This is a genomic window from Mycolicibacterium novocastrense, assembly GCF_001499835.1.
Lineage (GTDB): Bacteria > Actinomycetota > Actinomycetes > Mycobacteriales > Mycobacteriaceae > Mycobacterium > Mycobacterium novocastrense.
Genome location: NZ_LQIH01000009.1, coordinates 1 through 57,671 on the forward strand (window position 1 = coordinate 1; position 57,671 = coordinate 57,671).

Genomic DNA, 57,671 nt, shown 5'->3' on the forward strand with positions numbered 1-57,671 from the left:
GACGCACTACGTTGAGACCAGGACCAGGGCAGGCCACCCCAACCACCATTGACAAACACCACTTACGAAGGTGTCTGCCCGCCGACACACCGCGAAACCGCGGACAAATGCGGTCGCTCGCGGGCAGGGGCGAACCGAGCTACTCGGCGAGCACCGCCCGCAGGATCTCGATCAACTTGCGCGGCTGATCGCTCTGCACCGAGTGTCCGGAATCCTCGACGATGTGGACATCTTTGAATCCCGGTGCGCGACGGGCGAACTCGGCGGCGTCGTCGTCATTGACGAAGAACGAGTTGGCGCCGCGCACCAACGTCGTCGTCACCTGCAGCCGCGGGACGTCGTCCCACAGACCCTCGAAGCCCTCACCCTTGCGCATCTCGTCGTAGCGCCAGGTCCAGGTGCCGTCCTCGAGCCGTCGCGCATTGTGGAACACGCCGCGACGCAACGACTCCCGATCACGGTGTGGCGCCGCGGCGACCGTCTTCTCCAGCATCGCCTCGAACGAGGGGAAGATGCGATCGCCCTGCACCAGAGCGACGGTGCCCTTCTGCGCCTCGGTCATCTGGGTGTGCCGCTCGGGCGCCGAGGGCGTCACGTCGACGAGCACCAGCCTGCGCACGAGATCCGGGGCCTCGACGGCCAGGCGCAACGACGTCAGGCCGCCCAGCGACATCCCCACCACCAGCGAGGCCTCCGAAGCCAGCTCACGAACCACGGGTTCGACCGCGACCGCGTTGCTCTTCGGGCCGTAGTCGCCGTCCTCGCGCCACGCCGAGCGGCCGTGCCCTGGCAGGTCGATGGCGAGCGCCGGCACGCCGAGCCCGACGATCACGGTGTCCCAGGTGTGGGCGTTCTGTCCGCCGCCGTGCAGGAACACCACCCGCGGCGACCCCTCGCCGAATTTCAGCGCGCTGATGGGTCCGGAATCGATGCGCTCGGCGTGGGGTACCGCGTCGACACCGGCCTGCCGCGCGTTCTCCGTGAGGAAGATGAACTCGTCGAGCGTGGCCAGTTCGTCGTCAGCAGAGATATCGGTCACGAAGTCATCTAACCGTGTCGCCGGGACCGACGTAATGGCGGTCCGTACTGCGACGAATCGACCAAAACGTCGGTTTCGGCGAGCAGTGAGAGTCAGCCCTCGATGAAGGTTTCGAGCTGCGCCCGGGCGACATCGTCGGGAAGCTGCTTGGGCGGGCTCTTCATCAGGTAGGCCGAGGCCGCCTCGACGGGACCGCCGATGCCGCGATCGAGCGCGATCTTGGCCGCCCGCACCGCGTCGATGATGACACCCGCCGAGTTCGGCGAATCCCACACCTCGAGCTTGTACTCCAGGTTCAGCGGCACGTCACCGAACGCGCGGCCCTCGAGCCGGACGTAGGCCCACTTGCGGTCATCGAGCCAGCCGACGTGGTCGGACGGGCCGATGTGCACGTCCTTGGTCTTGAACTCGCGCTGCAGGTTGGACGTGACGGCCTGGGTCTTGGAGATCTTCTTCGACTCCAGCCGCTCGCGCTCGAGCATGTTGAGGAAGTCCATGTTGCCGCCGACGTTGAGCTGCATGGTGCGGTCGAGTTGCACGCCGCGGTCCTCGAACAGCTTGGCCATCACGCGGTGGGTGATCGTCGCGCCGATCTGGCTCTTGATGTCGTCACCGACGATCGGGACGCCGGCGTCGGTGAACTTCTTCGCCCACTCCGGGTCCGACGCGATGAACACCGGCAGCGCGTTGACGAACGCCACCCCGGCGTCGATCGCGCACTGGGCGTAGAACTTGTCGGCCTCGTCCGAACCCACCGGAAGGTAGGACACCAGGACGTCGACCTCGGCGTCCTTGAGCGCCTTGACGACGTCGACCGGATCGGAGTCGGAGACCTCGATGGTGTCGGCGTAGTACTTGCCGATGCCGTCGAGGGTCGGGCCGCGCTGGACGGTGACGTTGAGCGGCGGCACGTCGGCGATCTTGATGGTGTTGTTCTCCGACGCGAAGATCGCCTCGGACAGATCGAAGCCGACCTTCTTGGCGTCGACGTCGAAGGCGGCGACGAACTTGACGTCGCGCACGTGGTAGGGGCCGAGGCGCACATGCATCAGGCCGGGCACGGTGGCCGTCTCGTCGGCATCGTGGTAGTACTGCACGCCCTGTACGAGCGACGACGCGCAGTTGCCCACGCCGACAATCGCGACCCGCACCTCTCCGTTGGATGACATGACGACTCTTCCCTTCGTAATCCCGGTCGTAGCTGGTTCGGTTCTGCCTAGGGCTGCACTGTGTTGTCTGAGCGCCCCTGGCTCAGACGTTCCGCCGCAATCAACTCGTTGAGCCACTTCACCTCGCGCTCGCTCGACTCCAACCCCAGCTGATGAAGCTGGCGGGTGTACCTGTCGATCGAGCTGCTGGCCCGCGCAACGGCTTCACGCAGACCCTCGCGGCGTTCCTCCACCTGACGACGACGCCCCTCCAGGATCCGCATCCGGGCCTCGGCCGGGGTGCGGTTGAAGAAGGCGAGATGGACACCGAATCCGTCGTCGGAGAAGTTCTGTGGGCCCGTGTCGGCCACCAGTTCGGAGAAGCGCTGCTTGCCCTTCTCGGTCAGCTGGTAGACGCGTCGCGCCCGGCGCATCTTCGGGGTGCCGTCCGGTGCAGCGTCCTCGACGATCAGCCCGTCATTCTGCATGCGCCGCAAGGCCGGATACAACGATCCGTACGAAAATGCGCGGAAGGCGCCGAGCAAGCCCGTCAATCTCTTGCGAAGTTCGTAACCGTGCATCGGCGATTCCAGCAGGAGTCCCAGGATGGCCAATTCCAGCACCGAGGACACCCCCTCCAGAAAATCGCAGCTCGTCCGTTACGGCGTTTCGACACCTCGCACCATAGTATCGCGCCGATATATTCGGCGCGAATGTTGGGTTACCGTCGCGCGAACGACTGGGCCTCAGCCGGGGTAGTTGATCTGCTTGACCGTGCCGTCACCGGCCAGCTCGATGTACCCGCTGCCGTAATCGCTGGACACGTAGACGTCGACCGACAGCGCGCCGGGGGTGGTCGGGTCGGTGGCCGGGTCGATGGACAGATACGTGCTGGTGACGTCCTCGGGTTTCATGCCGAGCGTCTCCGGGGCGCCGCGCAGGACGCCGACGACCGCCTTGGCGTCGAACTTGCTCAGGTCGACCTCGACGGCACTGCTGCTTTTCGAGGTCGACGACGGATCGTCCCAGCCGCCGCGGTAGGTGTAGTTCAGCTCGCGGCGCTCCTCGGCGGGGTCCGGCCGGGTCAGCGACGCGTAGTCCGGATACACGACGAGGCGGTATCCGTTGGTGTCGCCGAACCGCTGCTTCATCTGTTCCAGCAGACCCGTCAGCCCGCCGAGCGAGTGCAGCTGCTTGGGCGGGGTCAGCACCACCGGGGTGATGCCGTCGGACTTCGCCCCGGGATCCGACGTGAAATTCAGCGGCGACGGGGTGTTGCCGTACAACCCCCAGCCGATCGCGATGCCGAGCACCAGCAGCACGCCGGCCACCGCGAGACGCAGACCCCAGCCGTTCCCGGCCATCGGCAGCGTTCTCGGCTTGCGCAACGTTGGCAGCTGCACGGGGGCGTTGTTGGTCTGCAGATCGGACACCAGCGCCTGCAGCTCGCCGAGCGTGGTCGCGGTCGTCGCCGCCTTGACCCGCTCGCCGTGCTCGGTCATCGACAGCTGGCCCTCGGCCAAGGCGCTGTCGAGGATCTGGCACGTGTCGTTGCGGTCGCTGTCTTTGGCCCGCGTTGCCGATGTCTGCCGGGTTGCCACGCCGATGATCGTAGAAGTACTCAGCGGATGAGGCCCTGGGAAGTCATCACGGCCAGCAGCGATCCGTCCGCACCGCGCAGCGAGCCGTAGGCCGAGACGCCGCCGCTGGCGACCGAGCCCCGTGCCTCGAGCAGCCGCCACGTCGTGGACGGGACCAGGTGTGCCCCGGGCTGCCACACCAGGCTGAGGTCCAGGCTCAGCAGCCATGCGTCGACGAATCCGCTGACCTTGCCCGGCGCATCGAACAGGTGGGCGTCGGCGTGCAGGACGTCGCTGATCTGGGGGTGGCTGAGCGGGTCGGTAGGTGAATCGGTGTCGGCGCTCACCCACAGCGCCACCTCCGGGCGACGGTCCGCGAAGCGGGTGAGGCTCGGCGGGTAGTCCAGGCCGCGGCGATGGGCGAACCGCAGCGGCCGGTACTCCTGGCCGATCCAGTCCAGCGCGGACGCCGACTCCGGTTCCGGCAGCGGGGCGGCGTAGCGCTCGAAGGGGACGGGTGCGTCGACCGACGGCGGGCCGAGCCAACCGTCGGCGAACCAGCTGTTCGCGATGAGGATGGTGCGTTCCCGCTGGCGGATGGTGGCCTCGACGGCCGCGGCGGTGCGTCCGCCGCGGATGCTGCGAACGTCGATCTGCAGCGGTCCGGGCGCCCCGGCCTCGACGAAGGTCACCGACAGCGACGCCGCCGCCGGCCGACCGCTGTGCGCGAACATCGCGGCCAGCGCCAGTGCGGAGGTGTAGCCGCCGAAGGCACGACCGTCGAAGCACCACTGTTCGGGAAGGTCGCGCGTGAATCGGCTCGAGCCTTCACCGGCGGGCCCGCCGTCGAGGGCGAAGTCGCGCCCGTCCAACATCGAGTCTCCTCAAGGTCGCCGCACACGGCCGATTGCTGGTGCCGTCGGTCCAGATCAAATACCTTAGAGAGGGGCGTGACCGTGCCGTCACGCTCCGGTAGGTCCATCGCCGACGTACTCTGGTCCTCGTGCGATTGCAGCGACAGGTGGTGGACTACGCACTTCGGCGACGGTCCCTGCTGGCCGAGGTCTATTCGGGACGCACCGGCGTCTCCGAGGTCTGCGACGCCAATCCCTATCTGCTGCGCGCCGCCAAATTCCACGGCAAGCCCAGTTCAGTGACGTGTCCGATTTGTCGGAAAGAACAGCTCACCCTGGTGTCGTGGGTATTCGGTGACCATCTTGGCCCGGTATCGGGTTCCGCACGAACGGCCGAGGAGTTGGTCCTGCTGGCATCCCGATACGACGAATTCTCCGTACACGTGGTGGAGGTATGCCGCACCTGCAGCTGGAATCACCTGGTCAAGTCGTACGTGCTCGGCGCGGTCCCGCCACCGAAGGGAAAACCCGGCACTCGAACCGCGCGCTCACGGGCGCGCACGGCCAGTGAATAGCGAAGGGCGCCACGACCGGTCAGTCAACGAAGTCCGTTCAGGACACGGGGCTGATGGCGTGAGCGCGCCGAAATCCAACGCCGGCGACGCCGGCCGACACCGCCCGGCCCCCGAGGCGCCGCAACACCGATCAGCGCCCGACGCGCCGCAACAGCGCCCGCCGGCCGGCCAACCCCAACACCGCCCGTCGGCGGACTCCCGCACCCGGCCGGTGCCGCCCGACGACCGGCACACCTCGGTGCTGCCGCCGGTGCGCGAGGCTCGACCGCCCCATCTGCGCGACCCCGTCGACGTCGTCAAGGCGGCGCTCGACGGCACTCCGACACGCAAACCGCCGACGCCACCACCGCCGCCGCCCCGGCCGCCGGGCGGGGGTGGTCCTCCGAGCGGCCCGTCGGGTCCGCGGCGAGGTCTGCCCAGCCAGATCAACTGGACGTGGGTGCGTCGCGGCGGGCTCATCGCGGCGGCGGTGTTCATCGTGCTGCCGCTCATCACGTTCGGAATGGCGTACATGATCGTCGACGTCCCCAAACCGGGGGACATCCGCACCAACCAGGTGTCGACGATTCTGGCCAGCGACGGCAGTGAGCTCGCGAAAATCGTTCCCCCCGAAGGCAACCGCGTCGACGTCAACATCGACCAGATCCCGGTGCAGGCGCGCAACGCGGTGATGGCCGCCGAGGACCGAGACTTCTACTCGAATCCGGGCTTCTCGTTCACCGGGTTCGCGCGGGCCATCAAGAACAACCTGTTCGGCGGCGACCTGCAGGGCGGCTCGACCATCACTCAGCAGTACGTCAAGAACGCGCTGGTCGGTTCCGAGCGCTCCGGCGTCGGGGGCCTGATCCGAAAAGCCAAGGAGCTGGTCATCTCGACGAAGATGTCCGGCGAATGGTCCAAAGACCAAGTGATGCAGTCGTATCTGAACATCATCTACTTCGGTCGAGGGTCCTACGGCATCGCCGCGGCGTCGAAGGCGTACTTCAACAAACCGGTCGAAGAACTCAACGTCGCAGAGGGCGCGCTGCTGGCCGCGCTGATCCAGCGTCCGTCGGCGCTTGACCCCGCGGTCAACCTCGAGGGCGCCACGGCGCGCTGGAACTGGGTGCTCGACGGGATGGTCGAGATCGGCGCGCTGACCCCCGAGGAGCGGGCCGCGCAGGTGTTCCCGGCGACGGTGCCGCCCGACCTGGCGCGCTCGCAGAACCAGACCACGGGGCCGAACGGCCTGATCGAGCGGCAGGTGCAGAAGGAACTGCTCGAGCTGTTCGACATCAACGAGCAGACGCTGAACACCGAGGGCCTGCAGATCACCACGACCATCGACCCGAAGGCGCAGCAGGCCGCGGAAGAGGCCGCCTCGGAGTACCTCGAGGGCCAGGACCCCGACATGCGGACCGCGATCGTGTCGATCGACCCACGCACCGGTGGGGTGAAGGCCTACTACGGCGGCACCGACGCCAACGGTTTCGACTTCGCGCAGGCGGGCCTGCCGACCGGGTCGTCGTTCAAGGTGTTCGCGTTGGTCGCGGCGCTGCAGCAGGGCATGGGCCTGGGCACCCAGGTGGACAGTTCGCCGCTGGAAGTCAACGGCATCAAGATCACCAACGTCGAGGGTGGCGGCTGCGGCACGTGCAACATCGCCGAGGCGCTGAAGCGTTCGCTGAACACCAGCTACTACCGGCTGATGCTCAAGCTGAAGAACGGCCCGCAGGACGTCGCCGACGCCGCGCATCAGGCCGGTATCGCCGAAAGCTTCCCCGGCGTCGAGCACACGCTGTCCGAGGACGGGCAGGGCGGTCCGCCGAACAACGGAATCGTGTTGGGCCAGTACCAGTCCCGGGTGATCGACATGGCGTCGGCGTACGCCACGCTGGCGGCATCCGGGGTCTACCACAAGCCGCACTTCGTGCAGAAGGTCGTCAACTCCGAGGGTGAGGTGCTGTTCGACGCGTCGCAGCAGGACAACTCGGGGGAGCAGCGGATCGAGAAGAAGGTCGCCGACAACGTGACCTCGGCGATGCAGCCGATCGCGGCCTACTCCAACGGTCATGCGCTGGCCGGTGGTCGGCCGTCGGCGGCCAAGACGGGCACCAACCAGCTCGGTGACACCGACAGCAACCGCGACGCCTGGATGGTCGGCTACACGCCGTCGCTGTCCACCGCGGTGTGGGTCGGCACCACCGAGGGCACCAAGCCGCTCGAGAACCAGTGGGGTTCACCGATCTACGGGTCGGGTCTGCCGTCCGACATCTGGAAGACGACGATGGACGGCGCGCTGGAGGACACCGACAACGAATCGTTCCCCAAGCCCGAGGAGATCGGCGGCTACGCCGGTGTTCCGCAGGCGCCGCCGCCACCGTCGACGACGGCCCCTCCGACGGAGGTCACCCCGCCGTCGCAGACCGTCATCCAGCCGACAATCGAAGTGGCGCCGGGCATCACGATTCCGTGGGGTCCGCCGACGACGGTCCCGGTCGCCCCGCCGCCGGGTGGCACCGTCCCCGGCGGTCCGATACCCGGTGGTCCTGCTCCCGGCGTCCCCGCGCCGGCACCCGTCGGGGCGCCACCGCCCGCACCCGTTGGAGCACCGCCGGCGCCCGGTGCGCCGCTACCGCCTCCGTGACCGAGGTGGGGGGCGAGGAAAGCGGCGAGCCGTCGACGGCCCCGGCGCAAGCTGTTTCGCCTGCGCGGCGTGTTGAAGTGGTATCGCCGGCTCGGCCGGCGGCGGACACCAGAAGCTTCGACGAGCGTGATCTCCCCAGCCGCACCGACGTCATCGGGGCCGCGCTCTCCGATGTCATCGGCGGACCCGTCGGAAGGCACGCGCTGATCGGCAGGCAGCGGTTTCTGACCCCGCTGCGCGTCATGCTGATCATCGCGTTGGTGTTCCTGGCGCTCGGTTATTCGACGAAGGCCGCGTGCCTTCAGACCACGGGCACGGGCACCGCCGATCAGCGGGTGGCCGATTGGAGCAACCAGCGGGCGTACTTCCAGCTCTGCTACTCCGACACCGTTCCGCTGTACACCGCCGAACTGCTCAACCTCGGCAAGTTCCCGTACAAGTCGAGCTGGATCGAGAAGGACGCCTCCGGCCAGCCGCACATTCAGTACGACGGCAACATCGCGGTGCGCTACATGGAGTATCCGGTGTTGACCGGCATCTACCAGTACGTGGCGATGTCGTTGGCCAAGACCTATACCGCGCTGACGAAACTGGTGTCGGTGCCGGTGATCGCCGAGGTGGTGATGTTCTTCAACATCGCCGCGTTGGGGCTGGCGTTGGCGTGGCTGGTCACGGTGTGGGCGACGTCGCGATTGGCCGGGCCGCGACGGGTATGGGATGCCGCGTTGGTGGCGGCCTCGCCGCTGGTGATCTTCCAGATCTTCACGAATTTCGATGCGCTGGCAACGGCTTTCGCGACGGGCGCGCTGCTCGCGTGGGCACGCCGAAAGCCGGTGCTGGCGGGGGCGCTGATCGGTTTGGGTGTGGCGGCCAAGCTGTATCCGCTGCTGTTGTTGGCGCCGCTGGCGGTGCTCGCGGTGCGCACCGGCAAGCTGCGGGAGGTCGGCAAGACGGCCGCCGCGGCGGTAGCGGCGTGGCTGGTGGTCAACCTGCCGATCATGGTGCTGTTCCCGCGCGGGTGGTCGGAGTTCTTCCGGCTCAACACCCGCCGCGGCGACGACATGGACTCGATCTACAACGTCATCAAGTCGTTCACCGGGTGGCGCGGGTTCGATCCGGATCTGGGCTTCTGGCGGCCACCGACGGTGACCAACACGGTCTCGGCGATCCTGTTCGTGTCCTGTTGCATCGCAATCGGTTACATCGCGCTGACCGCGAAGCGCCGGCCCCGCGTGGCACAGTTGGCGTTCCTGGTCGTCGCGGCGTTCCTGTTGACCAACAAGGTGTGGAGCCCACAGTTCTCGCTGTGGCTGGTGCCGCTGGCGGTGCTGGCCCTGCCGCACCGTCGCATCCTGTTGGCGTGGATGACGATCGACGCGCTGGTGTGGGTGCCGCGGATGTTGTACCTCTACGGTGAGGCGAACATGGGATTGCCGGAACAGCCGTTCACGATCACCGTGCTGCTGCGCGATATTGCGGTGGTCGCGTTGTGCGCGCTGGTGGTTCGTCAGATCTATCGGCCTGAACTCGACCTGGTCCGGGCTCGCGGAGTGGTCGACGACCCGGCGGGCGGGGTGTTCGACCGTGCACCAGACACGCCGCCGCGGTGGCTGCCGGACTGGCTGCGACCGGACGGGTCGAGACTGCGCACAGATCGCGAAGTTACGGAAGACCGCGATCTGACCGCAGTGTCGAGGTAGGCGGCCCGCCGCTCAACGCCCGCCCCGTCTCGATTGTGAATCCACCTGCGCGAAACTGCTGGCATTGTCAACCGGTGAGTGCAACGTTTAGGCGGCGGCTTGGTCGAGGAGTGCGGCTAACCGCTGGGCCGGTGTGTCGAGATCGAGGGTCGGTCTGGGCCGGCGGTTGAGGAGATCTTGTATGCGTTTGAGATCGGCCTTGGTGTAACCGCTTAGGTCGCTGCCTTTTTCGAACCAGAATCGCAGCAGTCGGTTGGTGTTCTCATTGGTTCCGCGCTGCCAGGGTGAGTGGGGGTTGCAGAAGTAGACCGGGGTGTTGAGCTGGAGCTGGATGTCACGCCACTTGGACATCTCGCTGCCGCGGTCCCAGGTGATCGACCGACGCAGATCCTCGGGCAACTCACTCATCGCCTTGATCATCGCCGTGGCTACCGTTTCGGCGGTGTGATCGCCGGGCAGGTGCAAGCATGGTGAACCGGGTGGACCGCTCGACCAGGGTCCCGACCGCACTCGTGCCCCCGGGCCCCAGTATCAGATCGCCTTCCCAGTGGCCGGGCACTGCGCGGTCAGTAGCCTCGGCCGGACGATCGCTGATTTTGAATTCCTCACCACTGCTGTAGACCCCGCGACGATTGTCGGTGCGGTCGCGTGGCTTGCGCTTGGCCCGCCGGGTAGACAGCCGTTGGTGCAAATCAGCGCGCAAACTACCCCTAGCCTGCACATACAGGCAGCGATAGATCGTCTCGTGGCTCACCCTCATCAGCTTGTCATCGGGGTAGTCGCGGGCCAATACATCGGCGATCAGCCCGGGACTCCAACCGATATCCATCCAGCCCTCAATCTGGGCGCACAACGGATTGTCTTTGAGCTTGAACGCCTTAGGCCGCCGCGCGCTTTCGGCTGCGCGGGCATGGGCCATCAAGGCGTGGTAATCCCCGTCGGGGTTCTTATTGCGAGCGATTTCGCGACTGACCGTCCAGCGGCCCCGACCGATTCGGCGCGCGATCTCGGCCTGGGTGAGGTGGGCATCAAGACCGCGCATGATCTTGACGCGTTCGTCCAAACTGAGGTCGGCGCCGAATCCACCCGGACGCAACAAATTCCCCGGATTAGCCAGCCCACCACTTCCGCGACCCTTACGTAGTGTCATCGCACCAGCATCGCGCCACCACAGCCACCCGGTGTTGTATGACACACCCGCACCCCGGGCGGCATCTCCAACAGTCGATCCCAGACACACACGATCAAAGAAATCTCGACGAACCGAAACTCCGAACGGACTCGGCATAGCGCAACTCCAATCACAACAGATGTTGCACTGACCGTATGAATCCGCGGCCTGAAAGCGCAGCCAGATTCACAATTGGTGGCTAGGAGGCGACGGCGAACAGGCGCCATTCGCCGGGCACGCCTTTGAGTTGGTGGGCGCCGCGATCGTCGAACTCCAGGCCGGAGCCGATGACCAAGTCGCGCAATGTACTCGACACCAGAACCTCGTTGGCACTGGCGAGGGCGCTGACCCGTGCACCGATGTGCACGCCGATGCCGCCGATGTCGTCGCCGCGGACCTCGCATTCGCCGGTGTGCAGCCCGGCGCGTATCTCGATGCCGAGCGCCTGGACGGAGTCGCGAATGGCCATGGCACAGCGGATCGCTCGTTGCGGGCCGTCGAACATGGCGAGAAAGCCGTCTCCGGAGGTGTTCACCTCGCGGCCGCGGAAGCGGGCCAACTGTGCGCGGACGACGGCGTCGTGAGCGTCGAGCAACGCGTGCCAGTCGCGGTCGCCGATCTCGGCGGCGCGACGGGTGGAGCCGACGATGTCGGTGAAGAGCACGGTGGCTAGCACGCGGTCGTCGGCCACGTCGGGTTGGTGTCCGGTGAGGAACTCGCAGATCGCCTGGAAGGACTCACGCCAGGGCTCGACGAACTGGTACATGTTGCGGCCCGGCAGCTCAACGTATTGCGCTTCGGGTACATGGTCCGCGATGGCCTTCCCCCACTGAGGCAAATTGAATTGGTCGCCGACATGTTGGACGACCAGCGTGGGAGTGCGGATGCTCGAAAGGATCGCTCGCACATCCAATTCGGTCACGAGCGGCAAGAGCAACGACACCGTCGCCGGGCTGGCCGCCAGCCGTTCGTGCCGTGCCCATGACGCGCGGATCTCCTCGTTCCATGGCATGTCCGGATTGATGATGTGCTGGAACTCTCCGGTTCCCCACATCGCGACCCAGGCCGCTTTGACTTGCTCGAGGTCTGGCCCCTCCGCGCGTTCCACAGGTGGATCGGCATAACCCTGAAGCACCACCAGCGCGGCTGTCCGGGACGGATGTGTTGCGGCGAAGAGAGCGGCGGACGCGAATGCGCCGTCGGCGGCCAGCAGGACCGCCTCCTCGCTTCCGAGGTCGTCGAGGACGGCGGTGATGCTGTCGGACCACTGCTCCAATGTCGGAAGCGCCTCCGGGGTGATGGGGTCTGACGCTCCCGCACCCGGCTGATCGAAGAAGATGAGCCGTCCGAGTGACGTGACAGCCGCAACCCACCCTTGAAGCGAGGGCAGCTCGGGCGCCAGTTCGCAACAGGTGAACCAGTTGGGCACGAAGACGATGTCGCGCTCGCCGGGCGCCGATGCCCGGTAGGCGACGCGCAGGTCCCCGTTCAACGCGTAACGCGTCTCGGAGAACATGGCCGAAGTGTAGAGCCGCGAACAGGACGATTTCGCAGATCAGCGCGGTTTCCTGTAGCCTGGGCCGGTTGCCGACGCAGGCGACCCTCCTGCCACGGACAGTCCGTGGCCGATCAGACCGTAGGAGGTGATGAAGGTCTTCATGCGTCCATACGAAATCATGGTCATTCTCGACCCCACCCTTGACGAGCGCACCGTAGCTCCGTCGCTGGAAACGTTCCTCAACGTCATCCGCAAGGACGGCGGCAGTGTCGACAAGGTCGACATCTGGGGCCGGCGCCGGTTGGCATACGAGATCGCCAAGCACGCCGAGGGCATCTATGCCGTCGTCGATGTGAAGGCAGAGCCCGCCACCGTGACCGAGCTGGACCGTCAGCTCAACCTGAACGAGTCCGTGCTGCGGACCAAGGTCATGCGGACGGACAAGCACTAGTCCCGAAGAACGGGCTGTAAGCGTCGGAGTGCTTCCGTAGGCTCGCCTGCGACCGCTCCCAGACTTACACCGCCAATCCCAGGAGGACATCGTGGCTGGTGACACCATCATCACCGTCGTCGGAAACCTGACTGCCGATCCCGAACTGCGCTTCACGCCGTCGGGTGCTGCCGTCGCCAACTTCACCGTGGCGTCGACACCGCGCATCTACGACCGCCAGAGCGGGGAGTGGAAGGACGGCGAGGCACTGTTCCTGCGCTGCAACATCTGGCGGGAGGCCGCCGAGAACGTGGCCGAAAGCCTCACTCGCGGTTCGCGGGTGATCGTGCAGGGCCGGCTCAAGCAGCGTTCGTTCGAGACGCGCGAGGGTGAGAAGCGCACCGTGGTCGAGCTCGAGGTCGATGAGATCGGCCCGTCGCTGCGGTACGCGACCGCCAAGGTGAACAAGGCCAGCCGCAGTGGCGGCGGTGGCGGCGGCTTCGGCGGCGGCGGCGGCGGAGGTTCGCGTCCTGCCGAGCAGCCGAAGGACGACCCGTGGGGCAGCGCCCCGGCGTCGGGCTCGTTCTCCGGAGCCGACGACGAGCCACCCTTCTGATCCACAACTGATCAACAAGAAGTAAGAAAGAGAAAGACACATGGCCAAGGCCACCAAGCGTCGGCCGGCTCCCGAGAAGCCGGTCAAGACCCGCAAGTGCGTGTTCTGCTCCAAGAAGGGGCAGACCATCGATTACAAGGACACGGCGCTGCTGCGCACGTACATCAGCGAGCGCGGCAAGATCCGCGCACGCCGCGTCACCGGCAACTGCGTTCAGCACCAACGTGACATCGCGATCGCGGTGAAGAACGCACGCGAGGTTGCGTTGCTGCCGTTCACCTCGTCGACGCGATAGGCAGGACGGAAAGATGAAACTGATTCTTACCGCCGACGTCGAACATCTCGGCGTCCAGGGCGACATCGTCGAGGTCAAGGACGGCTACGCCCGCAATTACCTGGTGCCCCGCCGGCTGGCGGTCGTGGCATCGCGCGGCGCCGAGCGCCAGGCCGAAGAAATTCGTCGGGCCCGCGAGCAGAAGGCCATCCAGGGCCGCGAGCACGCCGTCGAGCTGAAGGCCGCGATCGAGAACCTCGGCCCGGTGCAGCTGTCGGTGAAGGCGGCGGCCGACAGCGGCAAGCTGTTCGGCTCGGTGACGACGGCCGACGTGGTCGCGGCGATCAAGAGCGCCGGCGGCCCGAATCTGGACAAGCGCACCGTCCAGTTGCCCAAGGCGCACATCAAGTCGACGGGCACGCATCCGGTCGCGGTTCGGCTCCATCCGGAGATTGCCGCGACGGTTTCGCTGGAAGTTGTAGCCGGGCAGTAACCACAGCGTCAAATACGGCCGGGTGAAGACGCGATCGATCTTCACCCGGCCGTTGCTGTGTGCGCGAGCGAACTTCGCGCGGCGGATAGCCGTAGCGAAGATAACCCGCCGTTAACCTGGACGGTCCCTGGCGGCAATACAACACGCCCGAGTCGGCAACCTGACACGACACGCCGAGGCATTTGTCATCCACAAGATCGCCGACGGTTTATGGTGCGGCTATCAGCGCAGATGCAGTAAGCGAAGTGGTTGGTTAACAGGTTCTCCCCAACGACTCAACATGGCTGTCCAGACCTATCCACACCCCGTCCACAGGTCTATGAACAGGGCCGGGTTGCGCCCCCGCCAGCAACGTCTAGCGTAAGCCGTCGGCGGGGCGGATCCAGAGCCGCGAAAGCGGTTTGTCGGATGTCTGGCTTACAGTCGCGACTAGCGGGTATCGAACTTGCGTTCGATAGTGAATAAAGGGGGTGACGCGCTTCGTGGCCGTCGTGGACGACCTTGGTCATCACGGGATGGACACCCCGCCGCCGAGCGAGGACTTCGGGCGTCAGCCCCCTCAGGATCAGGCTGCCGAGCAGGCGGTGCTCGGCGGGATGCTGCTGAGCAAGGACGCCATCGCCGACGTGCTCGAGAAGCTGCGCCCGGGGGACTTCTACCGTCCTGCGCACCAGAACGTCTACGACGCGATCCTCGACCTCTACGGCCGCGGTGAGCCGGCCGATGCGGTGACAGTGGCCGCCGAGCTGGACCGGCGCGGGCTGCTGCGCCGCATCGGCGGGGCGCCGTATCTGCACACGTTGATCTCGACGGTGCCGACGGCCGCGAATGCCGGCTTCTATGCGGGCATCGTCGCGGAGAAGGCGCTGCTGCGGCGGCTGGTCGAGGCAGGCACGCGCGTCGTGCAGTACGGCTACGCGGGTGCCGAGGGCGCCGACGTCAACGAGATCGTCGACCGCGCCCAGTCGGAGATCTACGACGTCACCGAGCGGCGCACGGCCGAGGACTTCGTGCCGCTCGAAGAACTGCTGCAGCCGACGATGGACGAAATCGATGCGATCGCGTCGCAGGGCGGCATCGCGCGCGGCGTGCCGACGGGATTCGTCGAACTCGACGAGGTGACCAACGGCCTCCATCCGGGGCAGATGATCATCATCGCGGCGCGGCCGGGTGTCGGGAAGGCGCTGGCGCTCGATACGCCGCTGCCGACGCCGACCGGCTGGACGACGATGGGCGATGTCGCCGTAGGGGATTGGCTGCTGGGCGCGGACGGGGAGCCGACGCGGGTGGTGGCCGCCACCGAGGTGATGCTCGGGCGGCCCTGCTATGAGGTTGAATTCGCCGACGGCACCACGATTGTGGCCGACGCGTTCCATCAGTGGCCGACTAGCCGCGGGGTGCAGATCACCACTGCCTTGCGACCTGGCGTAGACATCATCAGCGCGACGCGGGTGCCTGCGCTGGCGACGGTGGGCGGCCGACGTCAGTCGGCGTGGGGCATCGACGCTGTGCGGCGCGTTCCGAGTGTGCCGGTGCGGTGTGTGGAGGTCGGCAATTCCGATCATCTGTATCTCGCGGGACGGGAGATGGTGCCGACGCACAACTCCACGCTCGGACTCGATTTCATGCGGTCCTGCTCAATCAAGCACCAGATGCCCAGCGTCATCTTCTCGCTGGAGATGAGCAAATCCGAGATCGTGATGCGCCTCTTATCGGCCGAGGCGAAAATCAAGCTGGCCGATATGCGGTCGGGCCGCATGAGTGACGACGACTGGACGCGGTTGGCGCGCCGGATGAGCGAGATCAGCGAAGCCCCGTTGTTTATCGATGACTCGCCGAACCTGACGATGATGGAGATCCGTGCGAAGGCGCGGCGGCTGAGCCAGAAGGCCGGCTTGCGGTTGATCGTCGTCGACTACATGCAGCTGATGACGTCGGGCAAGAAGTACGAGTCCCGGCAGCAGGAAGTGTCGGACTTTTCGCGCAGCCTCAAGCTCATGGCCAAGGAACTCGACGTGCCCGTCGTCGCGATCAGCCAGCTGAACCGTGGGCCGGAGCAGCGCACGGACAAGAAGCCGATGGTGTCGGACCTTCGCGAGTCGGGTTGTCTCACCGCAAATACGCGAATCCTGCGGGCGGACACTGGCGCTGAGGTGACGTTCGGTGAGCTGATGCGCACGGGGGAGCGGCCACTGGTGTGGTCGATGGATGAGCGCAAGCGGATGGTCGCGCGGCCGATGACGAACGTGTTCTACAGCGGGCACAAGGAAGTGTTCAAGGTGCGGCTGGCGTCGGGCCGTGAGGTCGAGGCGACGGCCAACCACCCGTTCATGACATTCGACGGGTGGACCCCGTTAGGCGAATTGAAGGTCGGGGATCGGGTGGCGGTGCCGCGACGGGTCCCGGAGCCGGTTCACACGCAGCGGATGGACGAGTCCGAAATCATCCTGCTGGCGCACATGATCGGCGACGGATCGTGCGTGAAGCGTCAGCCAATCCGCTACGCGAGTATCGACGAGTGGAACCTTCATGCCGTTGCTGAGGCGGCCACACACTTCGGTGTGACGGCGGTGCGCGACGATTACCCGGCGGCACGGGTGACGACGTTACGGTTGCCGGCTCCGTACCGTTTGGCCCGCGGCAAGCGGAATCCGATTGCCGCCTGGCTGGACACGTTGGGACTTTTCGGAAAGCGCAGCTACGAGAAATTTGTTCCCGCAGAGGTTTTCGCGCTGCCGAACGACCAGATTGCGCTTTTCCTACGGCACCTCTGGGCGACGGACGGGTCGGTGCGTTGGGACGAGAAGCAGAAGAACGGTCGCATCTATTACGCATCGACAAGCCGACGACTCGTTGATGACGTGCGCCAGTTACTTCTACGGCTGGGCGTCCAGAGTCGGATCGCAAAGACTCGTAAGGCCGGCTACCGTGACTGCTGGTTCCTCTACGTCGAATGGCTCGATAATCAGAAGCTCTTCCTGACAAAGGTTGGCGTGCACGGTAGCCGGGGCGTAAAGGCGAAGCAAGTTCTCGACAAACTCGCTCTGCGCGGGCGGCGTGCGGGCAGGGATACTGTGCCCGTCGAGGTCTGGGACCGGGTCAAGCGCTCCCTAGCCGGAACGCAAATGTCGAAGGCCGAATTCGCCGCCGCCTCTGGATCGGCGATTTCCTCTATATCGCTGCTCAAGGCCCCGCCAAGTCGTAGCCGTCTGCACCGCGCAGCGGCCGCCCTCGAGGATCGCGAGCTTCATGATCTCGCCACGAATGATGTTCACTGGGACGAGGTCGTTGAGATCACGAGTATCGGCCGTCAAGACGTATACGACGGAACTGTGCCGGGCACTAGCTGCTTTGTGGCACAGGGGATTTCAGTTCACAACTCGCTCGAACAAGATGCGGATATGGTCATACTTTTGCATCGGCCGGACGCGTTTGAGCGGGACGACCCGCGCGGCGGCGAGGCTGACCTGATTCTGGGGAAGCACCGTAATGGTCCGACGAAGACGATTACCGTTGCGCACCAACTCCATCTGAGTCGTTTTGCGAATATGGCGAAGCAGTGACGAAGGTGCGCGAAGGCCGTCAGCGTGGCTGATCAGCTGTAGCTGTCCGGATAGATTTATTTGGGTGTTATCGGCTAACTGCTGTCGAGATGCAACGGAAATTAGCAAACGATCCCTAATTGTTTAACAAGTTGGTTAGCCGGTGAAACTAAACCCTCCGCCACGGCAGAAGGTCCGAGTGCGCGAACTGGCCCGTGAGTTGGGTTGGACGCCTCGGCAGCTGCTCGCCGAGTTGAATCGGCGCAGCGAGTTCGTGAAGTCGGAGGCTAGCCAGTTAGAGGCGCCGGTCGTCCGCGCCCTTCGGCGGGAGTTTGGGACCGTCAGCACTGGGCAAGACACAGACGCGAAGCTCAGTCCCGAGATGTATGGGCACTCGGCGGAGCCCGCGACTACCGAGGACGGCACAGAATTCGCTGATGAACTTGCGAAGGCTCGAACGCAATCGAAGGCCAAGGGCCAGAACAAGGTTGCACGACGGCATCCACCGATCCTGCAGGCGCTACTCGACGACGTCGTCGTTCCCCAGCGGCCAGAACATTTCGCCGCACCGACGAGTGGATACTTCGCGTGGGAACTGAAGAAGGCCGCACGACTCAGCAAGCGGTGGGCTGAAGCACAACTGAACGGTCTTGGGGACGATGAGGCTTTAGTAATCAAATGGATCCGGCTCAGCGATGGTCAGCGTCCAGACATTGCTGTCGAACTAGCAGGTTGTGGTATTCGTCCGGACGAGGCGGCCCTCTGCATCGGACACGGCGGACGTATCGATCCGCATCTCTCGACCATCTACCAGCGCTTCCGTGACAGAAAAATCGGTCGATCGGAGGCCACCGCGATAGTCCGGGAGTGGCTCGCCAAACAGTGGGCTGTCTAGGCGGTTCTGCCTGTACGCCACTAACTTTCGATCTACCGAAGCGCGTCAATGCTGCCGATTCCAACCGCTATACGGTATTCTCTAGTACTACTAGTAGGGCACACCGAGACCCGATTGCGAGGTCGAAATGGTTGAGACACTGCAGGATTGCTCGCCTGCGCCAAGCCTCGAGTATGTCGATCGATTCGGTCGAGTTGTTGGTGATCTGGTCTACCTTCGGTGGTGCGCCGGAGCTACCGCTCCCTCCTGGAAGGAGGTGTTCAACTCACCGGACGTCTTGAATTTCCTTGACCAAGAGGGGCTTACAAGCTTTCACCCGCGAATGGAGGCTCTAATGGCGCGAGCTGCCAGCCGCGGTTGGCTGGCCTACTCCGACGAGCCTCGGTCGCTACGCGTTGGGCCAACCTACCTGGCATCACCCGGACAAAAGCTGCGAGTTAGACAGCCGCGTGACGTGGGCCGTCGTGTTGCTGGCGCGGTCGCAAGGTTTAGGTACAAGCACAAACACAACCCGACCATCAAAGAGTTTGCGGATTTCCTCCGAAATGCTCGAGTGCAGCGAATCTTTCGCGGCGAGGCGGATGTGCTCAAGAGCCTGCCGTGGTTGGTGGTTTCAGGCTGGATCGTCCTCGAAGATGGACGCGTGCTTCGGGGTCCGACTGCGAGGGCCGACATGAACGAACGAGCGGCTTTGCGGCGTTTGGACATACGAGAGGCCGCCCAGGCCGCCAACACGGACGAGGAGCGCACCTCGTCGACGGCAATCCCGACACCTTGTGGCTGATGTCGCGCTCGTTGATCGTCGACGACCTCTAGGCTGGCCAAATTGAAGTAGGTCGGGGTCTCTTACTACTGGGCGAAAGTGTCGAGGTCGATGCTGATTTCGACTCCGTCGCGTTCTACGACGATTCGTGAATGCTCGATGCCTGCGGCTTTGAGATAGTCGCGCAGCGTCGATAGGAGCAGGTCGTGGCGACGTTCGATGCGTGAAACTGTGCCTTGGTCAGTGCTCAGTGCGGCCGCGATCTGTTGTTGCGTCAGGTTTCCTGCTCGGCGGATGTCGGCCAGACCTTCGGCGTAGACCCGGTTTGCGTTCTCGCGTTCAGCCGCGTAGCTGCGCACGTCATCCGCGATGAGGGGATCGGTGACCAGCTCGTCGATCCTGTTGTTCATCCGGCGGAATGTCTTGCCTTCACTCATCGTGGTCCTCCTTAATTTCGTGAAGCCATGTGGATCTTGCGGCGTCGGCCCGGCTTCCGACGCTGTTGTAGAAGACGTCGCCCATGCGGGCTTTGTCGGCGGCGAAGAGCGCAACTACGACGGTGGTGCTGTGCGGTAGGAACCAGAAGCAGATCAAGCGGAAGGCGATTTCGCGATCGAAGGGGTGGGCTGTGCGCCTGGCGAATCTTCGATTGTCGTACTCCGCTTAGGTCGGGTGTGACTTCGGTCGGTGCCTGTTCGAGCGTTCGCAGTTGATTGAGCGCGTCAACTGCGCCGGCGAATAGCCGTCTGGGGGTTCGTCCCCGTTTGGGCCTTGTCTTCGGTGCGGTCCAGCCAGTCGAAGAACTTGGGGGTCCGTCGACGTCCATGTCCACAAGTATGGCTTTAGAGCCATATGCTGCCAACACCATATCGAGCAATTGCGCGGCATTAGGTCGTGCTACCCATGGCGCGCCGGGGCCGATTTTCACCCTCCCCCGTTGTGCTATATGAACCGTGGCGCTTGAAAGGTGAGGTTGAACACCACGCGGTCGGTGGCCGGCGTGTTGAACTTCGAGAGATCGAATCGGGCGTCGGTGGACGGCATACCATTGAACAGCGGCACCGAAATCTCATAGGGCTCAGCTGGTTTCTCGCCCTTCTGTCCCGCTTGGATGCGGCTGCGTTTGCGGTTCGGCATCGGGTCGGTTACTTCGATCAGTCCGAACTCAGCCAGCTCGTGGATGTAAACGTACCGGGGTCAACGTATAGCGATAATGCCCTCGCCGCACTCGAGTCGGCGACGCCTAGTTTCTAGCTGAGACCGGCGCGATCGCAGCACCACTAGTAGGGCGGACACGTCGCTCCGCACGTGGCTTCCTGAAGTATGCGCAGTCGGCTACGAGCAGACTGGCTCCTTCCGGATCGAGCCACAAGAGGGGATCCATGGCTACCGCAGCTCTCTTGCCAGTGCGGGTCACGCCTGCGCCAGGGGAGTGCATCGACTCATGGTTGGATGCGACGGCGGGCGTCATGGGAGTTACCCTCGGCGATGTAGCTCGCCAACTGCATTTACCAATAGTCGCGAAGCCGCAGTGGATTTGGTGGCTGCCGCAGTACCGGTTGCACTCTCTCCAAGTATTGACGGGCACGCCGGCGGCAGATATCGCGACGATGACACTCGACGCGTACACCGCGAAGGGTCTGCGTGTCCTCACCGAATCACACGAACCTGACCGCACGTTCCCTTTCGGAGTGATGCCGGGGTCGAGGTTCTGTCCCGAGTGCCTAGCCGAGTCGCGCGGCCGATGGCGGCTCGCCTGGCGGTTGGGATGGTCATTCGCCTGCACAACCCACGGCCGGTTGCTGGCTGCTCAATGTCCAAGTTGTGGAGAGGATCAGCGGCGGCGGCAGAACTACACAAGCATTCCGATGCCGACCCGGTGTCGGTGCGGCTGCGATCTCACATCGGTGCCCACCCCTGTGGTTGGGAGCGAGCACGACGCGGTTGTTGCGCAACGTTTCATCGATAAGCTTCTCGGCGGAGCCCGCCCAAGCGGCGGAGTGCTTGCGCGGCAGGATCGTTCGTGCCGCGAGTCGCTGGAAGCGGTTCGGAGCCTGGCCAATCGAACGATCAATTTCGCGTCTCGGCACGGCTTGGCGACCGCAGCAAGCCTGGGAGGCGGGTTCGCTTTTGATGAACTTTCCGAGGAACCGAATTCGAACCGTGGACGAAGTGCGGTGAACTCCTACCCATCGATGCGGACCGTCGAGGTCGCCGTGGGGATAACCGTCGCCGTCAAGGTCTTAGGAGCCGAAACTATTGAGGAATCAGCGAGCCGCCTTCGGTGGCTGGTAGACAGCCAAGACGCCAAAGGCCGCCAGACCGAGTTGCTCTGGTGTCGCTCTGACGATGCTCTAGCTGCGGCGATAACGATCCAGGCAAGTAGGCAGCATCTCGGAGCGCAGGGCGACCTCCGCTACCGCGCGGCAACCCTGGTGCCCGAAGCCCCGCGGCGCAGTTATCTCGATGATTGGAGCTTCGCGGCTTCCCTACCCTCGTTGATTTGGCCAACCTGGTGCGAGAAGCTGCTCGCGGATACGTCAGTAGATGCGGACATGAGGCGCGCCCTATCGATCGCCACGCTCATCGTCGGCAGCAATATCACAATCGGTGGTGCAGAGAAACTGTTGTCTGCGCGCACGTCCCACCGCACTGTGAACCAACACCTAGAGCTGCTCTATTCGCTGCCGCGGTGGAACCTTATATGCACAGCGCTAATCAATCTGAGCGACTATCTCGAAACTCAGGGCTCAGAAATCGACTACGCGCGTCGGAGGAAGTTGGTCTACTCAGCTCGACTCGAGTGGCAGGACTGGCTCCGGATCAGGGGCGAATTCGCCGACGAAACGCCGCCGCGGGCAGCGCCCCAGCAACCAGACCACGCCTTGATGTATCTACGTCGCCTTGGGATCGACGAGCCTGTCGAGTGGCAGCCGCCGCTCGAAATAATTGGTGTCGCGGACCGCTTGTAGCAACCCGTAAACTATATGATCGGTTGGGCTAGAATGCATTTCAGCAGTACCGAGAACTAATTCGTGCTGTTCACCGTCGTCCTGAACACGTAAGATGGTTCGCGCTGGTCTCGCGCGGGGCTTGTCCTTCTTGGCGCGCGGGAACCGACGAAGAGGTTCGAACCATGCCTTCGAGTCACGAAGAAGACGATCTCCTTGACGCCTTGGCATTGCGTGCGCCCGGACTGACGTGGACATTTATGGTGCAGGGCAGCGAAATCGTATGGATGTGGCAGCGGAGGAGCTCGCCGCCGCTACACAGTCTCGAGCCTGTGCGAAGGCCCGTCTCGTCCACCTTCAGTCGCCACGTACCCGTGACGGCGTACTCCATGACCAACGGCGCGAACGTGTCTCTTGAATCCGGTTTGGAGCATGACCTATTCCGGCGACTCGACAGAGATCCGCGTGTCGCCTGGATAGTCTCGCAGCCGTTCCGCCTGGCTTGGAAAGATCTGCCTGGACGTCACATTCCCGATCTCCTAACCGTTGACGTCAAAGGCCACGTGACCACCTGGGACGTCCGCGCACCCCAAAAGCAGGACGACGAGTTCAAGGCCCAGAGCCGCATCACAGAACATGCGTGCGCCGCTGTGGGATGGCGCTACGAGGTGTTCGGCGAAATGGCTCAAGCTGAGCGACTGAATCTCATGTGGCTGAACGGGTTTAGAAGAGAGCCATCATGGTTGCAATTTCATGAACGCCACATTGTTCACATCGTCTCCGGTCACGAAGTAACTCTCGGAGCACTGTTTGACGCGGATGACGGCTCCGGTGAACTGAAATCATCTGTTTGGCACTTGGTTTGGAAGGGAGCTTTGAGTATCGACACGACGTGCCAGTGGGGATTGGACACGTCTGTGCGCCTATCTGTCGAAGTATCGCGATGAACGCCGGCCGGACATTCCTCTACGAGGGAGCGCGCGTGCTCACGGAGACGGGTGCGGAACTCGTCGTTCGATTCGACCCTACGGGTGTCGATCTTCGCGACTGTCTCAACAACATCCGACATAGGGACTGGGACGATCTTCCGCTCGTGCAGAACATCGTCGATGGGCGGCCGGTTGCCGTCGCTCGGTCTCTCCGACCACTCTGGGACAGCCTCGACGACAAAGCCCGCGAACGCGCGCTCAACAAACTTGAGATTGTCCTCGAGATCGTGACTGGATATCGCGATGGTCATCCCGAATTCAAACGACCCGGCGAACCATACCCTCCGTTCGGGCCGGGGTTTGGCGTATCGGAGTCGAAGCGGGCCGTAGCGATGGTGTCGGTTCTTACTCAGGAAGGTCGGAATGACCGTAAGGCCCAGCGCCGGTTGCGAGATGGCGAGCTGACGTCGCTCGGGACGAACGAGAGCACCATCAGAAACTGGGTGCGAAGCTGGAGGCAGCAGGGACTGCTCGGGCTCATTGACGGGCGGCACATCCGCAAGAGCCTGTCGTGGGAGGTCATCGACCCGCGCTACCGCGCGATCGCTGAGGAAGAGTTCGCGACTCTGGACGGTGATAGATCGAGTCTGGCGATCCAAGAAATGCACAGACGAGTGCTGGTCCGGCTTCGTAATGAGGGCATCGACGATTATCATGCGCCGCAGCGGACGACGCAGAAATTTCTCTCGAACTTGAAGCACCAGAGAGGTGAGACCACCCGGTCGCAGCGCACCAAGAAACTGCAAACAGCCTCAGGTTCAACACAATACCCGGGTGTTAGACCAGGCCAAGTCGTGGCGATCGATGTCACGCGAGCCGACAATCTCGTATACGACACCTTCAACGGCAGGCCGCTCAGCGTTGAGATCATCACCGCAATCGACGTCGCCACCCGCGTGGTTCTAGCGCTACGGGTGGTCCCGATGAGTGCGAATGGCTTCGAAGCGGGACTGCTCCTCTATGACGTCTGCAGGCCGTTCTCGATGCTCGTCGCAGGCACGACCGTCAGCGATTGGAGATGGGTCGGCCTGCCCAAGACGGTCGACCTTTCTAGTGCGGTGGGCAAGGCGTGGCGTCAAGACCTGGAGGTCGACTTCGACACGTTGCAGGGCCGACACCCGATCCCGTCTGTGATGCCGGATGCGATTCATTGCGACAACGCCGCGATCTTCACCAGCGTGCACTTCCGTGCACTTCTGCGCGACCTTCAGATCGACCTGTTACTCAGCCGTCCGGGCAACCCCACCGACAACCCGCAGGTCGAGCGGTGGCATGAGACGATCCAACGTGGCTTGCAGCAGATTCCGGGCTACAAGGGGCGGAACGTGTCTGAGCGGGGTCGGCTCGTCGCCGATGAGCCGCTGTTGACGGCTCGCGAACTGCAACTACACCTGCGAAAGTTCATTGCGCTCGATTACCACAGACACGGACACGACGGTCTCATCCAACCGGGCGCCGAGGCCGCCAAGATGTGTCCACTCGACCTATGGGACGTCATGGTCGAAGCCACTGGTCGTATCGATGTGCCCCAGCGCCACGACCTGATCTACCAATTCCTACCTATCAAGTGGGGCACCATCGGGCCAGCGGGAGTGGAATTCTCCAATCTCCGATACGAAAACCCGCTTGTCTTCGAGCCGTTGCGCTATGTCGAGGTGGGTCGATTCCGCGAGAAGGACCGGGCTGCGCCGTTCTTCTACGATCCAAACGATCTCTCCCGCATATGGTTTCATGACGAATCCACCGACAGGATCGAGCCAATCGAATGGGTCGGCCGTAGTAAAGCCGACGCACCAATGACCGATGTCATCCTCGACGAGCTCTGCCGGAAGATCAGACGCCGCGGCGGCAACCATGTGTTCAAGCGCGGATTGACAACCCAACTGATCATCAACGAACTCGGCGAACTCACGTCGGCAAGATCGACAGCGGATCGCCGCAAGACGGCTGCTGCGGCACAACGGGTCGAGCAGTCGCGTATCGATCATGCCGAGGCAGAAGCTGCCCAGGAACGCGCCAATCCCGTGCGCAGCATCACACCGCGGACGTTGCCGACTTCGTCGATCAGGCGGGCGTGGGACAACCTGCTGGAAACCGAGTAGGCGATGGACTCGCAGGAGTGGCACGACAATTGCGTCCAAGAGCTACCGCACGCGCCGCCCAGCCGATCATCCAACCAACTGAACGCCATGTCAGACCAGGCGCGACATGCGTATATCGAGCAACTCGAGGCGTGGCTCGCCCGGCTCTACCTCCCGACAGCGGCGTTCACCGAGATCGAGCATGCGCTAGACCGGGCCGTCCGGGACAACATGCTGGAAGGCCCGGGCGCCAAACAGATCGTCGTGTTGACCGGGCCCAACTACGTCGGTAAGAGCACGTTCATGCTGCGGTGGGCACAGAGACGATATCTGGAATGGACCCGAGATGCGCCGCACGACCGTCGCGGGCGTCCCGTCCACTATCCATCCGACGGCGTAGAGGCCGACCTATGTCCCGTGATTTGGATCGACCTGGGTTCGGCCGCCAAGGTCAACGACGTGACCACCGAGTTGCTCAACGGTTTCAACCTCGCGAGCACCGGCCTCACACGCGATCTGACTCATCGAGCGATGCACGGACTACGCCTGCACCGCACCCAGATCATCATCATGGACGATGCGCACCTTCTGAAGACCGACTCCAAGAGTGGGCGCGATGTTCTAGACCACATCAAGAGCATCAACACCAAACTCGGTCAGGTCTCGAGCGCGACCCTCGTCCTGGTCGGAGCCAACCTCGCAAACGGCGACCTGGTGAACGACCCGCAGATCGCATGTCGATTAACGGAGTTTTCCGTCGCACCCTACGGCGTAGATACCGAGGAAGAACAAGCCGAATGGCAACGCGTCGTACGTGACCTAGAAAGGTTGGTGCTGCCACACCTGCCCGCGGGTCGGCCGGGGATGCTCTTCCTGAAGCTGGCCGGCGAACTTTGGTTTCGCACGCAGGGCTACGTTGGCGACTTACGAAAGCTAGTCAGTCGAGCGACCGTTGCGGCCATTGCGGATGGCTCGTACCGGGTCAGTGCGGATCACCTCAAAGCGATCACCCTGAGCAAGCGTGCAATTCATGAGACTGCAGCGGAGGCGGAGCGCCGCCGCACTGAGTCATCGGCGCAGACGCGGCGCCGCCGCCAGAAGAGCGCACGCCTGCCTGATCTCAACACGCTGGGCCCGGAAGAACGAGTCGGCGCAGCGAATCCTGGGCTGCGGACGGCAGTCGGTCACGAAAGGCGCGATAGCCGGCCTTGATGCGATGGCAAGGCGGCACAGCCCACGCCGGACTGTTGTCGAGACAGCCTTGTGCCACCTCGCACCACATCCATGTGACGGCGTAGACCAACAGGTCAGGCCGCCGCGCGGGAGTGGTCGACAGGCGCCAAGCTGGGTACCAATTTGCGGGATCACGAGCCAGCGCGAGCACCTGCGCTTCGAGCGCGCGAAAGTCTCTGCTCGCGGGGATAGTGTTCAGCACCAGATCGATTGCGCGTTGAAGATCCTCCGGCGTTGCACGCATCCGCGCACGCGCGGCGCGCGAGGTACGCGAACCAACGTCGGGCGGCAATCCGATCCTGACAGCCGCGTCGGCCCAGTTCTCCACGGAGACAACCGCTCTCACCATGCATAGCGAGACATAAAGCCGGCCGGTGCGTTCATAGCCGCCGAGCATGCCGGTGAACATTTGACGATAAATGCCGATATCTATCATTTGGGGTATCGCCGATGGTTCAATTTGCCGACAGCGACGACCGCGATCGATTCGACGACCCACATCGCGGCGGTCGGATACAGCCGCGGCGATCAGTCGCTCCATCGTCGGCGTTCTCTTGGTGCGATTGATAAGCCAGACGGCGGGACCGCCTTTCTCGCCATCGACGAAGTGAATCCACTCACGCAACCGGGCACCACCTGACTCAAGATTGCGCTGCATCAGAATTTCGTGGGCACATCCCAGGACGGCTCCGCGAACCATTGCGCTGTGCGGGGGACTGAAGCCCCAACGAGCGCCACGAACGCGCGTAGACCGAGCCCGCGCCTCATCACGCAAATCGCTCGCCCACGATACGGCAGTCTGAGCCGACGTCCTCGCGCCCAGATGAAGCAAAAGTGTTGCAAGGTTTCGGAGTTCGGCAAGAAAAGCACGAGGATCAGCAGGTGTTCCGAACATGCTCACCGTCTGTCCGTTCATCGCCCGATGGACGGATTCGGTGCAGTCGAGCGCAGGGCCGCTCGCCGGCTCAGCAGCGTTAGTGAGTACCGAGCGGAGACAGGGTCGCCGCAGGGCGACAGGGTTGCCGCATGGTTGCTCTGGTCCGAGCACTGGACGCAACGGCCAGTACCGATGGCTCCGAAACCGTTGGCTGCAGTCCCCGCATTCGGTGGTCAGATAGGTGCCGTGATGGATGCACGCGGCGACGATCGGCAGCCGCCAATGGACCCGCCAGATGCCCTGCTGCGCAACGCATAAAGGGCAGAGTTGCGTGCCGAACGGAGGAAACCAACCCTGAACCACAACTCGGCGATAGCTGTGCCTGTCGAGCGGATCGAGGGCAGCGAGGTACAGCGGTCGTCCAGCGTCGTAGCGCATGAGAGTGGCGTTTCGAAGTCGCTCGCCAGGAATACCGCTGAGCCTTTCGATTCGCCCGAGCACGGTGTCGGTGGGCGCGGTCATGAAGAACGCGAGTGTCGTAGCGCGCTCGCCTTCGCCCCGGCGGAGAACGCGCACCATGTGCTGAGGGTCGAGATCGTTGGCTTGGGTGAGCCGCTCGAGAAAGCTATCGAGTGCTTCGTCGACGTCGAGAGAAACCCTGGTTGGCAGCAAGCCCAGTTCTGTCGGCATGATTTCGTGACCTTGGTAGACCCCCGGCGCGCGGGAGGCGCGGCCCACCACTGAATGTACTACTAGTAGGGCAGACAACGAAGGGCCTCCGCTGACTACTTGAGGGGTGCCGACTCGCCCTAGTCAAAACAACCCCGAACGGGTTGCCAAATGGGAGGCCTGGCGGTTGGAGGTCGGCACGAGAATTCGCGACGTCCGGCTATCGCGGGAGATGACTCAAGAGTCGCTCGCGCTGCGGTCAGGCGTAACTCGCAACGTGCTCATCGACGTGGAACACGGACGGCGCGGTCTCCTGTTCGAGCGGCTACTCGATATTGCCGAGGCCCTAGAGGTTGCGCCGGCGGAACTACTCCCCTGACTGCATACGGCATGTCCCATTCGAGGCCGACAACCGAGACCCTGAGCGTCTCAGCGTTCTTCGGGCCCTCATCGCCTGGTCGAGTACCTTCTCGCTGGGGTGAGGGCAGGGTCACGGGGTTTCATCGGCCGCTTCGTAGCGATCCTTAACCAGGTTCTGGGCCACTAGCGGAGGTGCTGCGCGAGCGGTTCTGCTGTGCGGTAAGTGGGAAGCTTCGGCCGGAAGCCCGGAGTGGCAGGCCTGTCCGAAGCCGATGCGTGCGCGAAATGTTTCCCTCGTTTCATGTGCCGAAATATCACCTTGATCGAAGGGTCATATCGAATGAGGCTCCTCTACACAACCCAGTCAAGGCGGTAGATGTCATCGAATTGAAGCTACTGATCGGGCAGCCGGGAGCGACCGTTAGGAGCAGTAGTGACGACCTCGCACGAAGCTTCCTCGAGGTCCCACGTCCTGTTGGGGGTTCATGACGCCCTGCGGACCACCGGATTCGTAGTACACGGGACGGGAAACGAGCATCCGCCTCGACAAGACCTACCCATTCTGGTGGCGCAGCAAGTGACTGAGCGCATAGGCGAATGTCGTTGCCGCTCGACCGGGATGTCGGCGCAGCGTCGTGTTATCGCACTTCAGTGAAAAGAGAAATCTGGAATGACATCATCGAGCAACAACGTTGAGACCCGAGTCATAAGAGTGGCCTCGCTCGACGAGATAGCGATCGGCGAGCTCACGCCGTTTACTGTTGACGACGAAGAAATCGTGGTTCTGCGCAGAGATGACGGAATCTATGCGATCAACAACATCTGCACCCACGCCGAGGCCTACCTCGATATGGGCGAATATCACGCAGAAACGTTGGAGGTCGAGTGTCCGTTGCACGTCGGCCGGTTCTCGTTGCGCGATGGCACCGCAACGGTCGCACCCTGTGTGATCCCTGTGCGGAGCTACGCGATTTCCATTGTCGGTAATGACGTTATGGTCGAACTGCCTGGGCGTCTTCCGTGACCGATCCGCAGCCGCTCCGAGGGGGAGTGCCAGGTGGCGGTGTGGATCATTACGATTACGTCGCTCTTGGCGGCGGCGTTGCTGGCGGGCGAGCCGTGGAACTGCTAGCCAGGAGCAAACGACCCACTGCCCTGGTATGCGCTGAGTCGTTCCGACCCTATTCTCGACCGCCGCTGTCAAAGAGCGTGCTTCGGGGAGAGAAAACTGCTGAGGATATCGCACTTCGCGACCTCAGCTACTACAGCAATAAGGGTATTGACCTGATTCTCGGCGACTGCGGCGTCAATCTGGACGTGGGGGCACAGCAGCTCACGCTCAGTTCAGGCAGAGTGCTCTCCTTCGACAAGTTGCTTCTCGCGCCCGGTTCGCACCCGTCCAAGCTTCCCGTGCCCGGTGGCCAGCTCGATGGGGTCCACTATTTCCGCACGATTGATGACGCCCACCGGCTCAAGAAGTGGATGGAGGATTCACGGCCAGCTCAACACCAGAGGCGAGGTGGTGCTGCTAACGAAGTGGTCATCGTGGGTGGCGGTTTCGTTGGTTGCGAGATCGCTTCAGCGCTAGCGGGTTCAGGGCGCCGGATTCATCTGGTGGAAGCAGACTCTGGACTAATGGTGCGCGCACTCGGACATCAGGTGGGTCAGCTCATGGCCGAGCGCCATCGCGAGGCGGGGGTAAACCTGCATCTCGGGGTGCAGGTAACACAAGTCTGTGGAGACGACCGGGCGCATTCAGTGGTGCTGAGCAATGGCGCTGAATTGAATTGCGACACGGTCGTAGTGGGGATCGGCGCTGTTCCGACGGTTGGATGGCTTGAATCATCTGGGCTCACCCTGTCTGATGGCATTACCGTCGACGAATACGCCAGGACGTCAAACGCCAACGTATATGCAGCAGGGGATGCTGCTCGTTTCTGGTCGCCATCGTTGAGCCGTCGCATCCGCGTCGAACACGAAGCGAACGCCCTCAGTCAGGCGGTAGTGGCGGCACGAAACATGCTCGGCAGCAATGTCATACACGATCCGTTGCCTTACGTGTGGTCTGAGCAGTTTGACCTCGACATCTGGTGTCTGGGGGAGCTCCACGGTCACGACGATATTGAGCTGATTATCGACAGGGATCGTTGGGCAATTTTGGCGGTGTACTACAAGGAGGGCAGACCTACGTCAGCGCTGGGGGTCAACGTCCCCAACGCGCTGGCGCCGGCTCGCACGTTGTTCCAAACTCGCAAGCATTTCACGGTTGGCGATATCGCCGCTGCGACGACGTAACTGCGTTAAGACCCTGCTGCTAGCCAGGGCCTTGCCTAAGCAGCGGTGTGCGGGGTCATTCGGGAAGCGTCTTCGTCGAGGCTGAACGTTCAACGATCCACGCCGCAACTTGGGCCCGACGGTCGAACCCGAGTTTCGTCAGAATGTGCTGGACGTGGGACTCCACCGTGCGGATGGAGAGGACCAAGGCTTGGCTGATCTCTCGATTGCTCATGCCCTTGCCAACGAGCTCCACGACTTGCTCCTCTCGGGCGGTCAGCCCGGAATGATTTCGGCGCTCCGGCGGCGGGACCTCTGTCCTGATTCCGATTGCGCGGCTGACAGTACTCGCATCTCCGCGCGCACCTTCTGCTAGAGCTGCGTCAAATGCTTTGTCGCCCAGCATTACTCGACTCTTGCGTTCAGCTTCTCGGTGATACTGAGCGAGGTCGGGGCCGAAGAAGGAGATGGACGTACCGATTAAGTTCCAGCACTTGCGGGCCACGCCGAGCAGCACCGCGCTCTCTTGGAAGGACGAATTTGATGCCAGAATCCACGCAGCGAGCTCAGTGACATGAGCGATGGCCAGACCTTCGCTGAATTCTTCGGCGATGACAAAACTGCGACGAAGGTAGTCCAGCGCCGCTGGAGAGTCGTTGCAAAGCCAGCGTTCCAGAGCGAGGGCGTAAAGCGCGTAGTGCGCCCCCCACCGCTCCCCAGTTTCCTCGCTCCGTTGCAGGGACGAGTCACACAATTGCTTCGCACGTTCGCTTTGGCCGGCCAGTGTGTAAGCTAGCGCGAGCTGAAACCTAACCGATGCTTCACCGGAGGTTTGGCCAGACTTGAGATATCCGCTCAGACTGTCCTCGAGGTAGGGAACTGCGTCGGCGAACTCGCTTCTGAATAGCGCGATCATCCCCGACACTTCGGCCACGTAGGCGCGGAGGTCTGGAGGCAAGTCGCTGCAAAATGTTTGTATCTCAACGAGACGCGAAGACGCGCCTTCGAGGTCCCCCTGCAAGACTGCGAGAAAAGCATCGACGCAGAGCGCCTTTGCTCGTACAGAAGAGTTCTCTGTTGCCCTATTCAGGGCCGCATTGAACCAACGGCGGCCCTCGGCAAAATTTCCACTCGCTATCCAGAACCATCTCAAGCAAGCAGCTAACGTAAGGGCCTTGTCGGGCTCCTTCGCCTGTGTGAGTGAGTGCTCAAAAGCCGCTCGCATATTGGCGTGATCGAGACGCGCAGCCGCCAGCCAGGTTGCTTGAGTAGGGCCAGACCACTGCTGGTCACTCTGTTCAGCGCGGTGGAGATAGAAATCGCGGTGTGCACCAACAAATTTGGCGGCAACCCCTGCATGAGCCAATTGGAATCGGCCGTATTCACGGAGCGTCTCCAGCATCCGGTATCGCACACGCCCGTCATCAGAGGCCTTCGCAAGAATCACCGATCTATCGACGAGTTCGTCGATCACGTCAGCGATCCGTGAGTGAGACAGCCCGTCGCCACAAATTATCGCTTCGGCCGCTTCCAAATCGAAGGTCCCCCTGAAGACGGAAAGCCGCGCCCAAGCCGACTGTTGTTCGGGTGAGCACAGTGCAAAACTCCAATCAACCATCGCCTGGAGTGTTTGCTGGCGTGGGACGGCCGCGGGGCTGCCGTATGACAGCAGCTCGAAACGGTGCTCGAGTCGCGCCACTACGTCAGACACCGATAGGGCCCGCAACCGGGCAGCTGCCAGCTCGATCGCCAACGGTATGCCGTCAAGACGCCTGCACAGGCGGGCCACCGCCTCGCGGTTGTCGTCAGTAAGGGCGAACCCCGGATTGATGTCAGTTGCTCGAGCGACTAAGAGTGCGACCGAGTCGTAGTCCTCGATTGAGTCGGCTGCATCGCCCTCTGGCACAGGCATCGGGGGAACATCAAAGACATGTTCGCCGTGCACTCGGAGAGTCTGTCGGCTGGTAGCTAAGACTCTCAGGCGCGGCGCCGCCCGAAGCAATCGGTCGACCGCGACTGCACAGGCCTCGAGGACGTGTTCGCAATTGTCCAGGATGATGAGCGCGGCTGTGTCGTGAAGGAAGCGACACAACTGAGCGAGGGGTTCTGAGGTCGATTGTTTCGGACCGCCGACGGCCGCTGCCACCGTGTCGATAAGGTCGGCCGAATCAGTTAATGGGGCCAAATCCACGAAGTAGGTACCACCTGGGAAGGCCCGCCGATGTTGCCGGGCAATGCGCAACGCCAGACTGGTTTTGCCCACCCCGCCGGGCCCCGTCAGGGTAACGAGTCGCGACTCTGCCAGTCGTTCGCGCACTTCAGCGACTTCGGGTTGGCGCCCAATGAACGTGCTGATACTGGCAGGCAGATTGCCGACCTCACGCTGAGCCGGTGGCATTACAACACCCGTTGTGACTGTGGTCTCACTTAGCAATAATAGGTCAGCTTACCAGATCCGCTTTGCGAGTCGCATCTGGTCAAGCCGTGGGGTATGGGCGGAGCAGTCGTCGCTGCTGGTAATCACGCTTGTCCGAGTCTTAAAGTGTCACCGACATGCCTCACCTGAGCAGTGGTCGGGGTAGCTATCCGCGGTCGCCGGTGGGGGTTCGGCACAGGTCTCTAATTCGACAGGGGTACGCCACCTGCTCAAACGTCTACACCAGTCGGGCGGTGACGTCGTCGAAGAACGGGTTGAACCGGGCCGGGCCGAGATGGGTCCGAACCGACGTGCGATCGAAACCGGCGTGGCTGCCGGCGGAAGTTCAACGAGCTGGGTCACTGGGGCAAAACAGAAGTGCGTTGACTCGAACCGTCCACTTCAGCGTGACGGCTTCCAACGGCCGCCCGTGCATGTTGATGTTTAGCTGAGGCTTGTGAGGCCGCCGGCGCCGTGAATGCTGTTCGGCTCCGAAGGAGCGTGGCAGTCGCACCGCGGGTGATCAGACTGTTCCGCGCGGCGAAACGCGTGGTTGATCGACTGATCCGGTGCGCGTTCAATCGCAAGGGCTACGCGTGACGTCTCGCGTCCAATTCGCCACCAAAGTCGAACTGGGAGAGGGTACGAAGTTCATGTCGCAAGAGCTGATCGATGAGGCTGATCGTCGCGCAGGGGGCAATCTCCAACGCGAAAACGGATCACCCGAGCACACCCCGTACCGTTGGTACTCGGACCCCGACGTCTACGCACTCGAGCAGACCCAAATCTACCAAGGCAAGACCTGGAACTTTCTGGCGCTCACGGCCGAGATCCCTAATCCGGGCGACTTCAAATCGACCTTCGTCGGCGATACTCCGGTGGTCGTGACCCGCACGAAGAACGGCGACATTGCGGCGTGGGTCAACCGGTGCGCTCATCGTGGAGCCATGGTCTGTCGCGAGCTTCGCGGCAACGCCACCAAGCACACCTGCGTATATCACCAGTGGTCCTATGACGCTGAGGGAAATCTTCGCGGTGTGCCATTCCAGCGGGGCATAAAAGGCAAGGCTGGCATGCCGAAGACCTTCGACACGAAGGAAAATGGCTTACAGAAGCTTCGGGTCGACACCTATCACGGCCTTGTCTTTGGCACGATGGACGATACGACCCCGACGCTCGTCGATTATCTTGGCCCACAGATGACGCCTTGGCTCGACCGAATCTTCGCCGGGCGCGAGTTGGTCTATCTAGGCTGCGCGCGACAGTTCTCTCGATCGAACTGGAAGCTCTATCTCGAGAACACCAAGGACCCGTATCACGCCAGCCTTCTTCATCTATTCCATACCACCTTCAACATATTGCGCGCGACTATGGATTCGCGCCAGATTCACGACGACCGCCACGGTCTGCACTCTATTTTCACGAGCACTCGGAGGACCGACGGTGCCGATGCGTCGGCATACACCGCCGATAACCTGCGCACGTATAACGCGGCGATGACCCTGCAGGACCCTGAAATCCTGCGCATGCGCGAAGAGTTTGACGAACCGATCACCAACCATATTCAGGCCATTTTCCCGAGCCTGGTCGTTCAGCAGATTCACAACACCCTTGCATGTCGACAGCTGTTGCCTAAGGGGCCAGACAACTTTGAGCTGATATTCCACTATTTCGGCTATGCCGATGACGATGACGAGCTCCGCGAGATGCGCTTGCTTCAGGCAAACCTAGTGGGCCCAGCCGGCCTGATATCGATGGAAGATACCGAGGTGACTGAGCTCGTTCAGCAAGGAGTGCGAGCAACCCCAGAGCGCCACTCGACAAGTCTCATGGGTATTGACAGTCCACCAGAGGAGTCGGCGGCTTCCAGCGTCAGCGAGATTATGGTGAGGACTTTCTGGAAAGGCTACCGCGACTTGATGTGGCCGACGAAATGAGCGAATGAATGACACAAATACTGAACAACGAAGATCTCCTATTGGTCCGGTTACGCGTCGAGAATTTTGTTTCGGCCTACGAACGTTGTCTTGACGACGATGACCTCGAGCGATGGCCCGACTTCTTCACCGAGGACGGCGTGTATTCGGTTCGGTCGCGGGAAAATTGGGAAGCTGGACTGCCGATCCCATTGATGACGTGTAAGGGACGGCCCATGATGAAGGACCGAGTCGTCGCCCACAGAGACGCGAATATCTATGCTCCACACGTCAATCGCCACTTTCACAGCGGCCTGCAGGTGGACCTGATAGCAGAGGGCCTCAGAGCTACCTCGAATTACCTCGTCGTGCAGACGCTCAATGACGGTGATACCTACATATATCAGGCAGGGCGATGCATTGATCACCTGGTCGAAACCGACGAGGGGCTTCTGCTGAAAGAGCGCCTAGTCGTCGCCGACGCCGGCAGAATTCAAACATTGATGGTGACTCCGATCTAAGCGGATCGACCGCAGTCAGGCAGGATGGCGTCCATTCTCGCCGTGGGCTAAGACCCCGTGGCGGCGACGTCGGTTCTTTAGTGCGGTGATGTGTGGAGTCGGACGCGCTACGATGCACGACTCAGCTACTCGGGAAATGCTCCGGAGCGCTGCACCGCACAGCTGTTCCGAGCCTTGCGCGAATAGCGTTGTCTTGCAACGTCGTTGCGTTCGACTCGTGGAGATGTGGGGATATTTCGGGCGCGAAAGTCCCGTGCTGCGGTGATAAAACGCCGCCGATATCGCACCCCGCTACGCGGTCAATACGCCGCCCTCAACACCTCCGACCCAACTTGGTCAACAAAGAAGGCTGACCACTGGTCCGTTCTGAATTTGGTTGTGGTGGTTGTCGTTTCGTCTGACGTAATGCGGTCTTGATTCGTGGGGGTGGAGGGGGTGATCCTCGGTAGGACTCGTGGAGCGGGATTGTGCCCGCTTGGGTGGCCGTGGAAGGGCCAGGAGCCCTTTTTGTGGGTTTATAGCTAGTTAAGGGAGCGCTAACGATGACACCGCCGAAACTCAGTTCAGTACCGGTCGGCGAGGCGCCTGAGCGGCTCAGTGAGGAGCCGAAGTCGAAGTGGCCTCGGTATGTCGAAGCTGTTAACGGGTTTGTCGACCATTGGTATGCCGCGGCGTTTTCCGATGAGGTGGAAGAAGGCGGCTTCGTGCCGGTCACGCTGCTGGGCAAGAACATTGTGTTGACCCGGGTTGAGGGCCGGGTGTACGCGATCTCGGATCGCTGCGCGCACCGGGGTGTGAAATTCTCGGCGAAGCCGTTGTGTCTGACCAAGGACACGATCACGTGCTGGTATCACGGGTGGACTTATGACCTGCAGGATGGGCAGTTGATCGACATCCTCACCTCCCCGGGTTCCTCGACTATCGGGCAGGTCAAGATCCCGGTGTTCGCCACTGAGGAGGCCATGGGGGTGGTCTTCGTCTTCGTGGGGCAAGCTGAACCGCACCCGCTCGAACATGACCTCGCACCGGGTTTCCTAGACCCCGATACCCATGTTCGGGGCATCCGTCGTCGGGTGCAGTCGAACTGGCGGCTGGGTGCAGAAAACGGAATCGACAACAGTCACATCTTCATTCACCGAGAATCTCCGCTTATCGAGGGCAATAACATCGCGATCCCGTTCGGGCTGGTGGCCGCGGGCCGCGATCGCGCCACCACCTCACTTGTCGATAGCGAAGGTGAATGGCCCAAGGGGGTCATCGACCACTTCGGCGATGCCTACATTCCTGTCTTCGACGCCAAGATCAAAGGCGAGACAGTGTTGCAGTATCTGCCCCGGCCGGATGCCAAACGTGTCGTCAGCCAGATCAGCCTCTGGCTACCGTGTGTGCTCAAGGTTGATCCGTGGCCTGACCCAGAGCTCGTCGCCTACGAGTTCTATGTACCGGTCAACGAAACCGAGCATGAATACTTCCAATTCATCCAACGCAAAGTCAGCTCCCAGGCCGACATCGACGAGTTCAGTCGAGAGTTCGACGAGAAGTGGAAAGACTTGGCGCTGCACAGCTTCAACGACGACGACGTCTTCGCCAGAGAAGCGACACAAGAATTTTACGCCGATGGCACAGGATGGCGTGAAGAGCATCTATTCCCACCGGATCATTCCATCGTGAGATGGCGTCAACTTTGTAACAAACGAGGCAGGGAGATTGCACGATGACAGTGCTGGACTTGGCGGCCAATGCCACAGAGCAATTCATCGACGTCGACGGCGTGTCGACCCACTACTGGGAGGCCGGCCAGGGCCATCCGGTCGTCCTCGTCCACGGTGGCGGCGCCGGTGCGGACGCGGTGGGCAACTGGAGATCGACATGGTCGGCGTTCAGCGAGAACTTCTGGACCATCGCCCACGACATGATCGGTTACGGCGCCACGATCTCTGAGGACAAAGACTTCGTCTACTCCGCCGACGCCCGCATCGAACACCTCCACGGATTCCTGGTCGCCAAAGGCATCGACAAAGCCAACCTGGTCGGCAACTCCATGGGCGGAGCCACCGCCCTGGGCGTAGCGATGCGCTATCCAGAACGTGTCAACACCCTGACACTGATGGGCTCGGCCGGCCTGAACTACCTCAGCGCCCAGATCCCCGCCTCCCAACTGGCCGTGCTCAACTACACCGAACCCGACCGAGAAAAGATGCGCGAGCTCATCGGCGCCCTCACACACGACTTCGTACCCAGCGAGGAAATCCTGGAGTACCGCTACCGCCTCACCCAAAACGAAAACGTGATGCGCGCCTACAACTCAGCGATGACATGGGCCAGAGAAGCCGGCGGCCTGCACTTCGACGAAAGCGACATCGCCAAAGTCCAAACCCCAACCCTGGTCCTCTCCGGCCGCGAAGACCCCGTCGTACCACTGGAACAGTCACTGAAGTTCCACCAACTCATCCCCAACTCCACCCTGTATTCACTACCCCACTGCGGACACTGGGCAATGATCGAATACCCCACCGAATTCTGCGACATCGTCACGCGCTTCATCAACAAGGAGACACAAAAATGAGCGCAAAAGAACTCGACCGAATGATCGAAAGTGCGCTGTCGAATCCTGAAGCTCAGGCGGCCCTCGAGCGCCTTGACCCCACTTTTCTGGCCGGCTTTGACCTCTCCGAGGAAGAGCGCCGAATCATAGAACTGCCGAATCCGCAGGTGCTCGCCGAATTAGGAGTTCATCCGATGCTTGCGATGTGGGGATCATGGATGCGCAATCCGGAACTTGCGCGGCAGCTGAGTGCCAGCGAGTACTTTGTCGACTATCCCGCCAACCGAAGTGGGCGGTGACCGCATGGGCAAGCTTGTCGCAGCGCTGAACACGTCCCATGTCTTGTTTCCGAGCAATGGCGTGGAGTCCCGCGCGGCTGTGGTCGTCAATGGGTACCGCGAGATCGGGCGGCGTGTCCGTGCTGCCGAGCCCGATTTAGTTGTGCTCGTCTCATCCGAGCACGGGCCCACTCTTCCGCCGCATGGTCCGCAGCCACCCTTCGTTGTCGGAACGGGTCAGACCTTCAACACTTTCGGCGATATGGACGTACCGAAAGTCACGGTTCCAGCTGCGCCGGAATTCGCGAAGGGGTTCGTTCGATACGCCGCAGACAACGGCTTCGATCTAGCGTCCTTGGACACCTTCAGCGCGGACCATGGAACGTCGATCCCTGTGCTGATGGCTTTTCCCGACCTCGATGTGCCGGTAGTGCCGATAATTATCAACACAATGGTGCCTGAGGCGACGGCCAGTCCTCGACGATGCTTCACCCTCGGGCAGGTCATGGCGAGATATATTGCGTCTCGCAGTGAACGTGTTGCCGTCATCGGTTGCGGAGGGTTATCGCACTGGCCAGGAAGACCCGAAATGGGCCAGATCAACGAAGAATTCGACCAGCGCTTCCTCGATCTGCTGTCCGGTGGTCAGGCGACCCAGACCGCTGACTGGTCCAACACGTTCATCGAAGAGAATGCAGGCAACGGCGGCTTGGAGATCCGAAACTGGATTTTCACTACCGGCGTAGCTGGCGATGCTGGAGGCGAGACCATCTATTATGAGCCGATACCCCAGTGGGGCACGGGAATGAGCGCAATAGCTCTGACGACGTGACATCAGGGCCCTGGTTGGCTGACACACGTTCGGCCTAGCGCTCGCCTTAAACAGCGCCGAATGATTCGTCCGCGGGAAGGCGTACGACAGCGTTTGCGGTGCCCTCCGATAGGAAGCGGTCGCGCCTAGGAGCGCTTGCACACCGGGTGATCAGCCAAGAAATCGGTGGACCAGCCCGGGTAGGTAATTCGAGCATGGCGCTGAGCGGTCGGTCCCGGCATAGGTTGGCGTGATACGGGTTTCGTGGATATCTGCAATAGCCAACGAGGACGGCGTTGCGGTGGGGCTAGGTGGCGGGCAGAGGCTCTCCGACTGTCCCTACGAGCAGTGCGTGAAGCACCGCTGTTTGCTCTTCTCGGTACTTCGCGACATTCGACAGTTTGACATCTTCGTATCCGCGAATCATGTCCGGAAGCTCCGCCAATTTGCAGACGAGGGCAAGGTTTTGGTTCGTCAGGTGTGCGAGCGCCGCGGTAACCGATTCGCGATATTCGGTGATCAGATCGCGCTCGAGCCGACGCATGTGTTGATAGCCGAAAACGTCCAGTGCGGTGCCCCGGGTACGGCGCATTGCTCGCAGCACCCGTAGGACCGGGCGAAACCAACCGCCCAGGGAAATCTTCTGTTTCATCCCAGCCGCGCGTAGCACCGGAGGATGTAAGCGGTAGCGAATCCGGCTGTCAGGACCGAAGGTCGCCGCCACTTGTTCGTCCACTGCGGGCTCCAGGGCCAGGCGGGCTACTTCGTACTCGTCCTTGAATGCCATCAGCTTGTACAGGTAGCGCGCAACCGCCTCAGTCACCGACGTCGAGCCGTACGCGTTGGCGCTCTCCGCGGCCAGCGTTGTGCGCACAAAGTCGACGTAGCTGCGGGCGTATCGCGAATTCTGGTATTGAATTAGGTCGGCCACTCGCAGAGTGAGGAGGCGGTGCAGCTCCTGAGTGGGGTCGGCGGTCACGGTGGCTACCATTTCGGCCACCTCGGTACTCACCGCGTGCGCCATTGGAGGTTCATGGAGCCGCCCAAGTGCCGCGCGCAATGTGTCGGGACTATCAATGGCCTGGCGGCCGCGGCGAAACGCTTGAATGTTCTGTTCGACCGCGACTCCATTGAGGCTGATTGCCTTCTCGATCGCTTCGGCGGCAATCGGAAGAAGCCCCCCCTGATAGGCGGCTCCCACCAACAGAATGTTCGCGTACTGCTCGTCGTCGAACAACTGCATAGCCAGGCTGCCGGCATCGACGGCAATGACCTGTCGCGTCACTGAGGTGATGGCGTGGTGCACGGTCTCCGACGGCGGAAAGCCAATCGTAGTGTCAACCACCATCTGACCCGTCGGGACCTCATTTGTCGTCATCACCGCCGCGGTCCGTTCAGGCGCTGCGACCGAAAGGTACTTGGGGTCTGTTGCGACGAGCGGATCGCAGCTCAAGTAGAGGTCGCAGGAACGGCTGCTGAGTTTAGCTGCTTGCTCGAGCGGGCTGTCGGTGATCTTGATGTCGGAGACGACGGCGCCGCCCTTCTGAGCAAGGCCAGTTTGGTCCAGGGAGCGAGCATGGTTGCCGTCGATGACGGCGGCGGTAGCCAAGATCTGGGAAAGGGTCACGATGCCCGTTCCGCCGATACCCGTTATCCGCATCGCGAACGACGAAGCGCGGACCGACTTCGTCGGCTCGCATAGGGACGTTGCATCCAGCACTGGGATGTGCTGCCGGACGCGCTTCGCACTGGGGATGATGGTCATGAAGGCCGGGCAGTCGCCTTCGAGGCACGAATAGTCGAGATTGCATGAGGATTGATCGATTTGCGTCTTTCGTCCGAACTCGGTCGAGACAGGGTGAACTGACAAGCAGTTGGACTTGCGCCCGCAGTCGCCACAGCCCTCACAGATCCGCTCGTTGATGACGACCCGGCTATTCGGGGTTTCCGCCTTCCCGCGTCGGCGTGCGCGGCGCTTCTCCGCAGCGCATTCCTGGTCATGGATCAAGACAGTCACACCAGGGGTCGCTTTGAGATCAGTCAGCGCGGAGTCGATTTCGGAGCGGTCGAGGACTTTCACCGACTTCGGGAGCCGACTCCGAAGGATACGGCGCCGGTTTTCGGTCGTGATGATGACTTTGGCGACCCCCTCCTCGATGAGCATGGCCGCCAGCCGGTCGACGGGCAATGCGCCGACGACATCCTGCCCCCCGGTCATGGCGACAGAGCCGTTGTAGAGCAGCTTGTACGTCACGTTCACACCGGCGGCAACTGCTGCCCGCACCGCCAGGCTCCCCGAGTGCATGAACGTGCCGTCGCCGATGTTCTGGACGAAATGCTCGTCGTCGACGAACGGCTCGATACCCAGCCACTGGGCACCTTCCCCACCCATCTGGGTCATCCCCACGATGGTGCCGACTTGTGCCGGATCCATGAACACGACCATCGAGTGGCACCCGATGCCTGCACCGACCAGGGAGCCGGCAGTTGCCGTTGTCGAGGTGTTGTGAGGACAGCCCGAGCAATAGTAGGGGCTGCGTACGAGTAGCGGTAAGGACAGCTTGGTCGAATCGGTGGGACGTCTGCGCCAGGCTACTGCCGCCTCGATGTTCAGGCGGGCAAGGACTTTCGACAGCCCGCTGGCGACACTGTCCGTATCCAGCTCCCCCGAGCGGCTGAACAGGCTGGTTCCGTCGCGATCCGTCTTGCCGACGATCACGGGTGCACCGACCCGCCCGTACAGGATCTCCTTGACGGCGCCCTCGAGGAATGGCCGTTTCTCCTCTACGACGATGAGTTCATCGATGCCTGCAGCGAACTCCCGGATGATCTCGTTTTCCAGTGGGAAGATCATGCCGAGCTTGAGAAGACGGATCCCGTGTCGAGCCAGATCGCGATCGGACAGCCCCATTGCGCGCAGGGCCTCGCGTACGTCGAGGTATGTCTTGCCTGCGGCTAAGATCCCGATCCGGTCCGAGGAGGTGCGTTGGACGATGTTATTCAGCGCATTGAGTCGGGCGTACTCGAGTGCCCTCGGAATCCGCACATCGTGAAGGCTGCGCTCAAGTGCCATCAGATTCTCGCCGAGCAGCATTGAACTCGGACGGTGTGGGTTGGGACCGAGATCGGCGTCGATCACATGGACGCGGTCTCGGGCGATAACGGCGGTCGACGCTGCATCGGCGACTGCGGTGGCGATCTTGACTCCTGTCCACAGACCACTGCAACGCGACAGAAACTGCGCATGCAGACCCAAGTCGAGAACGTCTTGGGAGTCGGCCGGGTAGAGGGTAGGCATCGCAAGGTCGGCTAGCGTCCCTTCGCTCGCACAAGGGACGCTAGAGGATTTCGCTGCGGCATCGTCACCCACGAGCGCGACCGCCCCGCCCTTTGGCCCAGTACCCACGAGATTGGCGTGGCGCAGCGCGTCGGATGCTCGATCGACGCCCGGAGATTTGCCGTACCAGATACCCGTTACTCCCTCACGGTCAGACCTACCAACCTGTGTCGCCAGTTGGCTGCCCATGACGGCAGTTGCGGCCAACTCCTCGTTTAGGCCCGGCCTGTGGACGATGTCGTGTTGGCGAAGAAGCGCAGACCGCCGGACAAGCTCAAGGTCGTACCCGGCCAGGGGCGATCCCTCGTAACCCGAAACGAATGTCGAGGTGCGCAGATCATGCGTCCGGTCGACAACAGCCCGATCGAACAGTATTCGGACCAAGCTCTGCACCCCGGACAGGTAGACGGTCCCGGTCGCTCGGTGGTAGCGATCTTCCAGGCTGAATTCTTCCCGGGATACGTCGACCGATGCGGCGGATTTGGGCATCATTTTCTTCCTGGCAGCGGCGTCCGACCCGTCGCGGGCGCCTCCATTGGGGCGGGGTCTCGTCCAATGGCACAGACACTAGGCATGGCACCGGTCATACGGCAATGCTGATAGATCAAGACTGAACCATTGGTACAGTCTGAGTAGCCAACTTGCCGTCCGCGACCGACAGATGGCCCAATCACGCGGACTGTCCAGCAACGCCGCGACGGTTCGAGATTGGAGAAGCATCATGAAACCGGTCGACCACTTGGACCTATCGGTATTACGGTTACTCGCCACGCAGCCTCGCGCCGGCATCCGCGAGTACGCGCGCCAAATGGGTGTCGCTCGAGCTACCGTGCAAGCCCGCATCGATCGGCTCCAGGAATGCGGCGTGCTGCCCAGCCTGCGGCCCCAAATAGCGCCCGAAGGGCTAGGCTTCGAGGTTCTCGCCTACGTACACCTGCATCTCGCGCAGGGCAAGCTCGACGAGGCAACCCGACGACTGGCAACCATCCCGCAAATTCTTGAAGCCGACTCGATCGCGGGGGAGGGGGACTTGCTGTGCCACGTGGTCGCCCGAAACAACAACGACCTCGAGACCGTGATCCAGCACATATTGGCTACACCGGGCGTCATTAGAAGCCGCACCGAGGTGGTTCTAAATAAGCGCATAAAGCCGCGTGTACTTCCGCTGCTCGACTTGCTTCGCGGGACGGAGTAGCCGTACTCGTTGCGTTAACGCACGAAAATGGGTGTGCGCGATGCGCATCGTCGGTGCGAAACGAAATGCGGTGGCCGGCACCAGTTCATCTGCCGCGGTTGACGCCCTGCGACTGCCCGCAGGTGATCTGACGACTGAATGGGCTTGTCGGCCGCAACGACGGCTCGTGATCAATCATGTCGTCGACAGTGTCGAGGACCCTGGATGGGGAGGGTGGGGTTGTTTCGCCTGCCGAAATGCTGGCTTGACTCGTCGGGTGTGCCCGCTAATCCTCGAATTCACTCGCCGAGCGACCCCACGACCGTCCTCTTGGTCCGGTTTTGCATCGCGCGTCGGGATCCGAGGAGTCCCTCTGGCCCGAGCACTATGAGGAGTGGAGCACTGCTATGACGCCACCCAATCTCACCTCAGCGCCGGTTGGTGAGTCGACCGAACGACCGCCGGATCCGACGCCGAAGACGAAGTGGCCTCGATATGTAGAAGCTGTCATCGGATATAGCGAGCATTGGTATCCGGCGGCGTTCTCCGACGAACTGGAGGAAGGAGGCGTTGTTGCGGTCACGTTGCTCGGCAAAAATATTCTGCTGACGCGAACCGATGGACAAGCTCGCGCTATCTCGGATCGCTGCGCGCACCGTGGTGTGAAATTCTCTGCAAAACCGCTGTGTCTGAAGAAAGACACCGTGACTTGCTGGTACCACGGGTGGACTTACGACCTTGAAGATGGGCAGCTGATTGACATCCTGACATCCCCCGGTTCGTCAACCATCGGACAGGTCACAATCCCGGTGTACGCCACTGAGGAAGCAAAGGGGATCATCTTCGTCTTCGTCGGGGAGGCTGAGCCCCATCCGCTGCGCGCCGATGTTCCCCCGGGTTTCTTGGACCCCGATACCTATGTCCGGGGTATCCGACGCCGTGTGCAATCGAACTGGCGGCTCGGAGCGGAAAACGGGATCGATAACACCCACGCCTTTATTCATCGGGATTCTCCGCTTATCCCGGGAAATAACCTCGCCCTGCCTCTGGGGTTGGTGGCGTCTGCGGGCCACGACCACCGAGCCTCGACGACGGTTGTGAACAATAAAGACGAATGGCCCAAGGGGGTTATCGACCACTTCGGCGACGGCGCCTACCTTCCTGTCTTCGACGCCAAGATCAAAGGCGAGACAGTTTTGAGTTATCTTCCACAGCCGGGTGCTAAGCGTGTTGTCAACACGCTTAGCCTCTGGCTTCCATGCGCTATCAAGGTTGATCCGTGGCCTGACCCGGCGCTGATTTCCTACGAGTTCTACGTGCCGGTCAACAAATCCGAGCATGAATACTTCCAGTTGATTCAGTCCAAAGTTAGTTCCGAGTCTGATATCGAGAATTTCTGCCGCGAATTCGAGGATCGTTGGACAGATTTGGCGCTGCACGGATTCAATGACGACGATGTGTTCGCCAGAGAAGCGACAGAGGAATTCTATGCCGATGGCAACGGGTGGCGCGACGAACATCTATTTGGGCCGGATCACTCTATTGTGAGATGGCGTCAACTCTGCTCTAAGCATGGCAGGGAAATCGCACGATGACATTGTTGAACCGCGCGCCATACGCATAGGTCGAATGCTTATGTCTGGCCCGGTCCCTGAAAGTCGCATCCGAATCCTGGAGGTTTTCGCCGATGGCGCTTTTCGCCGTGGTTTGGCACTACGTCGATGACACCGCGTTGCTCGACCGGGTACGCCCGGAACATCGCAGCTACCTCGGAGATCTGATCGCGCGCGGGATCGTTCGCACCGCGGGCCCTTTCACCGACGGCTCGGGGGGCATCCTGATCTACGAGGTCCGCGACAAGGCGGAACTCACCAAGCTTATCGACGACGACCCCTTTAGCCGCAACGGCGCGATAGCGCGATACGACGCTTGGGAGTGGTCGCCGCTGTCCGGGCCGCTGGCAGAAGAGCGTACATAAGCGTTGCGCGAATACACCGCGGACTCTGCCGTTGGCAAGACCTCTTGCTGCCTATTTCAGTCGGCGACGTTCGAAAAATTCGGACACCGGCACCGCTTGCGTTGAGCCAGTCCACCCACCCGATCCATGAAAATCGACCGAATTAGGGGTGCAACGATGATTCAGCCCGACAGAGTAGAAACCGCAACTTCGCTAGACGTCGACACGCTTGCGGCGTCGTTAGATCATGCCGCAAGAGTCACCACAGCAACCCCACAGCTCAGTCTCTCGCATCACCTGACCCTCACCGACGCCTATGCCGTACAAGCTAGCGGCGTTCGAATTCGAGAGCGCCGCGGAGATAGCGTCGTGGGTGTCAAACTGGGATTGACCAGCAAGGCCAAGGCCGAGCAAATGGGGGTCTCCGACGTCATCATCGGTGTGCTGCACGAAAGTATGGCTCTTGCGCCAGATGAACCAACCGACGTATCCCAGTGGCTTCACCCGCGTGTTGAGCCGGAAGTGGCCTTCCGTCTTGGCAGAGACATCGAACCCACAGAGACGGAGACTGACGCCCTTATGGCCGTGCAGGACATTGCGCCAGCCCTCGAAATCATCGACAGCAGATACGAAAACTTTCAGTTTTCACTGACCGACGTCGTCGCGGACAACACCTCCGCCGCGGGATTCGTGGTCGGAGACTGGCTAGCGTACGAAGAGATCGTCGCCAACCATGATCTGGGAGACCTCGAGGTCCGCCTTGAAGTCAATGGCGAGATTCAACAGTCAGGCAACAGCGCGGACATTCTCGGTAGTCCCCTCAACGCCCTGCGGGCGGCGCTAAGGATGGCACGGACACACAACCGAGAGCTCAGGTCCGGATCAATCATCCTTGCCGGAGCAGCGACGGCGGCCATCACGCTCTCCGCAGGCTGCACTATCACCGCCATTGTGTCAGGGCTTGGCTCGGTACAGTTCAGCACTCAACCCCCGCGGCCAACGGGCGATGCGTATATCTCCACTGACACGTCGGCAGTACAAGGACGCGAGCGATGAATGAGGCGCGCGTCCTCGCCGATAAAGCGGCACCGCGAGGCAAATTCCCGCATATCAAGGTGGCGGGCGATCTTCTGTTTGTGTCAGGAACGAGCAGCCGACTACCTGACAACTCGATCGCCGGCGCGGAGATCGACGAAATGGGTACCGCTTCTCTAGACATCCGCATGCAGACGCGCGCGGTCATCGAGAACATCCGTGACATCTTGGCCGCAGTCGGATCCGACCTGGCCGATCTCGTTCAGATCACCACGTACCTAACTAACATGAATGACTTCGCGGGCTACAACGAGGTCTACGCCCAGTACTTCGAGACCTCCGGACCAGCAAGAACCACCGTCGCCGTCCACCAGCTACCCCACCCTCATCTTCTCATCGAAATGCAAGGCATCGCGGTGCGCGGGTCAGCCCTGAACCGGCCCCACCCTGATCACAGCGAGCACTGCCGACGTTGATCCCATCTGTGTTCACTTTAACCAGATTCAGCTCCGCGGCATCGTCGTCGATGGCCCGGCCGTACTGGCTCCCTTCTCAGCGCCCAGGACGTGGTTAGGGCAGAGATGATCGCAGGTAGCAGTTGGCAAAGCCGGCACCCGACGAATGACATCGATGCGAGATCTGATTCGGACGGAGGATGGTCATGGGGTTGCGTGTTGTAATCGTCGGCGGCGGGATCGGTGGCCTGTCGACGGCAGTGGCGCTTCGGTCTACCGGTGCTCAGGTAGATGTGTTTGAACAAGCGCCCAAACTCGGCGAGGTGGGCGCGGGGATTAACCTCCATCCCAACAGCCAACGGGTCCTTCGCCGGTTAGGACTTGGCCAAGAAGTCAGCTGTATCGCAGCACCTATAGCCGGCCGTCAGCTATGCAGTCCAGAAGGAACGGTTCTGTCGTCCGCGACATTTGGCCCTGACGATGCCCAGATGGGCGTCCACAGGGCGGATTTGGTCGCTATGTTCGCCGGGGCGCTACCCGAAGGCGTTGTGCACACCGGCCGCCGTTGTACGCAATTTTCGGAGAACGAGAGTTCCGCGGCCGTCGGCTTAGACACCGGAGAAGTCGTTGAAGCCGATGCCGTGATTGCGGCCGATGGCATTCACTCGATACTGCACAACTATGTCGTCGAGCCGACCGAGCCTGTCTTCTCGGGCACGATTGCGTATAGGGGGCTCGTCCCGGCTACACGCGTACCAGGATGGCCGAAATCCTTTCGGGTTTGGGGCGGTCGCGGCAAACACCTACTTACCTTTCCGGTGCGAACGGGGCAGCTGATCAACTTCGTCGGTTTCGTTCCCGCTGACCAAGAAATGCGCGAATCCTGGTCGGAGCCAGGGGACCCCGCGACGCTGCTCGCCGAGTTCGCCGACTGGGACGCCGATATGCGCCGACTGCTCGGGCAAGTTGACACGACATTCAAATGGGGATTGTACGATCGGAATCCGCTGAGCCGCTGGACAACCGGGCGCTTGGCTCTGTTGGGTGATGCTGCCCATCCGATGCTTCCCCATATGGGTCAAGGCGCCAACCAGGCGATCGAAGACGCAATGGCGCTAGCCACGCTCCTAAGAATTTGCGGCCCCGAGGACGTGCCAAAAGCTCTCGTTGACTATCAAGCGGTACGGCTTGACCGCACCACACGGATCCAACAGCTGTCCCGGGAGGTTGGAATCGGCTTCGACTCAGGGAAGGCCGCCATGACCTACCCGTGGGTACAGAATTACGATGTGGAAGCCGAGGCTCTGGCCGCCCATCGCTGACAGCCCATCCCATGTTCACGCTTGAGTGGTCAGGCCGGGCTGTTGGTGCGGGTGTCGCGGCGACGCCGAGTAAGCAGAGCTTCTGAGATGAGAAGTGAGACAACCGTTCCGAATCGTTTGGTACGACCTAGGGGTCTGGGGCGATGGTCGCAGCAAGCGGACCACACATAGGAGAAGCATATGGACCTCGGTATCGCGGGACGGCATGCAGCCGTCGCCGCAGCGACGGCCGGACTCGGGTATGCGTGTGCGCAGGCGCTCGTCGCCGAAGGTGTGCAGGTAACCATCTGCGGATCGGATGAGAACCGAGCCCGTCGCGCCGCCGAAAAGCTCGGCCACGGAGCGAGCTGGCTCGTAGCCGATCTCACGCTGCCAGAGGAGGCAGAGCGGTTCGTCATCGATGCCGCGGAACGTGCCCCTATCGACATCCTCGTGGTAAACGGTCCCGGACCACGGCCAGGTAGTGCGCTGGCGACTCCCGCCGGCGACTACCAAGCTGCGGTGGACCGGAGCCTGCTTGCGGTCGTAAGGATGTGCCTGGCTGCAGCTCCCGCCATGCGGTCGGCGCATTGGGGACGGATCGTAGCGATCACCTCTTTAGGAGCGTTGCGGCCCTACCGCAACCTCGCGCCCGCCAACACGGCGAGAGCAGGTGCCACGGGATTCCTGCGCACACTCGCCGCCGAGATCGCCGCCGACGGAGTCACAGTGAACTCCGTGCTCCCAGGGGTCCACGCCACCGAACGTGCACGCGCAGTCTACGGCGAGGGCGAACAGCTCGCGCCAATCTTGGCTGCCATCCCCGCCGGACGGATGGGCCAACCTCCCGAACTTGCTGCCGCAGTAGCCTTTCTGTGCTCGGAGTTGGCCGGCTATATCACTGGGGTCGAATTGCTCGTCGATGGAGGCGCTGGTCGCGCTTTGACCTGATCGCGATATGACGCCACCTCGGTGGAATGTCGGCGATCATTAGGCGGCAAACGATAGTCGTACCGACGCACCGCTACTGCATATCCCAATGTGTGCAAGGCCCATGCGTCATCGGGGCAGCAGGCAAGGCGTTCTTCAAATCAAAGATACTGCCCTGCAACTGCATTCGACCTTGCGCAGCCGACGACGGGATCGCACGCGACCTCGGAGAACCAAGCGAGTTGTACTGTGCCGTCCGCGATATCGCCTCCACGCGCCCGGAGGAGACAGGTGACACCGGTTCCTACGGAGAGAAAGGCCCTCACGCGGAACTCAACAGCATCGAACGAGGCTTGCCCAAGCCTCACAGCTAGACCCACCCAGACGATCTCTTACGTACTAAAGACCTCTTGTTCACGACTCGTGCGTGCACCCGCGAAGGATGGAACTCGGCATTGTGAGCCGCAGCGCAACAACAGCACCCAAGATGATCAATGTCCCCTGCGCCGTGTGGACGCGGAAATCTAGCCGGCCGGGCGCCAGCCTCGCATGGCCTCGTTCAACTGGTCAGCATCGAGTGCATCAACTTCGACGGATTCCTGGTGCTCGCATTGCCGCATGCCATTGAGCAACAGGGCGACATAACGGCGCCATAGCTCGGGCTCTACCCCGCCCGCCCATTCGCTGACACTGCCGGCCAGCATGCTGAGAACGGGCATGTCGGTGGACGCGATCTCGGGTCGTAGATAGCCGTCGCCCTGCGCCCGCTCGACCAACTTCGAGATGTGTGGCGCGAGGCGCTCGCGCGCGCACTCCACGCGGTACCCGCCATAGGCCTTGCTGCAAACTATCTCCCGCAAGCCACGATCGGCCGCGGTCAACTCGCATAGACGCTGTACGAACGACGCGAAGCCGGTCCACGAATCATCATGTTGCAAAGCTGCTTCGGCGATGGCGACGACTTGGTCGATGGCGTCTTCGAAGATTGCCTCGAGCAGTTCATCCTTGGTGGCGAACCGCCGGTACACGGTCCCCACCCCGACATTGGCATGATGGGCAAGGTCGTTCAGCGTGGCCTCTAGGCCTCGCGCGGCGAACAACTCGCGCGCAGCATCGAGCACGCGTTGCGTGTTGCGCTCGGCATCCTTGCGTAGACCGCGGCAGGGATTATCAACCACAGGTTTCAGTTTAGGGATAGGTGACACCTTACGACCGCGACGCACCTACTTTGACCGGAAGCCGCACTCCTTCGACATCCCGGTTTGCCGCGCGATGCGGTCCATCCTCGGTTGGCTCGTCGTACCAACACCTTGTCTGACGACATTTGGGTATCTGGTGCCTGACATGCAGCGGCTCGCCGAGCTGGTGCCCCAAATCGTCGCAGAACTCTATCGGTTAGACACGTAATCGGTGGTCGTGCCTGGTACCGATGAGCAAGACGTCGTCATTCCGCGATGCGAAACAAGTCATTGACCGTCCGAATCGACATGAGTTTCATGGCTCACAGCCTCGGAGTGAGTACACAGTGACTCGTCGCTACTGGAGCGGTCCTAATACGACCTCGCGCTGGCCGGTACCGAGGTATTACCTGTTAATGCTTGTGAAACTGGAGCTCCGCATGATCGATCCCGCATCCGACCGCGACTGTCGGGGGACCCTTCGCGGGCACAACGGGACTCAACAGCCAAGACGGCGCCCGACTGTTTCGCTACTAGAGGCCGCTATCGCAGATGGCAAGAGCCGTGAAAGTGCAACTCTCCAGCCAATAGAGATGTCAACTCTCGGTAGGCGCGATACCTCCCCGCGACTGAGTAGTCTCAGCTCGAAGTGCGAAGTCTCAGAATACGACTGCATCGGGTTGGTATCCGAGGACTCTGGACCGAGTCGGCGGGTTCACCGACGACTCCTGCCGCGGAAGCCAACCGCGTCCTACTACAGGCTTGGCTGGCTGCGGTGAGCCTCGGTGAGTTCCGTGCGCAGATTGTGGCGCAATCCGCCGACCGAATCCTCAGCGCTAGTCGCACGCGACAACCTGTTGAGCCCGTTCGGAATCTGCTCGGATCCGACGACATCGCGTTAGCGTATGCCGTGCAACAGGAGCTGACGCGCCGCCGAGAGGCCGCCGGCGGTGTCGTTGTGGGTCGCAAGATTGGGCTTACCTCGCCGTCGGTGCAACGGCAGCTTGGAGTTAATCAACCGGACTTCGGCGTGTTGTTTGCGGACATGGATGTCACTGGTGCGGTGGTGGTGCCACCCGGTCGGTTGCTCCAGCCCAGAGTCGAGGCAGAAGTCGCCTTCGTGCTGAAGGAGGACCTGGTGGAGGGCGAACTCCACGAGGAGCAAATACGTCATGCAGTCGACTATTGCGTGGCGGCCCTCGAGATCGTCGACTCACGTATCGCAAATTGGGATATCGCTATCACCGATACAGTTGCGGACAACGCATCGAGCGGATTGTTCATCCTCGCGGACAAGCAACTTGGGCTCGAGCAGTTTGTCCCAGCCGATATCGAGATGCGGATGTATGCCGACGACACTCTTGTATCTGAAGGAACTGGTACCGCCTGCCTGGGTGGCCCCCTCGCAGCGCTGGGATGGCTGGCTAGGACCGCGAGAGATTATGGATCCCCTTTGGAAGCCGGGCAGATCGTCTTGTCGGGAGCTTTGGGACCGATGGTGCCTGCGGTTCCCGGCGCGCTGATCCGCGCCGACGTCGGACCCCTCGGATCGGTATCCGCTCTGTTTGCCCCGGATGTCGACAGTGGCAGAGATCGATCTTGCAGCCGTCGCGTCGGCAGCACTTAGCAATAGCTACCGGACAGTCTTTCGAGCGCGCAGCCATCGGCGCCGAGGCGGCGATTTGACCAACCGACTCCTACTGATCGCCGCCGGGTGAGCTGAAGCGAAAGCGAATTTGCACCCCCGGCTGAGGATTTACTTCGGTGAACTCACGGTGGTGCCGTCGGCACCCGCACCAGGCGGTTCAGACAGCCGCATCTCGCCGACCAGATTTTATGAAACACCTGCTTCACTCGCTCGAACGCCGGCCAGAATCCTTTGAGTGTGTGCCTCCTGACGATTGATCTCGTACTGGGTGAGGATATCGATGCGCTTGTAATCAGCTTCATCGACAGACCACACTGCGCCAACGAACGCATCGACGATGGCCAAAACTTCATCTGCACTGTGGATTTGAGTACCAATGCTAATCAACTGCGCGTCGTAATGTGCACGCGCGAACTGGGCTGCCTGCACGCTCCACCCGAGAGCGCACCGCGCTCCCAACACCTTGTTCGCTGCGATCTGCTCTTCGTTTCCTTCACGACCCAACACAATTCCCAGACTACCGAGGTCGCCTACTACCTGACCGGCGGTGAGCAGGCAAAAAGCAGGATAGAAGTCGGCGTTCTCGGCTGCTGCCCCGCAGTCAACGACGTTGTAGCCTCTCGTCTCGAGGTGAGTAGTGATCTGCCTCTTGACTTCGTCAACACTATGGTCGGCACCTAGATATATCCGCATAGGGCAATTATAGGTCAGACAGGGCAAACATATTGCGACGTAGCCTGATTCGGGTCTTGGTAGCCAGATGGGCTTCGATCAGCCACGGACCACCGAGGTGGAGCAAAATTTCGGCGGCACCGCCGGCACCAGTGTGAGCCCCGAGGACACCCCGCAGATGCCGCCGCCGGCGAGCAATTAACGTTCCACGCCATCATCGAGAGTCGATACGGATTTCCTCTGATGAAACTCTCTGCGAGCGTGTTTGTTTGGCGGAACCTTGGTGATTCGCATTGAGTGGTCCTAGGTGCGAAACAGCTGCAGATGAGCCCTACGGCTGACCCTCAAGGGCCCCAGTGAGATTTGCAGCGTTGGCCGCTTGTTCCATGGGGCGAAACACATCTTGTGAAACCAAACGCCACGTAGCACAGTGAGTTCACGGATATCCACCACGACGGAGCCGGCACCTTCTAACTGCATACCGGCAATGGCTACCGAAGGTACCTCGAGTGTCTTGAGCTTGGCGGAAGGACGAGCAGCAGAGCAGCAGCCCTGCAGTCTTGGCAGCTGGTGTCTGTGTGATTTGGATTGGCATGACACACACGAACAAGACACCGGTACTCCGATTCGAGCAGCCACAGCGACCGCATGCCCAGATGCCCGGGGCACGAAAGCGAATTTCGTGAGGACGCGTCGGGTGGAGCGTCTCAGAAGGCGTGCAATGCAGTGCTAGTTCGACCGACACCATCCCATGAGCGGTCAGCTCGAGAAAGTTGACATCGATGAGCGAATACAGGCGGCTGTTGGTCGACGGAAACGTGACCGAGGTAGTTCGTCGCAAAGACGAGTTCGTTTCGGCGCATGGCGAGGTCGTCGATGTTGAGAATGCAATCCATCTGCCGCCCAGCGAACCGTCGAAGATCATTTGCCTTCACCTCGGCTACTGGAGCCGCGTGAATGAACTTTCAGTCGAGAATATTCAGTTCCCATCTTTTTTTCACAAGCCAGTGTCATGTCTCAACGCACACGGCGGAATCGTTTTGCGTCCGCAGGGGTGCCAGTACTTGAACTTCGAAGGCGAGATAGCCGTCGTAATCGGGCGCACCACCCGGGGCATCTCTCCAGCGCAAGCGGAGGCTCACATTGCAGGCTATACGATCGCAAATGACTTCGGGCTGCACGACTTTCGAGAAGCGGACTCGAATAGCATGTTACGGGTCAAAGGGACTGATTCCCTGGGAGTTGTCGGCCCCGGGCTGGTGACCGACTGGGATCCTCGCGATCGGAAAATACGAACGCTCGTGAATGGCTCAGTGGTGCAGGAGGATTCGACTTCAAACATGGTGTGGGACTTCAACTATTTGGTCGCCGATGTTGCGCGAACGATCACGCTAGAGAAAGGAGATCTTATCCTCACTGGTACTCCGGCGAACTCTCGTCCGGTTCAACCGGGCGATGAAGTCACCGTGCAGGTGGACGGCCTAGGTGAACTCGCCTGCACAATCGGCGAAAGTGCTCCGGTACTCGAGGGCTTTGGCGCGATGCCAGCCGATTCTGCGGCTATTCGGGGCCTTGCGCTCGGTACCGGCCTGACGAGCCCGGACACCAGGAGTCCGACCGGGTCCCGGTAGACCGGGCGAACCGGGAACATCGCGGTGACGGTGAATTTCATTGAAGGGAGTGAGCAGAAATTAGCAACGAGAGCTACAGAGGGGCGACGCCGCGTCGCGAAAGGTTGCCCTTCCACAGTGGCCGCATCGATATGTCTGACCCCGCCGAGGCCGACGCGCTTTTCGACATCGTTGGTGATGCCGAGCTGCCTCCCGTAGCAGAGTGTGCTGCGCAGCCATTCGTGGGAGTCACAACCGATGGCCACGTAGTACCGGATCTATTCAGCCTCGCCGACGAGTGTCTCGACACCTCAGCGATCGTCCTTGCCGCAGATCAGTTTCTGGATACGTTGAGCAGCTTGCAGCGCCTCGACGCGATCTCACAGATCGACTCGCCGGAATGGCAACTGTGGATAAATGCCTTCCTCACTTTCCCCGAACACGGGCTACTGCTAGACGAACTGGACCCAGATCAGCGCGCTGCGGCCCTCGGCGTGGTCAGCGCATCGCTCAGCAAGGCTGGTTTCACCGATATACGAACAGCTATGCGGCTGAACGCACAACTCGGGGACGTTTGTCGTGGTTACGCGGACACGCTCCGCGAATACATGTACTGGTTCACAATTTTCGGGGTGCCGTCGACGACTGAACCGTGGGGATGGCAACTAATGGGCCACCACATCGACGTCAACTGCTTCATCCTAGGGACGCAGATGGTACTTACTCCCACATTCCTGGGGACCGAGTTCGAAGGTCATGAACTCTTCGCCGAGCAAATAAGCAGCGCGGTCAACATGATGGACTCCCTAACGCCCTCCCAGCGCGAGAAGGCTGTCCTACACAGTTCGATGCACCCGTCAAAGTTGCCACGCCACCTCAGCGGCAACATCGACGGCCGCCATCGCGCCGGAGCCGGACGTGACAATCTCGTCCTTCCCTATGAAGGCATAAGGGCAGATTCTCTTCGAGCATCACAGCGTGAGTTGCTGATTGCTCTCGTCGAAACGTTTCTGAAGCCTTTGCCGATCGGCCCGCGAACCGCCCGGCACACCCAAATCAAACAACATCTCGACGACACCTATCTGGCCTGGATCGGGCCGAGCGGCGCCACTGACGCGTTCTACTACAAGATTCACAGCCCCGTGTTGCTAGTGGAGTACGACAACCACAGCGGGATCTTCTTCGACAACGAGGAACCTGCACAATTTCACGTACACACGATCGTTCGGACGCCCAACGGCAACGATTACGGCAAAGATCTGCTGCGGCGTCACTATGACCGATTTCATCGAGCAGGCGATATGACATCCAGCTCTTGACAGAAGTTTGCAAAATGCGGAGTTCGGACTCCGCCCTCAGAAGACGAAAGCGGAAACCACTGTGACGACCCAGCCCTATCGCGGCGCCCACTATGCGCTCCTCGTGCGCAGTATCGAGGAAACGCGCGACACTCTGCGACGAAACTTCGGCGTCGAATTCGGAGCCGTTGCAACAATTCCCCTGACTGTTCGGGGACACCGCGATGAGTTCGCGCTCGACGTGCGCGCGTGCTACGCGAAAGATCGCCACGTCGAGCTTGTGCAAGCCGCGGATCGCGGTCCGTTTGCGCGTTCTCTGCAGTACGGGCTCCATCATTTCGGTGGAGTAGTCGACGATTTGAAACAGGCGGTGGAAGAGCAGCTTTCGCAAGGAAACACTGTCGAATGGGAGCTGTCGTACGACGACAAGTTGGTAGCGGTGTTCTTTACGGGCGCACCCTGCCTGCCCGGCAGGCTCGAGTTGGTAAATGGCAACAACCCGCCGTTATTCGACATGTTCGCTGAGGACAGCTGAAGTCGGGCCGCACACTTGGAGGACTGCAACCCGTGTCGGAACAGCAATATGACGTCATTATCGTCGGCTCCGGATCAAGCGGTGGCACGCTCGCAGCGCGGCTAGCTGAGCGATCCGGGCGATCGGTGCTCGTTTTGGAGGCAGGACCCGTATACCGGTCCGCCTCCGAGATGCCAGCCCCACTGCTCGACCCCTCGGACACCAGCAATGCTCGTCCCGGCGCGGAGAACAACTGGAATCTGATTGGGTCGCTTACTGATCAAGTGCAGCGTCCTGTTGCGCGTGGCAAGGGCCTCGGGGGATCAAGCTCGATCAATGGAACATATTTCATACGTGCCACTCCAGCGAACCACGCGGAGTGGGCACGGCGCGGCAACGACGAGTGGTCTTACGAGCGGGTGCTGCCCTTCTATAAGCGACTGGAGTCCGAACGGGACTTCCCCAACGACGATGCTCATGGCAAGACGGGGCCGATCCCGGTAACTCGGGAGCCGAGTGATCGGGCACCGGAGTTCACCGAAGCCTTCACAAAAGCTTGCCTAGATCTCGGATTCCCGTTCGAAGGGGATAAGAACAGTTCCGGCACAGGGGGCGTGGGACCCGTGCCGCTGAATGTCGCAGGTGGCCGCCGAGTCGGTACCGCACTCGGGTATCTCATCCCGGCCATGGCGCGTCCGAACCTGACGGTCGTTGGAGACGCACTCGTGCATCGCGCCCTTTTCGACGGGTCGCGGTGCGTAGGCGTGCAAGCAACGGTTCGCGGCCAGCTCACTGAGTTCCGCGGATCGGAGATCGTGTTCTCGGCAGGAGCGTTGCGGACACCGCAGCTGCTGATGCTCTCCGGGATCGGTCCGGCTTCTCACCTCAGAGAGTGGGGGATCGAGGTGCGGATGGACTTGCCGGGGGTCGGGGCGAACTTGACGGACCATCCCGAATTGAGCGTGCCCTGGACGTTTCGTGGCCGACATCCTGCGATGCCTGGGCGAGGGATGTTGACCAGCGCTCTGCACTGGACCGCTGACGGTTCCGACAAGCCCGGCGATCTAGAGATCCTGCCTTTCGTCGCGACGACAGCACAGATGATGCGCATTGCCAACATGATGCGAAATCCGTTGAACACAGCCAAGATGATTCGTAACACATCGTTGAGCCTGGTTCTTTCTCAGGCGAGAACCATGCGGTTGCCATTCATCGTGATCGGACTGCAGCAACCAAACAGCCGCGGGTCGGTCAAGTTGGCCGCCGCGGACCCGACTGTTGCGCCTCAGTTGCATTGGAACGTCTTTGCCGAGGAAGCGGACCGACGCAGGTTCCGCGAAGCCATCACGGTGACGTCAGCAATTTTTGAGGCGTCATCGATGCGAGCGATAGGCGCTTCTCTGAAAGGGTTGGGGCCAAATGATTTACGGAGTAATG

47 protein-coding genes and 2 pseudogenes (1 of these 49 running past the window's edge) are annotated in these 57,671 nt (G+C 61.8%); 35 read left to right on the forward strand and 14 right to left on the reverse strand.

What is annotated here, in order from left to right:
• Positions 1-139: 139 nt before the first annotated feature.
• The 5 genes from AU072_RS08605 to AU072_RS08625 form a co-directional block, all read right to left on the reverse strand.
• Positions 140-1,039: an Rv0045c family esterase gene (locus tag AU072_RS08605; RefSeq protein ID WP_064413400.1), complete on the reverse strand. Its 900-nt coding sequence runs from the start codon at positions 1,037-1,039 to the stop codon at positions 140-142.
• A gap of 92 nt (positions 1,040-1,131) precedes the next feature.
• Positions 1,132-2,208, reverse strand: a complete 1,077-nt coding sequence (locus AU072_RS08610) for an inositol-3-phosphate synthase (RefSeq protein ID WP_064346107.1) — start codon at positions 2,206-2,208, stop codon at positions 1,132-1,134.
• Between the two features lie 47 nt (positions 2,209-2,255).
• Positions 2,256-2,810 carry a PadR family transcriptional regulator gene (locus AU072_RS08615; RefSeq protein WP_064346166.1) on the reverse strand — a complete coding sequence of 185 codons (555 nt, stop codon included), beginning with the start codon at positions 2,808-2,810 and terminating at the stop codon, positions 2,256-2,258.
• A 123-nt stretch (positions 2,811-2,933) separates the two neighbouring features.
• Positions 2,934-3,788 (reverse strand): DUF1707 SHOCT-like domain-containing protein, encoded by an 855-nt coding sequence (locus AU072_RS08620; protein WP_082680955.1) that lies wholly within the window; start codon positions 3,786-3,788, stop codon positions 2,934-2,936.
• A gap of 20 nt (positions 3,789-3,808) precedes the next feature.
• Positions 3,809-4,642: a thioesterase family protein gene (locus AU072_RS08625; protein ID WP_064413401.1), complete on the reverse strand. Its 834-nt coding sequence runs from the start codon at positions 4,640-4,642 to the stop codon at positions 3,809-3,811.
• A 128-nt stretch (positions 4,643-4,770) separates the two neighbouring features.
• Here AU072_RS08625 and AU072_RS08630 point away from each other — a divergent pair, with 128 nt between their 5' ends.
• From AU072_RS08630 to AU072_RS08640, 3 genes are all read left to right on the forward strand, one after another.
• A complete protein-coding gene (locus AU072_RS08630; RefSeq protein WP_064346105.1) occupies positions 4,771-5,196 on the forward strand; it encodes a DUF5318 domain-containing protein in 426 nt (141 codons plus the stop codon).
• Positions 5,197-5,254: 58 nt separating this feature from the next.
• Positions 5,255-7,822: a transglycosylase domain-containing protein gene (locus tag AU072_RS08635; protein ID WP_082680954.1), complete on the forward strand. Its 2,568-nt coding sequence runs from the start codon at positions 5,255-5,257 to the stop codon at positions 7,820-7,822.
• A gap of 77 nt (positions 7,823-7,899) precedes the next feature.
• Positions 7,900-9,522: a glycosyltransferase family 87 protein gene (locus AU072_RS08640; protein WP_064413402.1), complete on the forward strand. Its 1,623-nt coding sequence runs from the start codon at positions 7,900-7,902 to the stop codon at positions 9,520-9,522.
• Positions 9,523-9,609: 87 nt separating this feature from the next.
• Here AU072_RS08640 and AU072_RS08645 read toward each other — a convergent pair.
• Together AU072_RS08645 and AU072_RS08650 are read right to left on the reverse strand one after the other, a co-directional pair.
• Positions 9,610-10,810, reverse strand: a pseudogene (locus tag AU072_RS08645) (IS30 family transposase).
• An 82-nt stretch (positions 10,811-10,892) separates the two neighbouring features.
• Complete coding sequence (locus AU072_RS08650) at positions 10,893-12,209, reverse strand: adenylate/guanylate cyclase domain-containing protein (protein ID WP_064413403.1); 1,317 nt, start codon at positions 12,207-12,209, stop codon at positions 10,893-10,895.
• Positions 12,210-12,351: 142 nt separating this feature from the next.
• Between AU072_RS08650 and rpsF the strand changes: the two genes are divergently transcribed.
• The 6 genes from rpsF (at position 12,352) to AU072_RS08680 (ending at position 18,441) form a co-directional block, all read left to right on the forward strand.
• A complete protein-coding gene (gene rpsF, locus AU072_RS08655; RefSeq protein ID WP_014818429.1) occupies positions 12,352-12,642 on the forward strand; it encodes a 30S ribosomal protein S6 in 291 nt (96 codons plus the stop codon).
• A 91-nt stretch (positions 12,643-12,733) separates the two neighbouring features.
• Entirely contained in the window at positions 12,734-13,237 is a 504-nt protein-coding gene (locus AU072_RS08660; RefSeq protein ID WP_064346102.1) for a single-stranded DNA-binding protein, read from the forward strand.
• A gap of 40 nt (positions 13,238-13,277) precedes the next feature.
• Positions 13,278-13,532: a 30S ribosomal protein S18 gene (gene rpsR, locus AU072_RS08665; protein WP_064402259.1), complete on the forward strand. Its 255-nt coding sequence runs from the start codon at positions 13,278-13,280 to the stop codon at positions 13,530-13,532.
• Between the two features lie 13 nt (positions 13,533-13,545).
• Positions 13,546-14,004, forward strand: coding sequence for a 50S ribosomal protein L9 (gene rplI / locus AU072_RS08670; protein WP_064413404.1), 459 nt, complete (start codon positions 13,546-13,548; stop codon positions 14,002-14,004).
• 482 nt (positions 14,005-14,486) lie between these two features.
• Complete coding sequence (locus tag AU072_RS08675) at positions 14,487-17,567, forward strand: replicative DNA helicase (protein ID WP_174523792.1); 3,081 nt, start codon at positions 14,487-14,489, stop codon at positions 17,565-17,567.
• A 178-nt stretch (positions 17,568-17,745) separates the two neighbouring features.
• Positions 17,746-18,441 (forward strand): translation initiation factor IF-2, encoded by a 696-nt coding sequence (locus tag AU072_RS08680; RefSeq protein WP_235629927.1) that lies wholly within the window; start codon positions 17,746-17,748, stop codon positions 18,439-18,441.
• Between the two features lie 849 nt (positions 18,442-19,290).
• On the opposite strand, the gene AU072_RS08685 is transcribed toward AU072_RS08680, so the two are convergent.
• Together AU072_RS08685 and AU072_RS08695 are read right to left on the reverse strand one after the other, a co-directional pair.
• Entirely contained in the window at positions 19,291-19,641 is a 351-nt protein-coding gene (locus AU072_RS08685; protein WP_064413406.1) for a type II toxin-antitoxin system RelB family anti-toxin, read from the reverse strand.
• A gap of 505 nt (positions 19,642-20,146) precedes the next feature.
• On the reverse strand, positions 20,147-20,341 hold the full coding sequence (locus tag AU072_RS08695; RefSeq protein WP_064413407.1) for a hypothetical protein: 195 nt from the start codon (positions 20,339-20,341) through the stop codon (positions 20,147-20,149).
• Positions 20,342-20,586: 245 nt separating this feature from the next.
• On the opposite strand from AU072_RS08695, the pseudogene AU072_RS28925 reads away from it, so the two are divergent.
• The 5 genes and pseudogenes from AU072_RS28925 to AU072_RS08715 form a co-directional block, all read left to right on the forward strand.
• A pseudogene (locus AU072_RS28925) lies at positions 20,587-20,997 on the forward strand (TniQ family protein); the annotation flags it as partial.
• A 114-nt stretch (positions 20,998-21,111) separates the two neighbouring features.
• The gene (locus AU072_RS27540; RefSeq protein WP_235629926.1) at positions 21,112-22,176 is read left to right on the forward strand and encodes a hypothetical protein; all 1,065 of its coding nucleotides are present in this window, start codon (positions 21,112-21,114) and stop codon (positions 22,174-22,176) included.
• A 266-nt stretch (positions 22,177-22,442) separates the two neighbouring features.
• Complete coding sequence (locus AU072_RS08705) at positions 22,443-23,102, forward strand: TnsA-like heteromeric transposase endonuclease subunit (protein WP_235629928.1); 660 nt, start codon at positions 22,443-22,445, stop codon at positions 23,100-23,102.
• A 35-nt stretch (positions 23,103-23,137) separates the two neighbouring features.
• Positions 23,138-25,246, forward strand: coding sequence for a DDE-type integrase/transposase/recombinase (locus AU072_RS08710; protein WP_064413492.1), 2,109 nt, complete (start codon positions 23,138-23,140; stop codon positions 25,244-25,246).
• Between the two features lie 3 nt (positions 25,247-25,249).
• Complete coding sequence (locus AU072_RS08715; RefSeq protein WP_082680951.1) at positions 25,250-26,437, forward strand: ATP-binding protein; 1,188 nt, start codon at positions 25,250-25,252, stop codon at positions 26,435-26,437.
• Here the strand turns inward: AU072_RS08715 and AU072_RS27545 are convergent.
• Positions 26,346-28,025, reverse strand: coding sequence for a TniQ family protein (locus tag AU072_RS27545; protein WP_133147269.1), 1,680 nt, complete (start codon positions 28,023-28,025; stop codon positions 26,346-26,348). The two genes, AU072_RS08715 and AU072_RS27545, sit on opposite strands and share 92 nt — an antisense overlap.
• A gap of 106 nt (positions 28,026-28,131) precedes the next feature.
• On the opposite strand from AU072_RS27545, the gene AU072_RS08730 reads away from it, so the two are divergent.
• The 3 genes from AU072_RS08730 (at position 28,132) to AU072_RS08740 (ending at position 30,659) form a co-directional block, all read left to right on the forward strand.
• Positions 28,132-28,383 carry a helix-turn-helix domain-containing protein gene (locus tag AU072_RS08730; protein ID WP_064413413.1) on the forward strand — a complete coding sequence of 84 codons (252 nt, stop codon included), beginning with the start codon at positions 28,132-28,134 and terminating at the stop codon, positions 28,381-28,383.
• 693 nt (positions 28,384-29,076) lie between these two features.
• Positions 29,077-29,388: a Rieske (2Fe-2S) protein gene (locus AU072_RS08735; protein ID WP_064413414.1), complete on the forward strand. Its 312-nt coding sequence runs from the start codon at positions 29,077-29,079 to the stop codon at positions 29,386-29,388.
• 41 nt (positions 29,389-29,429) lie between these two features.
• Positions 29,430-30,659, forward strand: coding sequence for an NAD(P)/FAD-dependent oxidoreductase (locus tag AU072_RS08740; RefSeq protein WP_165595626.1), 1,230 nt, complete (start codon positions 29,430-29,432; stop codon positions 30,657-30,659).
• A 55-nt stretch (positions 30,660-30,714) separates the two neighbouring features.
• Here AU072_RS08740 and AU072_RS08745 read toward each other — a convergent pair whose 3' ends face one another.
• The gene (locus tag AU072_RS08745) at positions 30,715-33,036 is read right to left on the reverse strand and encodes an ATP-binding protein (RefSeq protein ID WP_082680947.1); all 2,322 of its coding nucleotides are present in this window, start codon (positions 33,034-33,036) and stop codon (positions 30,715-30,717) included.
• A gap of 614 nt (positions 33,037-33,650) precedes the next feature.
• On the opposite strand from AU072_RS08745, the gene AU072_RS08750 reads away from it, so the two are divergent.
• From AU072_RS08750 to AU072_RS08775, 6 genes are all read left to right on the forward strand, one after another.
• The gene (locus AU072_RS08750; protein WP_217266043.1) at positions 33,651-34,991 is read left to right on the forward strand and encodes a Rieske 2Fe-2S domain-containing protein; all 1,341 of its coding nucleotides are present in this window, start codon (positions 33,651-33,653) and stop codon (positions 34,989-34,991) included.
• Positions 34,992-34,999: 8 nt separating this feature from the next.
• The gene (locus AU072_RS08755; protein WP_064413417.1) at positions 35,000-35,491 is read left to right on the forward strand and encodes an aromatic-ring-hydroxylating dioxygenase subunit beta; all 492 of its coding nucleotides are present in this window, start codon (positions 35,000-35,002) and stop codon (positions 35,489-35,491) included.
• Positions 35,492-36,033: 542 nt separating this feature from the next.
• On the forward strand, positions 36,034-37,209 hold the full coding sequence (locus AU072_RS08760; RefSeq protein ID WP_064413418.1) for a Rieske 2Fe-2S domain-containing protein: 1,176 nt from the start codon (positions 36,034-36,036) through the stop codon (positions 37,207-37,209).
• Complete coding sequence (locus AU072_RS08765; RefSeq protein WP_082697450.1) at positions 37,206-38,057, forward strand: alpha/beta fold hydrolase; 852 nt, start codon at positions 37,206-37,208, stop codon at positions 38,055-38,057. Before AU072_RS08760 ends, AU072_RS08765 begins: the two co-directional genes overlap by 4 nt.
• Entirely contained in the window at positions 38,054-38,335 is a 282-nt protein-coding gene (locus AU072_RS08770; protein ID WP_064413420.1) for a hypothetical protein, read from the forward strand. Before AU072_RS08765 ends, AU072_RS08770 begins: the two co-directional genes overlap by 4 nt.
• A gap of 4 nt (positions 38,336-38,339) precedes the next feature.
• Positions 38,340-39,146 (forward strand): DODA-type extradiol aromatic ring-opening family dioxygenase, encoded by an 807-nt coding sequence (locus tag AU072_RS08775; protein ID WP_133147270.1) that lies wholly within the window; start codon positions 38,340-38,342, stop codon positions 39,144-39,146.
• Between the two features lie 286 nt (positions 39,147-39,432).
• On the opposite strand, the gene AU072_RS08780 is transcribed toward AU072_RS08775, so the two are convergent.
• Entirely contained in the window at positions 39,433-42,951 is a 3,519-nt protein-coding gene (locus AU072_RS08780; RefSeq protein ID WP_064413494.1) for an indolepyruvate ferredoxin oxidoreductase family protein, read from the reverse strand.
• Between the two features lie 232 nt (positions 42,952-43,183).
• On the opposite strand from AU072_RS08780, the gene AU072_RS08785 reads away from it, so the two are divergent.
• The 7 genes from AU072_RS08785 to AU072_RS08815 all read left to right on the forward strand — a co-directional run bounded on the left by AU072_RS08785 (position 43,184) and on the right by AU072_RS08815 (position 49,335).
• Complete coding sequence (locus AU072_RS08785; protein ID WP_064413422.1) at positions 43,184-43,657, forward strand: Lrp/AsnC family transcriptional regulator; 474 nt, start codon at positions 43,184-43,186, stop codon at positions 43,655-43,657.
• A gap of 386 nt (positions 43,658-44,043) precedes the next feature.
• Positions 44,044-45,231, forward strand: coding sequence for a Rieske 2Fe-2S domain-containing protein (locus tag AU072_RS08790; RefSeq protein WP_082680979.1), 1,188 nt, complete (start codon positions 44,044-44,046; stop codon positions 45,229-45,231).
• A 92-nt stretch (positions 45,232-45,323) separates the two neighbouring features.
• The gene (locus AU072_RS08795; protein ID WP_064413423.1) at positions 45,324-45,614 is read left to right on the forward strand and encodes a YciI family protein; all 291 of its coding nucleotides are present in this window, start codon (positions 45,324-45,326) and stop codon (positions 45,612-45,614) included.
• Between the two features lie 156 nt (positions 45,615-45,770).
• Positions 45,771-46,649, forward strand: a complete 879-nt coding sequence (locus tag AU072_RS08800; RefSeq protein WP_082680977.1) for a 2-keto-4-pentenoate hydratase — start codon at positions 45,771-45,773, stop codon at positions 46,647-46,649.
• Positions 46,646-47,104, forward strand: a complete 459-nt coding sequence (locus AU072_RS08805; RefSeq protein WP_064413424.1) for a RidA family protein — start codon at positions 46,646-46,648, stop codon at positions 47,102-47,104. Before AU072_RS08800 ends, AU072_RS08805 begins: the two co-directional genes overlap by 4 nt.
• 185 nt (positions 47,105-47,289) lie before the next feature.
• On the forward strand, positions 47,290-48,405 hold the full coding sequence (locus tag AU072_RS08810; protein ID WP_217266029.1) for an FAD-dependent monooxygenase: 1,116 nt from the start codon (positions 47,290-47,292) through the stop codon (positions 48,403-48,405).
• A gap of 180 nt (positions 48,406-48,585) precedes the next feature.
• Positions 48,586-49,335, forward strand: coding sequence for an SDR family oxidoreductase (locus AU072_RS08815; protein ID WP_064413426.1), 750 nt, complete (start codon positions 48,586-48,588; stop codon positions 49,333-49,335).
• A gap of 503 nt (positions 49,336-49,838) precedes the next feature.
• On the opposite strand, the gene AU072_RS08820 is transcribed toward AU072_RS08815, so the two are convergent.
• Positions 49,839-50,492: a TetR/AcrR family transcriptional regulator gene (locus AU072_RS08820; protein WP_064413427.1), complete on the reverse strand. Its 654-nt coding sequence runs from the start codon at positions 50,490-50,492 to the stop codon at positions 49,839-49,841.
• A 775-nt stretch (positions 50,493-51,267) separates the two neighbouring features.
• On the opposite strand from AU072_RS08820, the gene AU072_RS08825 reads away from it, so the two are divergent.
• A complete protein-coding gene (locus AU072_RS08825) occupies positions 51,268-52,119 on the forward strand; it encodes a 2-keto-4-pentenoate hydratase (RefSeq protein WP_064413428.1) in 852 nt (283 codons plus the stop codon).
• A 207-nt stretch (positions 52,120-52,326) separates the two neighbouring features.
• On the opposite strand, the gene AU072_RS08830 is transcribed toward AU072_RS08825, so the two are convergent.
• Positions 52,327-52,833, reverse strand: coding sequence for an RpiB/LacA/LacB family sugar-phosphate isomerase (locus AU072_RS08830; protein WP_082680976.1), 507 nt, complete (start codon positions 52,831-52,833; stop codon positions 52,327-52,329).
• 761 nt (positions 52,834-53,594) lie between these two features.
• On the opposite strand from AU072_RS08830, the gene AU072_RS08835 reads away from it, so the two are divergent.
• The 4 genes from AU072_RS08835 to mftG all read left to right on the forward strand — a co-directional run.
• Positions 53,595-54,443, forward strand: coding sequence for a fumarylacetoacetate hydrolase family protein (locus tag AU072_RS08835; protein WP_064413429.1), 849 nt, complete (start codon positions 53,595-53,597; stop codon positions 54,441-54,443).
• Between the two features lie 131 nt (positions 54,444-54,574).
• Positions 54,575-55,741, forward strand: a complete 1,167-nt coding sequence (locus tag AU072_RS08840) for a DUF3500 domain-containing protein (RefSeq protein WP_064413430.1) — start codon at positions 54,575-54,577, stop codon at positions 55,739-55,741.
• A gap of 61 nt (positions 55,742-55,802) precedes the next feature.
• On the forward strand, positions 55,803-56,255 hold the full coding sequence (locus tag AU072_RS08845) for a VOC family protein (RefSeq protein WP_064413431.1): 453 nt from the start codon (positions 55,803-55,805) through the stop codon (positions 56,253-56,255).
• 32 nt (positions 56,256-56,287) lie between these two features.
• On the forward strand, positions 56,288-57,671 hold the 5' portion of the coding sequence (gene mftG, locus AU072_RS27550) for a mycofactocin dehydrogenase MftG (protein ID WP_165595634.1). The gene runs 245 nt beyond the window's last position; 1,384 of the gene's 1,629 nt are visible here — the first part of the coding sequence; its start codon is at positions 56,288-56,290; its stop codon lies off the right edge, out of view.

What these genes read in the sequence shown, in the direction of transcription:
- AU072_RS08780 (WP_064413494.1), bottom strand. Translation starts at nt 42,951, where the DNA reads ATGCCCAAATCCGCCGCATCGGTCGACGTATCCCGGGAAGAATTCAGC.
- AU072_RS08795 (WP_064413423.1), top strand. Translation starts at nt 45,324, where the DNA reads ATGGCGCTTTTCGCCGTGGTTTGGCACTACGTCGATGACACCGCGTTG.
- AU072_RS08800 (WP_082680977.1), top strand. Translation starts at nt 45,771, where the DNA reads ATGATTCAGCCCGACAGAGTAGAAACCGCAACTTCGCTAGACGTCGAC.
- AU072_RS27545 (WP_133147269.1), bottom strand. Translation starts at nt 28,025, where the DNA reads ATGCCGACAGAACTGGGCTTGCTGCCAACCAGGGTTTCTCTCGACGTC.
- AU072_RS08610 (WP_064346107.1), bottom strand. Translation starts at nt 2,208, where the DNA reads ATGTCATCCAACGGAGAGGTGCGGGTCGCGATTGTCGGCGTGGGCAAC.
- AU072_RS08715 (WP_082680951.1), top strand. Translation starts at nt 25,250, where the DNA reads ATGGACTCGCAGGAGTGGCACGACAATTGCGTCCAAGAGCTACCGCAC.
- AU072_RS08830 (WP_082680976.1), bottom strand. Translation starts at nt 52,833, where the DNA reads ATGCGGATATATCTAGGTGCCGACCATAGTGTTGACGAAGTCAAGAGG.
- AU072_RS08755 (WP_064413417.1), top strand. Translation starts at nt 35,000, where the DNA reads ATGACACAAATACTGAACAACGAAGATCTCCTATTGGTCCGGTTACGC.
- AU072_RS08770 (WP_064413420.1), top strand. Translation starts at nt 38,054, where the DNA reads ATGAGCGCAAAAGAACTCGACCGAATGATCGAAAGTGCGCTGTCGAAT.
- rpsR (WP_064402259.1), top strand. Translation starts at nt 13,278, where the DNA reads ATGGCCAAGGCCACCAAGCGTCGGCCGGCTCCCGAGAAGCCGGTCAAG.
- AU072_RS08840 (WP_064413430.1), top strand. Translation starts at nt 54,575, where the DNA reads ATGTCTGACCCCGCCGAGGCCGACGCGCTTTTCGACATCGTTGGTGAT.
- AU072_RS08835 (WP_064413429.1), top strand. Translation starts at nt 53,595, where the DNA reads ATGAGCGAATACAGGCGGCTGTTGGTCGACGGAAACGTGACCGAGGTA.
- AU072_RS08625 (WP_064413401.1), bottom strand. Translation starts at nt 4,642, where the DNA reads ATGTTGGACGGGCGCGACTTCGCCCTCGACGGCGGGCCCGCCGGTGAA.
- AU072_RS08805 (WP_064413424.1), top strand. Translation starts at nt 46,646, where the DNA reads ATGAATGAGGCGCGCGTCCTCGCCGATAAAGCGGCACCGCGAGGCAAA.
- AU072_RS08815 (WP_064413426.1), top strand. Translation starts at nt 48,586, where the DNA reads ATGGACCTCGGTATCGCGGGACGGCATGCAGCCGTCGCCGCAGCGACG.
- AU072_RS08790 (WP_082680979.1), top strand. Translation starts at nt 44,044, where the DNA reads ATGACGCCACCCAATCTCACCTCAGCGCCGGTTGGTGAGTCGACCGAA.
- AU072_RS08775 (WP_133147270.1), top strand. Translation starts at nt 38,340, where the DNA reads ATGGGCAAGCTTGTCGCAGCGCTGAACACGTCCCATGTCTTGTTTCCG.
- AU072_RS08705 (WP_235629928.1), top strand. Translation starts at nt 22,443, where the DNA reads ATGTGGCAGCGGAGGAGCTCGCCGCCGCTACACAGTCTCGAGCCTGTG.
- rplI (WP_064413404.1), top strand. Translation starts at nt 13,546, where the DNA reads ATGAAACTGATTCTTACCGCCGACGTCGAACATCTCGGCGTCCAGGGC.
- AU072_RS08745 (WP_082680947.1), bottom strand. Translation starts at nt 33,036, where the DNA reads ATGCCACCGGCTCAGCGTGAGGTCGGCAATCTGCCTGCCAGTATCAGC.
- AU072_RS08760 (WP_064413418.1), top strand. Translation starts at nt 36,034, where the DNA reads ATGACACCGCCGAAACTCAGTTCAGTACCGGTCGGCGAGGCGCCTGAG.
- AU072_RS08810 (WP_217266029.1), top strand. Translation starts at nt 47,290, where the DNA reads ATGGGGTTGCGTGTTGTAATCGTCGGCGGCGGGATCGGTGGCCTGTCG.
- rpsF (WP_014818429.1), top strand. Translation starts at nt 12,352, where the DNA reads ATGCGTCCATACGAAATCATGGTCATTCTCGACCCCACCCTTGACGAG.
- AU072_RS08650 (WP_064413403.1), bottom strand. Translation starts at nt 12,209, where the DNA reads ATGTTCTCCGAGACGCGTTACGCGTTGAACGGGGACCTGCGCGTCGCC.
- AU072_RS08785 (WP_064413422.1), top strand. Translation starts at nt 43,184, where the DNA reads ATGAAACCGGTCGACCACTTGGACCTATCGGTATTACGGTTACTCGCC.
- AU072_RS08695 (WP_064413407.1), bottom strand. Translation starts at nt 20,341, where the DNA reads ATGCCGAACCGCAAACGCAGCCGCATCCAAGCGGGACAGAAGGGCGAG.
- AU072_RS08765 (WP_082697450.1), top strand. Translation starts at nt 37,206, where the DNA reads ATGACAGTGCTGGACTTGGCGGCCAATGCCACAGAGCAATTCATCGAC.
- AU072_RS08685 (WP_064413406.1), bottom strand. Translation starts at nt 19,641, where the DNA reads ATGAGTGAAGGCAAGACATTCCGCCGGATGAACAACAGGATCGACGAG.